The sequence below is a fragment of the Exiguobacterium sp. UBA5002 genome (genome assembly GCF_002396765.1).
In the GTDB taxonomy this organism is placed as follows: domain Bacteria; phylum Bacillota; class Bacilli; order Exiguobacteriales; family Exiguobacteriaceae; genus Exiguobacterium_A.
Map to the genome: position 1 here is coordinate 1 of NZ_DGYQ01000022.1, position 44,797 is coordinate 44,797.

General features: G+C 48.3%; 46 protein-coding genes and 1 pseudogene. 35 read left to right on the plus strand and 12 right to left on the minus strand.

Annotated features, from left to right (window positions below; genetic code table 11):
- Positions 1-127, plus strand: a pseudogene (locus tag B4C70_RS05815) (RNA-splicing ligase RtcB); the annotation flags it as partial.
- Between the two features lie 33 nt (positions 128-160).
- A complete protein-coding gene (locus B4C70_RS05820; protein WP_290777497.1) occupies positions 161-730 on the plus strand; it encodes a hypothetical protein in 570 nt (189 codons plus the stop codon).
- A gap of 33 nt (positions 731-763) precedes the next feature.
- Here the strand turns inward: B4C70_RS05820 and B4C70_RS05825 are convergent, their stop codons facing one another.
- Entirely contained in the window at positions 764-1,258 is a 495-nt protein-coding gene (locus B4C70_RS05825) for a hypothetical protein (protein ID WP_195865405.1), read from the minus strand.
- 257 nt (positions 1,259-1,515) lie between these two features.
- Here B4C70_RS05825 and acnA point away from each other — a divergent pair, with 257 nt between their 5' ends.
- From acnA to B4C70_RS05875, 10 genes are all read left to right on the plus strand, one after another.
- Positions 1,516-4,242 carry an aconitate hydratase AcnA gene (gene acnA / locus B4C70_RS05830; RefSeq protein WP_290777500.1) on the plus strand — a complete coding sequence of 909 codons (2,727 nt, stop codon included), beginning with the start codon at positions 1,516-1,518 and terminating at the stop codon, positions 4,240-4,242.
- Positions 4,243-4,299: 57 nt separating this feature from the next.
- Positions 4,300-4,764, plus strand: coding sequence for a DUF3939 domain-containing protein (locus tag B4C70_RS05835; RefSeq protein ID WP_023467798.1), 465 nt, complete (start codon positions 4,300-4,302; stop codon positions 4,762-4,764).
- Positions 4,765-4,953: 189 nt separating this feature from the next.
- Positions 4,954-5,661, plus strand: a complete 708-nt coding sequence (locus B4C70_RS05840) for a hypothetical protein (RefSeq protein ID WP_290777502.1) — start codon at positions 4,954-4,956, stop codon at positions 5,659-5,661.
- Between the two features lie 76 nt (positions 5,662-5,737).
- A complete protein-coding gene (locus B4C70_RS05845) occupies positions 5,738-7,981 on the plus strand; it encodes an AAA family ATPase (RefSeq protein WP_290777504.1) in 2,244 nt (747 codons plus the stop codon).
- 12 nt (positions 7,982-7,993) lie between these two features.
- Entirely contained in the window at positions 7,994-8,431 is a 438-nt protein-coding gene (locus B4C70_RS05850; protein ID WP_035408645.1) for an acyl-CoA thioesterase, read from the plus strand.
- A 238-nt stretch (positions 8,432-8,669) separates the two neighbouring features.
- A complete protein-coding gene (locus tag B4C70_RS05855) occupies positions 8,670-9,728 on the plus strand; it encodes a D-alanyl-D-alanine carboxypeptidase family protein (protein WP_290777506.1) in 1,059 nt (352 codons plus the stop codon).
- 17 nt (positions 9,729-9,745) lie between these two features.
- On the plus strand, positions 9,746-10,360 hold the full coding sequence (plsY, locus tag B4C70_RS05860) for a glycerol-3-phosphate 1-O-acyltransferase PlsY (RefSeq protein WP_290777509.1): 615 nt from the start codon (positions 9,746-9,748) through the stop codon (positions 10,358-10,360).
- Positions 10,361-10,552: 192 nt separating this feature from the next.
- Positions 10,553-11,317, plus strand: coding sequence for a DeoR/GlpR family DNA-binding transcription regulator (locus B4C70_RS05865; RefSeq protein ID WP_023467804.1), 765 nt, complete (start codon positions 10,553-10,555; stop codon positions 11,315-11,317).
- 25 nt (positions 11,318-11,342) lie between these two features.
- On the plus strand, positions 11,343-12,005 hold the full coding sequence (locus B4C70_RS05870; protein WP_290777511.1) for a copper homeostasis protein CutC: 663 nt from the start codon (positions 11,343-11,345) through the stop codon (positions 12,003-12,005).
- Positions 12,006-12,191: 186 nt separating this feature from the next.
- A complete protein-coding gene (locus tag B4C70_RS05875) occupies positions 12,192-12,827 on the plus strand; it encodes a DUF975 family protein (protein ID WP_023467806.1) in 636 nt (211 codons plus the stop codon).
- A 51-nt stretch (positions 12,828-12,878) separates the two neighbouring features.
- Here B4C70_RS05875 and B4C70_RS05880 read toward each other — a convergent pair whose 3' ends face one another.
- Together B4C70_RS05880 and B4C70_RS05885 are read right to left on the minus strand one after the other, a co-directional pair.
- Positions 12,879-13,760: an NAD(P)-dependent oxidoreductase gene (locus B4C70_RS05880; protein WP_290777514.1), complete on the minus strand. Its 882-nt coding sequence runs from the start codon at positions 13,758-13,760 to the stop codon at positions 12,879-12,881.
- Positions 13,757-15,502, minus strand: coding sequence for an ABC transporter ATP-binding protein (locus B4C70_RS05885; RefSeq protein WP_290777517.1), 1,746 nt, complete (start codon positions 15,500-15,502; stop codon positions 13,757-13,759). The genes B4C70_RS05880 and B4C70_RS05885 overlap by 4 nt, the downstream gene beginning before the upstream one ends.
- A 124-nt stretch (positions 15,503-15,626) precedes the next feature.
- On the opposite strand from B4C70_RS05885, the gene B4C70_RS05890 reads away from it, so the two are divergent.
- From B4C70_RS05890 to B4C70_RS05905, 4 genes are all read left to right on the plus strand, one after another.
- Positions 15,627-16,058 (plus strand): YaiI/YqxD family protein, encoded by a 432-nt coding sequence (locus tag B4C70_RS05890; protein ID WP_029341287.1) that lies wholly within the window; start codon positions 15,627-15,629, stop codon positions 16,056-16,058.
- A gap of 83 nt (positions 16,059-16,141) precedes the next feature.
- Positions 16,142-17,776, plus strand: a complete 1,635-nt coding sequence (locus B4C70_RS05895; RefSeq protein ID WP_251137677.1) for an ATP-binding protein — start codon at positions 16,142-16,144, stop codon at positions 17,774-17,776.
- Positions 17,777-17,807: 31 nt separating this feature from the next.
- Complete coding sequence (locus B4C70_RS05900; RefSeq protein ID WP_290777521.1) at positions 17,808-19,565, plus strand: EAL domain-containing protein; 1,758 nt, start codon at positions 17,808-17,810, stop codon at positions 19,563-19,565.
- A 61-nt stretch (positions 19,566-19,626) separates the two neighbouring features.
- Positions 19,627-19,905 carry a hypothetical protein gene (locus B4C70_RS05905; protein WP_214729544.1) on the plus strand — a complete coding sequence of 93 codons (279 nt, stop codon included), beginning with the start codon at positions 19,627-19,629 and terminating at the stop codon, positions 19,903-19,905.
- 77 nt (positions 19,906-19,982) lie between these two features.
- Here the strand turns inward: B4C70_RS05905 and B4C70_RS05910 are convergent, their stop codons facing one another.
- Together B4C70_RS05910 and B4C70_RS05915 are read right to left on the minus strand one after the other, a co-directional pair.
- Entirely contained in the window at positions 19,983-20,942 is a 960-nt protein-coding gene (locus B4C70_RS05910; RefSeq protein WP_290777524.1) for a DUF4003 family protein, read from the minus strand.
- Between the two features lie 54 nt (positions 20,943-20,996).
- Positions 20,997-21,512 (minus strand): DUF1836 domain-containing protein, encoded by a 516-nt coding sequence (locus tag B4C70_RS05915; protein WP_290777526.1) that lies wholly within the window; start codon positions 21,510-21,512, stop codon positions 20,997-20,999.
- 111 nt (positions 21,513-21,623) lie between these two features.
- On the opposite strand from B4C70_RS05915, the gene trhA reads away from it, so the two are divergent.
- The 5 genes from trhA to B4C70_RS05940 all read left to right on the plus strand — a co-directional run bounded on the left by trhA (position 21,624) and on the right by B4C70_RS05940 (position 26,015).
- Positions 21,624-22,271, plus strand: coding sequence for a PAQR family membrane homeostasis protein TrhA (trhA, locus tag B4C70_RS05920; RefSeq protein WP_023467814.1), 648 nt, complete (start codon positions 21,624-21,626; stop codon positions 22,269-22,271).
- Between the two features lie 118 nt (positions 22,272-22,389).
- Positions 22,390-24,114 (plus strand): M3 family oligoendopeptidase, encoded by a 1,725-nt coding sequence (locus B4C70_RS05925; protein ID WP_290777528.1) that lies wholly within the window; start codon positions 22,390-22,392, stop codon positions 24,112-24,114.
- A gap of 42 nt (positions 24,115-24,156) precedes the next feature.
- The gene (gene rpiA, locus B4C70_RS05930; RefSeq protein WP_290777530.1) at positions 24,157-24,855 is read left to right on the plus strand and encodes a ribose-5-phosphate isomerase RpiA; all 699 of its coding nucleotides are present in this window, start codon (positions 24,157-24,159) and stop codon (positions 24,853-24,855) included.
- A 20-nt stretch (positions 24,856-24,875) separates the two neighbouring features.
- On the plus strand, positions 24,876-25,136 hold the full coding sequence (locus tag B4C70_RS05935; RefSeq protein WP_290714896.1) for a hypothetical protein: 261 nt from the start codon (positions 24,876-24,878) through the stop codon (positions 25,134-25,136).
- 132 nt (positions 25,137-25,268) lie between these two features.
- Positions 25,269-26,015, plus strand: a complete 747-nt coding sequence (locus tag B4C70_RS05940) for a hypothetical protein (protein WP_290777532.1) — start codon at positions 25,269-25,271, stop codon at positions 26,013-26,015.
- A gap of 95 nt (positions 26,016-26,110) precedes the next feature.
- Here B4C70_RS05940 and B4C70_RS05945 read toward each other — a convergent pair whose 3' ends face one another.
- From B4C70_RS05945 to B4C70_RS05955, 3 genes are read right to left on the minus strand one after another with little or no spacing between them, the layout of a single operon-like run.
- Positions 26,111-26,515 carry a DUF350 domain-containing protein gene (locus B4C70_RS05945; RefSeq protein WP_023467822.1) on the minus strand — a complete coding sequence of 135 codons (405 nt, stop codon included), beginning with the start codon at positions 26,513-26,515 and terminating at the stop codon, positions 26,111-26,113.
- A gap of 23 nt (positions 26,516-26,538) precedes the next feature.
- Entirely contained in the window at positions 26,539-26,697 is a 159-nt protein-coding gene (locus B4C70_RS05950; RefSeq protein ID WP_290777534.1) for a hypothetical protein, read from the minus strand.
- Between the two features lie 55 nt (positions 26,698-26,752).
- The gene (locus B4C70_RS05955) at positions 26,753-27,868 is read right to left on the minus strand and encodes a GGDEF domain-containing protein (RefSeq protein WP_290777536.1); all 1,116 of its coding nucleotides are present in this window, start codon (positions 27,866-27,868) and stop codon (positions 26,753-26,755) included.
- A 241-nt stretch (positions 27,869-28,109) separates the two neighbouring features.
- Between B4C70_RS05955 and B4C70_RS05960 the strand changes: the two genes are divergently transcribed.
- The 5 genes from B4C70_RS05960 to B4C70_RS05980 are packed head-to-tail and all read left to right on the plus strand — an operon-like array spanning position 28,110 to position 32,938.
- Positions 28,110-29,549, plus strand: a complete 1,440-nt coding sequence (locus B4C70_RS05960) for a GntP family permease (RefSeq protein ID WP_214860864.1) — start codon at positions 28,110-28,112, stop codon at positions 29,547-29,549.
- A 25-nt stretch (positions 29,550-29,574) separates the two neighbouring features.
- Entirely contained in the window at positions 29,575-30,276 is a 702-nt protein-coding gene (locus B4C70_RS05965; RefSeq protein ID WP_290777538.1) for a CoA transferase subunit A, read from the plus strand.
- A gap of 13 nt (positions 30,277-30,289) precedes the next feature.
- On the plus strand, positions 30,290-30,952 hold the full coding sequence (locus tag B4C70_RS05970) for a 3-oxoacid CoA-transferase subunit B (RefSeq protein ID WP_290777540.1): 663 nt from the start codon (positions 30,290-30,292) through the stop codon (positions 30,950-30,952).
- Between the two features lie 5 nt (positions 30,953-30,957).
- Positions 30,958-31,734, plus strand: coding sequence for a 3-hydroxybutyrate dehydrogenase (locus B4C70_RS05975; protein ID WP_214729568.1), 777 nt, complete (start codon positions 30,958-30,960; stop codon positions 31,732-31,734).
- Positions 31,735-31,747: 13 nt separating this feature from the next.
- Complete coding sequence (locus B4C70_RS05980; protein ID WP_214729570.1) at positions 31,748-32,938, plus strand: acetyl-CoA C-acetyltransferase; 1,191 nt, start codon at positions 31,748-31,750, stop codon at positions 32,936-32,938.
- 58 nt (positions 32,939-32,996) lie between these two features.
- On the opposite strand, the gene B4C70_RS05985 is transcribed toward B4C70_RS05980, so the two are convergent.
- Complete coding sequence (locus B4C70_RS05985) at positions 32,997-33,623, minus strand: DUF2268 domain-containing protein (protein WP_214729572.1); 627 nt, start codon at positions 33,621-33,623, stop codon at positions 32,997-32,999.
- A 536-nt stretch (positions 33,624-34,159) separates the two neighbouring features.
- Entirely contained in the window at positions 34,160-34,342 is a 183-nt protein-coding gene (locus tag B4C70_RS05990) for a hypothetical protein (RefSeq protein ID WP_214729574.1), read from the minus strand.
- A 280-nt stretch (positions 34,343-34,622) separates the two neighbouring features.
- Here B4C70_RS05990 and brnQ point away from each other — a divergent pair, with 280 nt between their 5' ends.
- From brnQ to B4C70_RS06005, 3 genes are all read left to right on the plus strand, one after another.
- A complete protein-coding gene (gene brnQ / locus B4C70_RS05995; protein WP_290777547.1) occupies positions 34,623-35,963 on the plus strand; it encodes a branched-chain amino acid transport system II carrier protein in 1,341 nt (446 codons plus the stop codon).
- Between the two features lie 154 nt (positions 35,964-36,117).
- Entirely contained in the window at positions 36,118-37,230 is a 1,113-nt protein-coding gene (locus B4C70_RS06000; protein WP_290777549.1) for a glycerol dehydrogenase, read from the plus strand.
- 147 nt (positions 37,231-37,377) lie between these two features.
- Positions 37,378-38,529, plus strand: coding sequence for an FAD/NAD(P)-binding protein (locus B4C70_RS06005; protein WP_290777551.1), 1,152 nt, complete (start codon positions 37,378-37,380; stop codon positions 38,527-38,529).
- Positions 38,530-38,588: 59 nt separating this feature from the next.
- Here the strand turns inward: B4C70_RS06005 and B4C70_RS06010 are convergent, their stop codons facing one another.
- Positions 38,589-39,527 carry a peptidoglycan DD-metalloendopeptidase family protein gene (locus B4C70_RS06010; protein ID WP_290777553.1) on the minus strand — a complete coding sequence of 313 codons (939 nt, stop codon included), beginning with the start codon at positions 39,525-39,527 and terminating at the stop codon, positions 38,589-38,591.
- 258 nt (positions 39,528-39,785) lie between these two features.
- Positions 39,786-40,523, minus strand: coding sequence for a peptidoglycan DD-metalloendopeptidase family protein (locus B4C70_RS06015; RefSeq protein ID WP_290777555.1), 738 nt, complete (start codon positions 40,521-40,523; stop codon positions 39,786-39,788).
- A gap of 330 nt (positions 40,524-40,853) precedes the next feature.
- Here B4C70_RS06015 and B4C70_RS06020 point away from each other — a divergent pair, with 330 nt between their 5' ends.
- From B4C70_RS06020 to B4C70_RS06045, 6 genes are all read left to right on the plus strand, one after another.
- Positions 40,854-41,315 carry an NUDIX hydrolase gene (locus tag B4C70_RS06020; RefSeq protein WP_290777557.1) on the plus strand — a complete coding sequence of 154 codons (462 nt, stop codon included), beginning with the start codon at positions 40,854-40,856 and terminating at the stop codon, positions 41,313-41,315.
- Positions 41,316-41,403: 88 nt separating this feature from the next.
- Positions 41,404-42,279 carry an SDR family oxidoreductase gene (locus B4C70_RS06025; RefSeq protein ID WP_047396092.1) on the plus strand — a complete coding sequence of 292 codons (876 nt, stop codon included), beginning with the start codon at positions 41,404-41,406 and terminating at the stop codon, positions 42,277-42,279.
- Between the two features lie 13 nt (positions 42,280-42,292).
- The gene (locus tag B4C70_RS06030) at positions 42,293-42,481 is read left to right on the plus strand and encodes a hypothetical protein (protein ID WP_290777560.1); all 189 of its coding nucleotides are present in this window, start codon (positions 42,293-42,295) and stop codon (positions 42,479-42,481) included.
- 152 nt (positions 42,482-42,633) lie between these two features.
- The gene (locus tag B4C70_RS06035) at positions 42,634-43,014 is read left to right on the plus strand and encodes a GntR family transcriptional regulator (protein WP_056060644.1); all 381 of its coding nucleotides are present in this window, start codon (positions 42,634-42,636) and stop codon (positions 43,012-43,014) included.
- Positions 43,007-43,684, plus strand: a complete 678-nt coding sequence (locus B4C70_RS06040) for an ABC transporter ATP-binding protein (RefSeq protein WP_058705106.1) — start codon at positions 43,007-43,009, stop codon at positions 43,682-43,684. The genes B4C70_RS06035 and B4C70_RS06040 overlap by 8 nt, the downstream gene beginning before the upstream one ends.
- A complete protein-coding gene (locus tag B4C70_RS06045; RefSeq protein WP_290777563.1) occupies positions 43,681-44,496 on the plus strand; it encodes a hypothetical protein in 816 nt (271 codons plus the stop codon). The genes B4C70_RS06040 and B4C70_RS06045 overlap by 4 nt, the downstream gene beginning before the upstream one ends.
- Positions 44,497-44,797 lie beyond the last annotated feature (301 nt).

Here is a 44,797-nt window from a genome sequence, read left to right on the forward strand (position 1 = left end):
CGTCGCATCGACGCGTGACGAGTCGCCGTTCGTCTACAAACCGATGGATGAAATCATCCGTAACACGAAAGAAACGGTCGATGTCGTCGAGGTCATTAAACCGCTGTATAACTTTAAGGCGAAGTGATAGAAGGATATCAACAATGGGGGAGGATGTTCTATGAATTATAAGGGGACTATGTTGATTCTGTTTTCAAGTGTGTTTTTAATCGCTGGATGCAAGGATGAGGCGGTCGCGACGGAACAGAAAAAAGTAGAAGTCAAAACTACTACGCATACGAATCAAACGAAACACCCCATCTTAAATCCAGTTCAGTATGAAAAGCTGTTCAAGCATATGAATGAACACTTGAAGATGAATCAGTTTCAGTTGAAGGGAAGTACGATCGGTGCAGACTTCACGGCTGTCGACCAATCCTTGAGTTTTGGGAAAAGACGATGGTTAACGGTTGACGGAACGATTGACACGCCATCGACCCAGGAGACACTTTATTTTGAAAACGAAAAACAAGATACGCGGTTAGCGATTCATTTTGCGTATACGGATCGATACATAGGCAATGATTTGGTTCAGTATCAATCAAACGGTGATTACGGCGAGCTCCTCATCATCAGCTACAAAAATATCCTCATAACCGTGCAACACAATTCTATACAGAAAGTCGATCCTGACACGACACAGGAAACAGCAAAACAGGTAATCCAGGAATTAAAAAACGTTCCCGTTTAAAACGAGAACGTAAAGAAGACAACTTTGATTTGATTAGACCGTACCATCCGGTAATGTCTCACCTGTCCGGCGAATCGTCGCGCCAAGTTCAGCGGCGATCGCATTGACGGCTTCTGAATCTTCGTTGACTTCACTGATCAAGATGACACCGTAATGGTCGGGATCAATCTGATTCAGCGTCCGGTTGAATAAATCAAACGATTCCCGTTCATTCTTTTCATCCCGGTTCGCACCGATCAAATAACCAGCAACGGAACCGACGAGCATACCGAACGGACCTCCGACGACACCGATCGCCATGCCGATCAATGAGCCTTTAAAGGATTGGTCCTGTTGCGTGAAGTCGATGGCATCGATAAAAGAGAAGCCCTCTGCTTCGTCACGTTTTGCGAGAACCATCTGATCCATCTCGATTTCCTTAATTGCCTCAAGATCCTTAATCATCGCAAAGCCTGTTTTTGCTTTTTCTAAATCACTGAAAATGATTGTCGTAATAACGTGCGTTGCATCGCTTTTATATTTCGCCATAATAAACGCCTCCACAAGAATCGGATATCGTACTACACTTTTTAAGTACCCTGAACATTCTAAATGGAAACGCCTGACTGGAAATATGAGAAAAACAGGACAACAGAATAATTTTCTAATATTGGCAATAAGTAAAACTTATCGAAAGTCTTTTGTTCTTTCAAATTGTAACGGAATCCATATTATACTATGATAGAACTGTACAAGTAAGCGGTATCAGGGGCTTGATGTCGTGAACACTTAAAGGGGGAATCACCATGAAGCAAACAGATGTGTCGCAAGATGTCTTTGGCGCACGCCGTTCGTTTGAAGCAAACGGTAAGAATTATCAGTACTATAGTCTTGAAAAATTGGAAGAACTCGGATTGACGGAAGTCAAACGTCTTCCATACTCGATTCGTGTCCTACTCGAGTCAGTACTTCGTCAACAAGATGGTCGTTCGATCACACGTGAACACGTCGAGAACTTGGCGAAATGGGGAACAGCTCAAGTTTCGAACGATGTCGATGTTCCGTTCAAACCGTCACGCGTCATCCTTCAGGATTTCACAGGTGTTCCAACGGTCGTTGACCTCGCGTCACTTCGTAAAGCGATGCAAGATCTCGGTGGAGACCCATCGGTCATCAACCCAGAAGTACCAGTCGACCTCGTCGTTGACCACTCGGTTCAAGTCGATGCTTACGGTTTTGCTGGAGCACTTGCAGAAAACATGGATCTCGAATTCGAACGTAACGAAGAGCGTTACAAATTACTTCGCTGGGCGACATCGGCATTCGATAACTACCGTGCCGTACCACCCGCAACAGGGATCGTCCACCAAGTTAACCTTGAGTACTTGGCATCTGTCGTCCTCGAAAAGGAAACAGCAGACGGTACAGTTGATGTGTACCCGGATACACTCGTCGGAACGGACTCACATACGACGATGATCAACGGTCTTGGCGTCCTCGGTTGGGGAGTCGGTGGGATCGAAGCGGAAGCGGGCATGCTCGGACAGCCATCGTTCTTCCCAGTACCAGAAGTCATCGGTGTACGCATCACAGGTGAGATGCACCCAGGAACGACAGCAACAGACGTTGCCCTTCGTGTAACGGAAATGCTCCGTCAAGAGAACGTCGTCGGTAAATTCGTCGAGTTCTTCGGTCCATCACTCCACTTGATGTCACTTTCTGACCGGGCAACAATCGCGAACATGGCGCCAGAATACGGTGCAACATGTGGATTCTTCCCAGTCGACACAGAAACATTGACGTACCTTCGTCTGACAGGTCGAGATGAAGAATTGATCGAAAAAGTCGAGAACTACTCGAAAGCAAACGGTTTGTTCTACACGCCACAAAACGAAGATCCAACATTCACGAAAACAGTCGAACTTGATCTTTCGACAATCGTTCCTGCCCTTGCTGGACCAAAACGTCCACAAGACCGGATCGATTTGACGGATGTTCATACATCATTCAAAAAAGCGTTGACGGCTCCACAAGGAAACGCTGGATTCGGCTTAGCGGAAGAAGAAGCGAACAAAGTCGCTGTCGTTCAGTTCGAAGACGAAGCAGTTGAAATGCGTACGGGTGACGTTGCGATCGCTGCGATCACGAGCTGTACGAACACATCAAATCCATATGTCATGATCGGTGCGGGACTCGTCGCGAAAAAAGCGATCGAACTCGGTCTTTCGGTTCCAAAATACGTCAAGACATCACTTGCGCCAGGATCGAAGGTCGTTACGGATTACCTCGAGAAATCAGGACTCCAAACGTACCTTGACGAACTCGGATTCAACACGGTCGGTTACGGCTGTACGACATGTATCGGGAACTCTGGTCCACTCGACCGCGCTGTCGAAGACGCGATCCTCGGTTCAGACTTACTCGTTTCGTCTGTCCTCTCAGGTAACCGTAACTTCGAAGGTCGTGTCCACCCGCTCGTTAAAGCGAACTATTTGGCTTCACCACCACTCGTCGTCGCGTATGCACTTGCAGGAACAGTCGACGTCGATATCATGAACGCGTCACTCGGAACAGGCAAAGACGGACAAGAAGTCTTCTTCGCTGACATCTGGCCGTCACGTGATGAGATCCAAACGATCATCAACACAGTCGTCACACCAGAAAGCTTCCGTGCAGAATACGATTCAGTCTTCACAGGAAACGAACGTTGGAACAATCTTGACGTGCCAACAGGAGATCAGTACGACTTCGACGGTGAGTCGACGTACATCCAAAACCCACCGTTCTTCGAGAACTTGGCGAAGGAAGCTGGTCAAGTCGAAGCCCTCAACGGACTCCGTGTCTTCGGTAAGTTTGCTGATTCGGTCACGACGGACCACATCTCACCAGCGGGTTCATTCTCGAAAACGACACCAGCCGGTCAATACCTCGTCAACAAAGGGGTTGCACCAAAAGACTTCAACTCATACGGTTCACGTCGTGGTAACCACGAAATCATGATGCGCGGAACGTTCGCGAACATCCGGATCCGTAACCAAGTCGCACCAGGTACAGAAGGTGGCTTCACGACGTACTGGCCAACAGGCGAAACGATGGCGATGTACGATGCTGCAATGAAGTACAAAGAAGATGGCACAGGTCTCGTCATCCTCGCTGGTAAAGATTACGGTATGGGTTCTTCACGTGACTGGGCAGCAAAAGGAACGAACTTGCTCGGCGTCAAAGCCGTCATCGCGGAGAGCTTCGAGCGGATTCACCGTTCAAACCTCGTCATGATGGGTGTTCTTCCACTTCAATACGTGGCAGGTACGACAGCTGAAACACTTGGTTTAACAGGTGAAGAAGCAATCAGCATCGCAATCGATGAGTCTGTTCGTCCACGTGACATCGTTAAAGTCACAGCAACAGCGGCAGACGGAAAAGTCACTGAATTCGAAGCGATCGCTCGTTTCGACTCAGAAGTCGACATCGATTACTATCGTCACGGCGGGATCCTTCCAATGGTCCTTCGTGAGCGTCTCCAACAATCATAAGTTGTCTAATCAAAGGTGGGGGAAACCCCACCTTTTTTTGACGAGAGGAGGAAAAAGGTGAACCGATTCAAGAAGTGGTTTCAACCGAAGGAAGACCAGCCGTTGCCGATGCGTGACGTGACGCTTGATGAAGTCAAACAAGCGACGCATGCCTTTGAATCCGAACTACCGAAAGGGACGAATCGGACAGTGCTTCTAGATAATGAGCAACGCATCGACTTAAAGCAGCTGGAGCCGTATTTGAAAGCACGTTCGACACAAGTGTTTTACATGTCGCGTGAGACATTCACCATCATGGAGGCAAAAGACCGGGAACTCGTCTATGAGATGGATCATGTCCAGGTTGCCGTCGATCGCTATTTTGACCGGGTGAAGAAACTCCCGTTGAAACCATATAGCAAAACGTTTCAAGTCGACTGTGCGATGTTGTTTCAAGATGGCTATTTGCGTGAAATGCCGCATCATAGCTATTACTTGGTCGATGAGTCGATGATCGTCTCGCTGACGCCGAAGGAAGCATAAACGTAATCAAGGGTGGACCGAATTCATTCGGTTCGCCTTTTTTGTCGTCCTGACCGTTTTCTGATTTGTTCAAAAGTCTGACGAATTTAGTCAGAAATCGTGAAATCTCGGACAAACCCTTTGTATTCTCCTTATAAAACCGATACGATGATAAGGAATAGAGACTTGAGCTAGGAAGGTGTACATGGCATGACGAAACGAACGAGCACGTGGATTGCAGTAGCAATCGTGGCAATGGCGATCCTCCTTGCCTACAATTTTTATCTCTTGAACAAGACGCAGACCGCAAGCGATGAAAAAGCCGCGACGGTCAAACCGTTTTATACGATGACACGCATCCATTATGTTGAGAAGAAACTCGCGACGAAAAAAGATGAACTTGAATCACGCACGTATGAAGTCGTCTTTAATGACAAAGGTCATTTCCGGACAGAAGTCGTAGACGGTCCGTCAAAAGGATCGCTTGCAATCTGGAACGGGACGATGTTCCGTGAGTATGATGCGACAGGGAAGTTAGTCAATGAGACGAAAGCTGGCAAAAGTGTCAGTGCGCCGCGCCCATTCCTCTCACGTGGCTTCAACGAACAGATCCTCGCCTTCATCAACAAAGGTGACTTCGGACAAGTCGAGGGAGAAGCGGACATCGCCGGAATGGCAGCGGACGTGTATGTGAAAAAAGAACCGTCCAGCACGGTACCAGAAGAATGGATCAAACAATATCCATCGATCTTCGATAAAGAAAACAACCAAGAACAAGCAACGTATTATGTCGCTTCCGACCGTTCGAAAGTACTCGGTGCGGAGTCACGCAATAACGGTAAATTGTTCTACTCTGTCAAGATGAAGAGTTTTGAAACGATCGATACGTTCGATCCGGATTGGTTAAAAGCAAAATAAACAAGAAACGACCGGCGATGACGCTACGAAACGGTAGCGGGCAAAGTCGGTTTTTTCGAGACGCAGGAGGTTCAACATGGAAGCATTCTCGAAAGAGGAGATGTTCAATCAAATCAAAGCGTGGGAAGAGGGCGCGAAGGTCGAGGAGGTGCTCGCGCTACGTTATGCTCAAAGTAGCCGGTTGCTTGGAGAGACGGAAGCACTCGTCCGCATCTTGGCGTTACTCGTCGAACATCGCTATATCATGACAGGACGACTGGATGCCTTAGCTGAGAGTTGGATGCAAGAAATCCGTCAGCATGGTCGTTTGCCAGCCCGTCTTGAGCAGTTGTTGACGGAACAACAATTACAAAGTACGTATCAGCGCCTTGTCGCGCATACGTTTCCGACGATTCGCGAGACGGACAACGCGAACGCCAAACGATCAGCGACGAAGGAACTGATTCTCCAAGCAAGTCAAATCGTCGAGGAGACGGAACAAATCGTCGAACTGACGGAACGACTTCGTCGGTTGGATGCCGGACGCTGGACGGAACTGTTCGAGGCTGGAACGGCATTACTGCGTTCGAGTGCCACGCTTGAACAGACAGCACAGACATTCGTCGATAGCCTACAAGAGCGCTTCTATTCCCGGGAAGCGTTCCGCGAGATGACGGAACTGAAAGCGACGACGATCCAGGATCTCAAACGTGTCGTCGCTTTGCTCCCTGTCGAAAGCAAACAAGTCGAACGTTCAGCACTCGAGGAACTTGACGCGATGATTGGTCTCGAAGACATCAAACAACGGGTCCATCATATGTATCGTTTCTTGAAGTATCAACAAAAACGATCGGAAGATGGCTACCGTTCAAGCGATCAACCATCGCTACACATGATCTTCATGGGTAATCCCGGAACCGGAAAGACGACCCTTGCCCGTCTGATGGCGAAGATCTACCATGAACTCGGACTACTCGAACGACCGGAAGTCGTCGAGACGGATCGTTCGTCGCTCGTCGGTGCCTTCGTCGGACAGACGGAAGAACAGGTCATGAGCAAGGTCCGGGAAGCTGTCGGAGGTGTACTCTTCATCGATGAAGCCTACGCCTTAAAGCGTGCCGGACAAAGTGGGAACGACTATGGGCAGGCAGCGATCGATACGCTCGTCGCTGCGATGACGAGTGGGGAATATGCAGGGCGATTTGCGGTTGTGCTTGCTGGATACCCAGAAGAGATGCGTGATTTCCTGAAGGCGAATCCTGGACTCCGGAGTCGTTTCCCGGAGTCAAATCATTATCTACTCGCTGACTATACGGATCAGGAGCTGCTCGCCATCGGACGTTCGATCGCGACCGCGAACGATTACGTCTTGACGGAACAAGCAGAGCGGGCGTTGCTCGGACGGCTTGAGCGAGAACGAGTTGACGCCAGTTTCGGAAATGGACGCGCCGTCCGTAATATCGTGCTTGATGCGATCTTCAAGAAGGGATCAAGCCTTGGAGAGAGTGCCAGTCACGAAGACTTTGCCTTACTCGAACAAGAAGACTTCGAGATGGTGCAAGAACCGGACGCGACGGTAGAAGAACGGATCGCTTCGCTCGTCGGATTGTCTGATCTAAAGGATGAATTGAAACAGATCGAAGCCTTATTATCAATGCAAAAACGCCGTCGTGAAGCCGGTTATAAGGTATTACCGGTCGAACTGCATGCGGTCTTTAGCGGCAATAGTGGAACCGGTAAGACGACTGTCGCTCAGCTTTATGCCGATGTCTTACGACAATGCGGCTATTTAAAACGCGGACACTTGAAAGTCGTCAGCCGAGCTGACCTCGTCTCCGGATATGTCGGACAGACCGCGCAAAAGACACGCGACGCGATTCGAGACGCGCTGGGTGGTGTCTTATTCATTGATGAAGCCTATGCGTTAAACGGTGGAGCAAATGACTTCGGGAAGGAAGCCATCGATACGCTCGTGGATGAGATGACGAAACATCAAGACAATCTCGTCGTCGTCCTTGCAGGTTACGAGCAACAAATGAACGCCTTGCTCGCGAGTAATCCGGGATTGAAGTCGCGCTTCAAGCGGTCGTTCCACTTCCCAAATTATTCGCCAGACGAGTTGATTCAAATCATTGAAGGATATGCGGCACGATTCGGATATGAGCTGACGGAGGACGCGCGACAGACGCTTACCGAGAAGATTGATGTCGTTCCGAACGGAAACGCACGGGCGGCGATCACGATCGTCGAACAGGCGATCGCGAAACAATCGATGCGATTAATTGACAAAGTTAGCTTATCCGGTTCAGAATGGTCCTATCTTGAAAAAGAGGATTTTTAAGGGGGAAGCTACATGCATACGATTGAAATACCTGTTCGGTACGCCGAGACGGACATGATGGGCATCGTCTATCATTCGAACTATCTCGTCTATCTGGAACTGGCACGGACAGAATTAATCCAGTCCTTGGGTCTTAATTACAAGGAGATGGAAGATGCGGGTTATGTCTCCCCGGTTACGAATGTCAATCTCGATTATAAGCGCTCGTTGACGTACGGTGATACGGCGGTCGTCACGGTCTGGATTGATCATTACGATGGCTTACGGACGATTTATGGTTATACCGTCAAGCATCCAGACGGAAAACTTGCGGTATCGGCAAAGACGACACATGTCGTCGTCAAGAAGGAAAACTTCCGACCGATTCGTTTGCCGAAGGTGTTCCCAAACTGGCACGACATCTACGAGAAGATGAGTGAGACGGACGCAGCACTCTTAACGGAAGCGTGAAGATGTACAACAATAGCGGGATCGATTTTATTGAATCGGTTCCGCTTTTTTTTAATTGCACCCTGAACAGTAAAATTTAGCACTTGGTACTAACGACCGATGACAAAGTCAGAATCATTTGCGAAAATAAAGAAGCTGAAGTAAGGTAGGGTCTTAGTCCATCTGTTGGAAGTAGGCTCGACGGATGGAACAATTAGCGGTAACATAGAGAAGCATAAAAAGAAGAGGGGTCTTACTCATGAAAAAAATCGTAACCGTTAGTACGTTAGCGCTTCTCCTTGCAGGATGTAATCCTGGAGATCAACAAGCGGACGATACGACGAAAACTGAACAGAAATCAGATGAGACAACACAATCAAAAGACGAAACGAAAAAAGAAGACACAGCAAAAGACACGAACAAAGAAGAAACAAACAAAACAGACAAAACAGATGAAACAACGAAAGACGATACGTCAGAAGATGCAAAACAAGAAGACAAGTCATCTGAAGACAAATCTTCCGATGAGACGACACAAGAGGACCAAGGATCTTCGGATGAGGCAACGAAGGATGAAACAGAAAAGAAAGATGATACACCTGCAGCAGAGAACAAAACAGAAGACAAAAAGGACGAATCGACGGATAAACCGGATAGTTCGTCTCAGGATCCAGAGCAGGAAAAACCATCGAAACCAGAAGATGAGACGCCAGACGTCGATAAATCAGCAGATGCCAAAGCCGATCTTTCGCTTGGAATGCTCGTCGTCGTCAACAAGAAGTATAGCTTGCCAATCGACTACAAGCCGTCGGATCTCGTCGTTCCAAACGTCAGCTTCTCCTATTCGGGTGTACTTGAACAAAGCTACATGCGAGCACCAGCTGCGAAACAGATGGAAAAGATGTTCGCTGCTGCTAAAAAAGAAGGCGTGACATTGAACGCTGTCAGCGGATTCCGTTCCGGCGCACGTCAAAAAGTATTGTATAATAATTATGTCGCACGTGACGGCAAGGCAGCTGCTGATCAATATTCAGCACGCCCTGGTCACAGTGAACACCAGACAGGTCTCACTTTTGATATTTCGGCACCAAGTGTAGGTAATGGATTAACAGCCGCTCTTGGTGATACGAAAGAAGGAAAATGGATCGCGAATAACGCAGCGAAGTTCGGCTTCATCGTTCGTTACGACCGTGGTTTCCAGTCGCGGACGGGTTATACGTATGAGCCATGGCACATTCGTTATGTCGGAGTCGATGTCGCGACACAAATTAAAAATAACGGACAGACTCTTGAGGAATATATGAAAGTCGGTCACTAAGAGGTTGGAGGTTGACTATGATTGAAATCATAGGGATTTTGGTTCTTGGCTATCTGCTTGGTTCGATTCCGTTCGCATTACTTGTCGGGAAATGGGGACACGGGATCGATATTCGTCAACAAGGTAGCGGGAATCTCGGAACGACGAATACGTTCCGTGTCTTGGGGAAAAAGGCAGGAATCATCGTCTTGATCGGTGATCTTGGAAAAGGAGCCGTCGCGAGCCTTGTTCCGATCTTAATGGGCGCGGATGTGCATCCACTGTTTGCTGGATTAGCTGCTGTCGTCGGTCATATCTATCCGATTTTCGCAAAGTTCAAGGGCGGAAAGGCAGTCGCGACGTCTGGTGGGATGTTGCTCGTGACGAGTCCGATTCTCTTCATCTTTCTGCTCGTATCCTTTTTGACGACACTTCGCCTGAGCCGGATGGTCTCGCTCAGTTCGATCGTCGCAGCAAGTGTCGGGATTGTCGTGTCGATCACGATCGGCATCTTGACGAACGATTGGATCGTTCCGACGTTCTTTACGGTTCTTGCGTTGTTCGTCATCTTCAAGCACCGTGATAACATCCAACGGATTCGCCAAGGAACAGAGTCTAAGATTCCACTCTTTGCAAAGAAATCGTCTGAATGAACGACTAATGACGCGCCTGCATCTCACTCATTGAGAGGCAGGCGCGTCTTTCGTTTGATGAAAGAGTCGGATAACGGACGAATTCAACGACATTTCATAGGAACTACACGTTTATTTACATCGGATTTACAAGACCTTTACAGACGTTCGCTACACTAGAACTAGAACTGGTCTGTAAAGGGGGAAGCGCACGTGTCGTTATTAGGAGAAGAGCGGAAATCACGCATCATGGAATGGCTGGAAGAGGAAGGGAAAGTCATGACGAAGGATTTGATCGAACGTCTCGATGTCTCGGGAGAAACGGTACGACGCTACTTAGAGGAGTTGGAACGCGAACGTCAATTGAAGCGTGTCTATGGCGGTGCTATCTATCAAGGAGGAAAACGGGAGACGCCGATCTCACGGCGAACGGATCAGCTGTCCCGCCGTTTAGCGCGCTATGCGAAAGGGTGGCTCAGTGACTATTCCTGTATCTTTCTCGGACGGGGAGAACCGGTCGAGCATTTGTTACCTTATTTAACGGGAAACGCGACGATCGTTACGAACTCACTGATGGTCGCTAGTCACTTGGAGCAGTGCCGTAAGACGGGACCGTTCAAAGGTGAAATTCGATTACTCGGTGGGACAGTCGATGCCTACGGGCAGACGGTCGGAGTCGAAGTCTTGCAGGCGCTCGATGCTTACGCTTTTGATGCCTGTTTTCTATCGTTTGACGGTGCTGAAATCGAGCGTGGATTCGTCAGCGATGATATTGAATCCTCGCTGATTCAAAAAGCCGTCATCAGTTGTACGAAGGACGTCTATGCCTTTTTGGCAAATGATGAATTCCAGGGCAATCGTAAATATAAGGTGGCGGAGTTCCGCCGTGCGAAGATCGTTCTCAGTCCAGCCTCCTATCCACCATCGTGGGAGATGAAACTGTTCAACGAACGCGTGAACTGGATGGTCGTCTCATGATACACTGATGCGGGAGGGATGCATCATGTTAGAAATCATCGCATCGACCGTAGAAGAAGCGGTCGCAGCAGAACAAGCCGGAGCGGACCGGATCGAGCTCGTTTCCGCATTATCCGAAGGGGGATTGACGCCGAGCTACGGACTGATCCGTCAAGTCGTCTCGACGGTCGAGATTCCGGTTCACGTCCTCGTGCGACCACATAGTAAGTCGCTCGTCTATTCGAAATCAGATGAGGAGACAATCATCACGGATATTGACTTGATCCGTGAACTCGGTGCAGCCGGGATCGTCGTCGGCTCATTGACAGCAGACGGTCGTGTCGACGAAGGTTTCCTCGGTCGCATCATCAAACATAAAGGGGAACTGTCATTGACGTTCCACCGAGCAATCGACAGTAGTCGTGATATTCTTGAAGCGGCAGAAGTACTCGCTGATTTTCCGGAAGTCGACCGGATCTTGACGTCAGGTGGTCAAGCGACGGCACTAGAAGGTAAAGAGACAATCGCACGTTTGATTGCAGACTATCCGGACTTGATCATCTTACCAGGGTCCGGAATCACGCTTGAGAATGCGGAAACGCTTCTTGAAGCGACGAAGGCATCGGAACTGCATGTGGGATCCGCTGTCTTACAAGACGGTATCATTCAAAAAGAACGTGTTGAAGCATTGACGCGACTTCTTGGCTAATCCTATACCGAACGAATCCATTTTTCGAATCTGATGAGATGAGAGAAATGGATTTTTTTGTATGTCTTCGTGACGGATTTTCGACGATTCCGTGACGCGCTTGAAAAGCAGAGTGGGATAACTAGGTTTTTCAACGGGACTACGCTAGAATCAAAGATGGAAATAGTGGAAATGAAGGAGTACGACATGATACCAAAACAATTAAAACAAGACGCCCTTGGTACGTTAAAAGGACGCTGGCTGGTCGGGCTAAGCATCTCGATCATCTACTTCCTTATCTTTGCGCTCGCTGCAAGCCGGATGTCCTTTGACCAAGATGACATCGACAGCATGGTCCGTTTCATCGGACTGAACATGGTCGTAACGATCGTCCTTGCTCCGGTGACGGTCGGACGAACGATTGCTTACTTACGTTTCACCCGCGGGGAGTCTGCCGGAATCGGAACGTTATTCGAAGGATTTTCTTCGTTTCGACGTGCTTTCCGGACGATTGCCGCTTACGCGATCGTGACGGTATTGGTCTATGTCGGATCATTTTTGATCTTACCGGCATTGTACTTTTATCTAGCGTATCGCCTCGTTCCGTATATCTTGGTCGACCGACCGGAATTGTCGTTTTGGCAAGTCCTCGGTGAGAGTCGTCGGATGATGAAAGGGCATAAGCGTGAACTGATCATGCTTTACCTGAGTTTCATCGGCTGGGGTATCCTCGCACTACTTAGTACTGTGGGGGTCATCTTCTTGACGCCGTATTTCGATACGACGATGGCACACTTCTATGAACGCTTGAAACCAACACGTCAATCATCCGTCGAGGGATGAACGAAAAAAGCCTGTACATTACGTCAGTAGACGTAGCGTACAGGCTTTTGCTCATTCTACCGAAGCGCGTGAACGTTCGGCGAGCAACAGATAAAGCGCTTGTGTACCGGAATCAGCATGACCCAACTCAGCAAGTTGTTCATATAAATCCTTCGTCAGTGCAAGACCAGGTGTCGCGATGCCCATCTCAGCGCCGCGTTCGAGGGCAAGCCGCATATCCTTGATGAAGTGTTTGACGAAAAAACCAGGTGAGTAGTTTTCAGCGATGACGCGTGGAATCAAGTTCTCAAGACTCCAGCTACCGGCAGAACCAGATTTGATCGTCTCGATGAATTGCGTCGGGTCAATCCCGGACCGCGTGACGAACAACAGCATCTCCGCTGTTCCGATCATTGAGCCGGCGATTGCGATTTGGTTCGCGAGTTTCGCTGATTGTCCTTTACCAGGACCACCGAAGAGTGAAATCGATTTTCCCATCGCTTCGAATAATGGCTTCGCTTGTACGAAAGCCGCTTCTTCACCACCGACGAGAATGGCGAGTGTCCCGTTCTTCGCACCGAGGTCACCACCTGTGACAGGTGCGTCCAGTGCCTGAAGACCGCTTGCTGCCGCTTCCTTCGCGATGCGTTCTGCAAGAGCCGGACTGGATGTCGTCATATCGATCAGAATCGTTCCTGGTGCCGCATGATCGAGGATTCCGTCTTCGAAGTAGATCTGCTCGACGTCTTGCGGATAACCGACGATCGAGATGACGACGTCGACGTCCGTGACGACGTCTTGAATCGTATCGACGATTTCGACACCATCTGCTTCAAGGACGAGTCCTTTTTCTTTCGTACGATTGTATCCTTTGACTGAAAAACCTGCCTTGCGCAGATTGCGGACCATGCCTTGTCCCATGACACCTAATCCGATGAAACCGACTGTCTTCATACGTGATTCCCCCTTGCACGTTCCGTGCCGATGAATTGTTGCGTTACGAGCTTATTATACAATGGATTATCGACGACAAGACGATCATGTGTCCCGATGCCGGAAATCCGACCATCTTCAAGGACGATGATTTGATCGGCATGACGAACTGTCGCGAGACGATGGGCGATGACGAACGTCGTCCGTCCGACCATCAATCGCTCGAGTGCTTCCTGAACGACCCGCTCGGACTCGGAGTCGAGGCTTGACGTGGCTTCATCCAGCAATAGAATTTCCGGATCTCGGAGGAGTGCACGTGCGATCGCAATCCGTTGGCGTTGACCACCAGACAACTTGACGCCCCGTTCTCCGATTTCAGTCGCATAACCTTCCGGGAATCGTTCAATGAACGTATCGGCATTCGCCATCCGTGCAGCCGCACGGATTTTGTCTTCACTGATGTCATCTGTCAGACCGTAGACGAGATTGTCACGGATCGTTCCTGATAAGACGGGGGAATCCTGCGCGACATAACCGATTGCCTGTCGCCAAGACGATAACGTCAAATCAGAAATGGGTTGATCTCCGAGACGGATTTGTCCTGACGTCGGTTGATAAAATCGCTCAAGTAACGCAAATAATGTCGTCTTCCCGGAGCCACTCGGACCGACGATCGCTGTCGTCTTGCCGCGTGGTAAAGTAAAACTTACATCCTGCAAGATCGGCGTCTCATTATATCCGAACGATAGGTGATCGACCGTGACGTCTGTAAACGGACGAAGTGCGTCAACTTGACCAGGTGCTTCCGGTGTCTCATCGAGAAGCTCGATGATTCGCTCTGTCGCCCCGCGAGCCTTCTGTAACTTCGTGATGAATTCAGTCATCGTCACGAGTGGCGTCATGATTTGAAACAAATAGAGTGAGAAGGCGACGAGTTCACCTGCTGTGATCTGGTTCGTCGCGACGCGGTAGGCACCAAAGCCGATGATCAAGATCAACATCGTCGTCAAGGTGACGTTAAAGATTGGCAACAAGAGGGCTTGGATTCGTCCTTCCTTGACGCCATAGCCATAAAGATTCTCAATGCGAGTTTTCCCACGGTCGAGCTCATAGGATTCAGTCGCTTGCGATTTGACGAGTCGGACTTCACCAAGCATCTCGGCAAAAAAACCGGATAATCCTGCGAGTTCCTTCTGAGTCTCACGGGATATCTTATGCAGCTTCCGCACGAGCGGGATGATGATTAGTAGCGTCACGGGTACAGCGATGACCATAACGAGTGTCATCTGCCAGTCGAGGAAGAACAGAATCGTGATCGCTCCGATGATCGAGACGAGTGATGTCAGCAGGCGGACGAGTTGCTCCGACAGCAATTGCTGGAGTGTCGTAGCGTCACTATTGAGTCGTGAGACGAGCTCACCGGATTTCGTCTCATCATAGAACGGAATCGATAGCGCTAATAGATGCTTCCATAGAAGCGTTCGTAAATTGGCGACGATCCGTTGACCGACGATCTGTAACCAATAGATCGATAAAGCGTTCGCGACGACTTGGACGAGGAAAACAATCACAAATAAACTGATCAATTGTGGTGTCAGTCGATCGACAGTAAAACCATCAATCAACGTCTTTAAGAACCAAGGAATGGCGAGCGCAGCCAGCGCTTGGATGACGGAGACGGAAACGGCAGCGGATAATAATCCGACCGGGGGTTTCGTTTTTTTCAATAACAGGTAAAAAGATTGGAACGTCGCAGCGTTCATTTCAACACATCCTCTCTTTTCCATTGTCCGAAAGAACGAAGAAACGGTCAAATGGGAAACGCGACTTGACAAGAAATCTTTTGGTTTGTGACACTGATAGTGGAACCAACAAGGGAGGATGCAGATGTCTATTTTCGTAGATGCGGACGGATGTCCCGTTGTCGATCTCGTCGTTCGACACCGACAGGGACGTGACGTCTTTTTAGTTTGTGATACAGCACACCAGATGATGCGGGAGGGGGCGACGACGATTACGGTCGGACAAGGTCCAGATGCTGTCGATTACGCAATCGTCAATCGGATGAAACGTGGCGATCTCGTCGTGACCCAAGACTACGGTTTAGCAGCACTCGTCTTAGCGCGAGGAGGACTCGCAATGGACCAAAACGGTCGTGAGTTCACGAACGATAATATTGATTTATTACTTCATACACGGCATGTCGGACAACAAATCCGACGAGCCGGTGGACGGACGAAAGGACCGAAAAAACGGACACGTGATGCGGATCGGGCATTTGAAGAAGCATTTCGTGCATTAGTGCACACCATCATATAAGTAAGAATGTACTTGAACTGTTGATACAGCAAGGACCATGCTATAATTTGAAACAGGAATGAATTCAGAAAGGAGGATGCACGTTGAAACGAATTTTACGCGACCACTCGAAGGACCGTCCTTACCGATTGCGCCAAGGAACGGTTCCGGCATCAGCTGAGGCACGACTCACTTCACTCGATCAACGTGAAATCAATCGGTTACAACAGAATTTACGGGAAGTCGAACTGAAATTGAAGCAACGTAATGAAATCATGGAAGCGCTAGCGACACAAAATGTCGAAGCGGCCTGTGAGACCGTCCTGACGATTCTGTTGCAACTGCTCGATGTAAAAGAAGGTGCCATCCTCTTGTACCGTCGTGAACAATTGAATCATTTCGTCGCGCAAGGCATCGACGAGATGGAGCTGATCGAAAAAGATCTCGATCAATATTCGGTCTTACGTCGGGCGTTCGTCATGCGTAAATCGGTTCAGTTGCCAATCAGTGAGCAGTTCGAGTCGGCAATCCCGGTCCAGTCCCCAAGCAACGGACAAGTCGTCGGATTGCTTTATGTTCGTCATGCCTTCGCTCAGTTCAATCTAGAGCAAGTCGGGGACTTACTTGATCTATCACGAAAACTCGGGATGACGCTTGAGCGCCATCTGTTGTTCCATCAGATGGAGCATGAAAAAATCAAGACGTATCAGCTACTGGACTCGATTCGGGAAGCTGTCCTATATATCGAGAGTAGCGGAGAACAGATTTATGCAAACCAAGCATTGTTGAACATGTTTCCCCCGAAGCTCGTCAATCAAGCGCAAGGATTCCGTCATGCGTATGAACGGGCGACGTCGCTGTTTGAGCATGTCGATCAGCCGGACGCACTTCATGACTATATCGGTCAACTAATGAACGGGGATATTCCGGGAGAAACAATCGAACTCTCGGCGTTTCGTGGGAACTTATTACTCAGTGCCTACGCTGAACGGATTGCGATCGCGAACGTCGAATGGGGAATGATGCTCGTCTTACGCGACGTGACGAAAGACAAGGAACTCGATCTTAAACAGGCAGAGTTCGTCTCGATCGTATCGCACGAGTTGCGGACACCGCTCTCTTCCATCATGGGCTTTACGGAGTTACTGATGAAACGAGAAGTCGATCCGAAGCGCCAAAAGCGGTATTTGCAGACGATTCATTCGGAAACCGTTCGATTAGCGGAATTGATCAATGATATCCTGGAAATTCAGAAAGGGGAAGATTCGACGCAGGGCACGCAAAAAGAACCCCTTGATTTGAAACAGTTGATATTCGAGATGAAGCCGATGTTTGATCTTGCGAGTCAGGCACACCGAATCAGTGTTCAGTTCGAATCAGGAGACTATACGGTATCAGCCAGCAGTGAGAAGATGAAGCAACTGTTTACGAACCTAATCATGAATGCGATAAAATATTCGCCTGAGGGCGGCGCAATCCGGATCAAAGGGTCAAACCAATCGGATCAATTACGGATTGAGATTTCGGACGAAGGGCTCGGTATACCAGAGAAAGCCCTACCTTACATTTTTGATAAGTTTTATAGAGCCGATAATTCGGATACACGTAAAATCGGCGGAACCGGCTTAGGGCTCGCGATTTGCCGAATGATCGTGCTCGATCATGGAGGAGCGATTTCCGTTCAATCGACGGAAGGAAAAGGTAGTACCTTCATCATTCAACTTCCAGTTGACGTATGACCACGACAGAACCAGAAAGGAGGAAGACACGGTGAATAATAACTCACACATTCGTTATGAAGCTTTGCATCCACTCGTCGAAGAAATTCTTGAAAAACTGAGTGAACGAATCGGCGTCAATACATTATTTTTTGCATTAAACGATTCTTACAGCAATTTTGTCGTTAAAGCAATCAACCAAGACCGTCAGTTGATCGAAGAAGGCTCGACCCATGTCTTCCAACATGTCCTCTGTAAGCTGGTCGTCGATGAGACGGATGGGAAGGTCTCGATCAATGAATTGCTCAATGATCCATTGACGGTCAATCATCCGGTCACGAAAGCACTTGGAAACGGTAGCTTTTTAGGGGTGGCGATCAAAAACGCAGAGAACGAGAAAATTGGCACGTTATGTGCCTTTGACGATCAACCATTCGACTTCAAGGAACAGGACATCGCGCTCGTTGAACGATATGCAGATATCATCAGTAAATCAATCAATGTCGAAACATACGTCATTAAGGATGCCCTGACCGACGTCTATAACGAACGCTATATGAATCGTTTGATTTCGAGTGTGACGATCCATCCGGCCTTTTTGATGGTCTTGAACCTCGATCGTTTTCATGCGATCAATGCAATGCATGGATACCGATCCGGGAACGAAGTATTGCGCGAAATTGCAAACCGGCTGAAATATGTTCCATTACCGAATCATGTCGTCGGACGAATGGATGGTAATGAATTCGTCGTCTTAGCGGCACTTGAGCAGGAACAGGAATTCGAACAGCATGCAGAAGAGTACGCTCGCATCGTCACGGAAGCGATTGAACAACCGATCGTTGGTGTCGCGGACGAACCGATTCACGTGACGGCATCGTCTGGGGTCAGTCTCCTGACCGGTGACATGGCGAGTCGTCAGACGCAGATTTATGCAGCGGAAGCCTTGATGCAACAAGTGAAACACGACGGGAAACGTCGGACCTCGTTCGTCAATCCGAACCGACATGCGGAGCAACACCCGTTTGCATCGGTCCTTGAATCAGAGCTGTCGCATGCACTGAAACGAGGGCAGTTCGAGCTTTATTACCAATGGATCGTCGATGCGAAACAAGAACATTATGTCGCGGTAGAAGCACTTCTACGCTGGAATCATCCAGTGCTTGGGTTCGTCAGTCCGACGGATTTTATTCCGATTGCCGAGAAGATGGAGATTTTCCCAGACATCGGTCGATTTACGATCCGTCAGGCAATCCTGGATCAACGGCGCTTGGAGGAGACATTTGGACGTAAGATTTCCGTCGCCGTCAATCTGTCGGCGAATCAGTTCGAGTCAGATCAACTATTTTCCGAGTTGCTCCGACTGACAGAGGAGTCATACTTCCCGAATGAACGACTCATTCTTGAAATTCGGGAAGAAGTACTGCAGACACGTCGCCGTTTTGCGATCAACCGGTTGGAACAATTGCGTCAAGCAGGCTATCGTTTGACCGTCGATCATTTTGGAAGTCATTACGCATCACTCAATTCGTTATTGCGTTTACCTGTTCAAGCGGTCAAGCTTGATCCAATCTTTACGCGTCGCCTCGTCCAAAATCAGTTGGAGCGCTCGATGATTCGGTCTGTTCATTCGTTGACGTCTGTGCTGAACATCGCGCTCGTGATTCAAGAGGTTGAGACCGCGTCTCAACTCCAACAGATTCAACTGCTGGATGAGGACCTTTATGTGCAAGGCTATGAGGTACATCACCCTCAGCCAATTGACCAATTACTCATCGAGGACATTGTTCGCGGGCACGCCGAGGTTTAATCGTTCTTCAGTCGGGAATACTTTAAAATGTGGAACAAGTACATTTTAAGGGGGATGCCAAATGGCGAATCAACACGATAAAGAGACGGATCCGATTACTTCAGGGAACCGTATGACGAAGGATGAGATTGCGGGGCGTGATCCGCAAGACCATACGAATGTACCGGAATCTTCAAAAGAGGAAAAAGAATCGAAGCACCAAGAGCAAGAACAAGATGCTGAGAAAACAGAACGACCAGATGACGATGCTTCGAGTGAAGAAGCACCCGATTTGTCCCATGCTTCAGATGAAGATGGCGATGTCCAGCCGTCTGATGAAGACCAGCAAGATAAAGAATAACTATAAATAAGGGCAATCGACGTTCGGCAGTAATGCCACGCGTCGATTGCCCTTTTTGCTGTATTGTTCTTGAATGATTACTCGCCCCCGCCGTCACCACCACCATCAAATCCTCCGTCGATCCCGCCGTCCGTCGCATGGGACGTGTCGGTCAAATCAATAGGGAAGAGTAAGAACGGAATCGCGTCAGCGCCGTCCGGTGGGAGAATCGAAGATGGGAAGAGTTGTTGCAGGATCTTTTGTTGACTTAAATACAATCGGATTGCTGTCAGATAGACTAAGTCCTTCCGGTATTTAAAATGTAAATCGGAGCGTAACGCCTCTGCCATCCGTTCGAGTGACGAAGCGTGAACGTTTGGATCACCGAGTAACGCAAGCATGCCGTGGAACGACAGCGGAACATGGTGTTTACGATGTATCTTACGGGATGCCTCCACTTGTGCGATATAGCGATCCCAATCGTCTTCAGGCAATAAAGCGAATATCAAGGCGACGACATACGTCTGTTGAGCGCGTCCGAACCGTCGTTTGAGTCGTTGATAGACCGTTTCGATACGCGAGGCGAGTTCGTCTAACTCACCGCGTGTCGTATCGTGAAAATAGACGAAAGAGATCAATAGCGGTGACACGATGAACCGATGTTGTTTTTTGAGGCGTGTGTATAATTGTACCGTTCGTTCAAGTACCGCGTCCTGTGGAGTAAGACGGCTGATGAAAAGGGCAGTAGAGTAGGCATTCAAGGGATGCGACAAGCGATGCGATTTAAAATAGCCATGAATCGACATCATCTCAGCAATCCGACTCGGTGTGTGGGCGTCAAAGGCATGAATCTTCGAAGCAAGCAATAATGCCTGGGTCGTTTGTGTACGCAACCGTATTTTTAAGTCATCTGCTGTCTCAAGCAACACACTTGCGGAAACCTGCTCCGTTCCGATCGTCCGGTCGAATGCCAGTTCGATGAGAATGCCATCCTGATAGGTTCTGAATTCTGGTCCGATGTGATCCAGCTGTCGCAAGAAAGTCGTCGCGATCTCCATGACTGTTCCTCCTCTGCCTTTTCGTATAGTGTATCACGCAGCGAAAGCGTTCTCTTATTTTTTCAGTTGGGTGTCTATCAAGTGTTCTGCTGCGCGCCGGTACAAGTTACTCATATGAGCCATCGCTAAGATCTGTTCCAGTGGGTCGGTCGTCGAGGCGGTCAAAGCTTCTTGTTCCGTTACGAAGCGAGCTGTATTTTGTTCTGCTAACATGAGATAGTCACGGTAAAATCCTTCAAGATCGAGTTGATCCTGTTCGATCCCTTCGTTCAAGGGCGCGAGAATCGTCTTGATATCATTGATCGAAAACGAACTTTTCAATTGATAGATCAAGCTGATCAGAATCAAGTGCTCCTTCGTGTACTTTTTATTCGTGACCGGAAAGAATAATTTCTTTTTGGCATAATTGTTGATCATCGTCTTCGTCAAAATCGTCTCGTCTGCACTTCGCGTCGTTTCCTCGAATGTCCGCTCGAACAGTTGGATGACTTGATCCATATAGAGATCGATATTCGGGATATCCTCGAGCCGTAATTGACGATCGTGTCTCGTGTCGTCAGAATGTGTCATAAAAAACCTCCAAAATCGCTAAAATAGGACTTTCTACTTCTCCATCATATGATAGAATACGTATATAACGCCATGTAGTATTCGAAACTACATATCAGGGGAGGAACGAAAGTGAAAGCTTATATGAGAGAACCGATTAATGGATTAACGCATCTTGGAGGGGCTGTCTTTGCTTTTGTCGGGTTACTGGCACTTGTCATCAAGGCATCGTTAGAACGGGGGGCATCACTTGCGATCGTTGCAGCGATTATTTTTGGTGTCAGTATGATGGCGCTCTATGCCGTCTCAGCGACCTACCATATGGTGCTTGCGAGCGACCGGGCGATCGCAATCTGGCGTCGGTTGGATCATTCGATGATTTATCTGTTGATTGCCGGGTCTTACGCACCGTTTTGCCTCGTCAGTCTGAACGGCCCGACTGGTTGGGTCTTGTTCAGCATCGTCATGTTGATTGCAGTCTCTGGAATCACCTTTAAATTGGTTTGGTTCAACAGTCCACGTTGGTTATCAACGACGCTCTACATCGGAATGGGCTGGATCATGGTATTTGCGATCACACCACTTGCGCAAGTTTTATCACCGCTCGGCATCGGGTTATTGTTCCTTGGTGGTATCTTCTACACGATTGGTGGCATCATCTATGGGCTGAAGCCACGGATCTTATCGTTCAAACATCTTGGATTCCATGAAATCTTCCATATCTTCGTACTACTGGGTAGCCTAGCGCACTTCCTATGTGTCTACTTCTTCGTCTTATGAGGATGTCCTCCTTCAGTCAATGGCTGAAGGAGTTTTTTTGTGTCTGATGGAAAATACAGGAGAAGTCGAGTGTCCTCACGAATGAAAGAACGAATAGATCACGCATAGGAGGAAAAGCATGAAACACACACGATGGCAATTAGAGACACTCTACACGATTGATGATGTCAAAGCAGGTATCGCTTCCATACAAACAGCATTGTCGAATCGGCCGATTGATGTGGCAAAACAGGTCGAGCGTTATCAGCAAGTCGCGCGCGACGTCGAGGAATGGAGCGACTTCATTTATTGTCTGTACGCTGAAGATGTCACGCGCTCAGAAGTCCATCCATTGCTCGAAGAGATCGAAATCGTGCAAGCGATGGTGCGCAGTGAGGCAGCAGCACTCGATACGAAGATAGCCGCACTGTCACAAGAAGAGTGGGAGGAGCTCGTCACGGGTTCACCATACGCCTTTTTCTTGAACGAACGCCGTGACATCCAGTCGCGTCGTGCACCACTGGTTCAGGAACACTTATTGCAGGATCTCGGTGTGGATGGGTTCCAAGGCTGGGGGCAGCTCTACAAACAGCGTTTCATGGCATTACGCGTCGACTTGGATAATAAGCAGGTCACGATCGGTCAAGGGCTACACGAAGCGATGTTCGCACCTGACCGTTCGGCTCGTCTATCGGCAGCGACAGCGGTTGACACCGCGTGTGCACAGGAAGCTGACCTGTTTGCGACGATTCTGAACCGGATTGCTGGCTTCAGATTGCAATCCTACAAGATGCGGAACTGGGAGCAACCATTGACTGAGTTGCTTGAGCAGAACCGGATCTCGGAAGCGAGCCTAACAGCGATGATGGAAGCACTTGATCAACACCGCGACCTCTTTCACGCCTATTACGCTCGCAAGATTGCCCAGGCGGAGCGGGTGACGGGAGAATGGCATGATTTTGAGACGAACACCTATCGCTCCGCCCGTCACATTCCGTTTGAGATGGCAGAGACCATCGTCACGACACAATTCAAACGATTGAATCCGCGACTCGGTACTTTTGCTGAAAACGTGTTTAGTAAGGGATGGGTTGATGCAGAGAATCGTCCTAGAAAAGCGGAAGGCGGATTCTGTGCCGCATTCCCGATTGCCAAGGAGAGCCGGATTTTCATGACGTATCGCGACAGTTATCCGGACGTTGCGACGCTCGCGCATGAATTCGGTCACGCCTATCATAATTATTTACTGCAAGACGAACCGTATTTAAATCAACTCAAAGGAACGAGCATCGCGGAAACAGCTTCGACGTTCATGGAGAATCTAGTGCTCGATGCTGCTATCAAAGAGACAACGGAACGCGAGGAAGTGCTTGCTTTGCTTGAAGTCAAGATCCGGGAAGGGCTGAAATATGCCAGCATCGTTCCCGGGATGTTCCGGTTCGAGCAACGTTTTTATGCGGAACGTCAGCAAGGGACGGTCAGTGCCGAACGGTTAAGTGAACTCCTGCAAGAGGAAGAACGGTTAGCCTATGGTCCAGTATTGCCTGAACCGGCGCGCTATAAATGGATGTACATCAGTCACTTGTTCAATCCGAATCTTGCGTTCTACAACATTCCCTACACGATCGGTTATCTGCTCAGCAATAGTCTGTATCAGACGGTTCAAGCGGATCCGAATCAATTTTCGGCAGTCTTTGAAGCCATCATGCATAATTCCGGTCAAGCGACGATCGATGAGATCGTTAAACGTCATCTCGACGCTGATCCGACATCTGTCGCGTTTTGGATGGAAGCCCAGCAACCGCTCATCCAGGCAATTGAGCAGTACTTGACATTAACGGAATCCTCTCTCTCCGTCGATTGAAGACGAATCGAAACGGGAACAGAAATGTAGGGAGGGATGCGGATGTATGAACAGGAGAAACAATTAGTCGCTGAGGCAGCACTAACTTACGTGAATGATGGGATGATAGTGGGTCTTGGGACGGGTTCGACGACGGAACGGTTCATCGAGGCGCTCGGTCCACTTGTGCAGGCGGGACTACAGATTCAAGGTGTGGCGACGTCACTTGCGACAGTCCGACTCGCGGAACAGTTACACATTCCGTTGATCGACTTGGAAGAGGGAATGGAAATCGATGTGACGATCGATGGGATCGACCAGATAGACGGACGATTTCAAACGATCAAAGGTGGTGGCGGCGCACTATTTCGCGAGAAAATCGTCGCGCTGATGAGTCGGGAATTGCTCTATCTGACCGATTCTTCGAAGTTCGTCCATCATTTAAGCGGACCGTTACCGGTCGAACTGGATCCGTTTGCGTTACCGTATGTGCGGCAACGGTTGCGTGATAAGCATGTCTCAGCAACGCTACGCGTGAAAGACGATCGTCCCTTCGTTACAGATGGAGGTCACGTGATTCTTGACGTTGACTTATCAGCCATCTCGGACGTCCGAGTATTCGCAAAAGAAGTGAAGAGTTGGTCGGGTGTACTCGAGACCGGTTACTTCGAGCGACAGCCCGATCATGTCCTGACGGTCGATGAGGGAAAGGTCAAACGTATCGCACATCCACGACTGCGTGACGGTGGTGGATTGGTTTAAGAAAGAAAGAAGGAAACCGTATGGGCTTGAAAAAACGGTATTTATTCGGAGCAGGTGTCATTGCCGGTGCGAGTCTACTGTTGTTCAGGAAGCGGGAACAGGGCACACAGACCGATGCGCTACGTGATTATTTAGCGCATCTCGATCAGGATCCAAGTCCAGATGCTGCGAAAGACCCGGATGAGGTCGGATTGACGAAACTGGATTCGATCTATCGAGCTGAGTGGCAAGCGAATGGTTTTCCACGTTCGCGGACGGAGCTAGAGGAGCTTGAAAAATAGTGGCAGTCAACTATAAGTAATTAAAACGGTTAAAGTCCGGATTTGAACGGACTTTAGCCGTTTAGTTGTGAGCGTAGTAAAAATTGAACGCAATCCATAGAAAATTAGAAATGTTCAGCAGGAGGCACATGTATGTATTGGTGGTTAAGAAGAATGAGGCGTTTGTGGTTGAAGTTTGGTTGGATTGTGATTATCGCTTGTTTCGCTGTTATCGTTGGTTCATTCGTTTTAATCATGAATGGCAATCCGATCAAAGAAAAAGAAATCGGAAAACGATTGGAAGTAGATTTAGAGCGAGAGTATAAAACGAAATTTGACCTAGAGTACACTCGTTACGATGCGACTATAAGCGAATATGGGGCAATTTTTCATACGAATGAACCGGATAAGAAGGATGATGTCTCTTTCTATGCAACGTATCATAATGATTATGAATTGTACGATACATATTGGGAAGAAATTTGGTCACGTGATATTCGTAAAGTAGTCACGAACGAAGCAAAAGAGGTGTACGGAAACAATTTTATTAGTGTCGAGGTGAACTCTCCACCGGAATTATTCATAGATGACGTAAAACTAAATAATGTATTGCAATATACCGAATTGAATAAAGAATCGATGCGGCATGTGCAGATCATGGTGAACGTACATAAGGAAGCGCGACACACGGTGAAAAAAGACTTGGCAAAATTAGTGACGAAAATGAAAGACGGATCGATGAAGGCTGGAAAGGTGATCGTGATGGGAGCAGATGATGAGAAGGCTACAGCATTTCGTTCATGGGTATGGATCGATGTAACGAATCTTCCGAAGGACTTTAAGATGTCTGAGTTCAATAAGTTATTGGAATGGGATAAGACTTTTACAACTATTAAATAAGAATATAGAAATAGGATTGGATATAAAAAAGCTCCTATGAAAGAAAATAATTTTCTTCTTTCGTAGGAGCTTTTTAAATGAAGTACGGGCTGTTCTTAATATGTAAGCGATCCTGCAATGATCAAACCGATCGAAATCGATAAGAAGAGAAGCAACAAGCCGACTGCTTCGTTGTTCGCATCAATCTCTTTCGTCATGCTCAAACGTGGAATCAATAAATCCGCGAGATAGAACAAAACGATTTGTAAGACGATCGCGAGTGCGCCCCATAACACCATATCGAGAATGCTGACAGAGTTCGAGATACTCGAATAGAGGACGATGGCAAGACCAAGAATACGTCCACCGAAGGCGTAGACGGCCGCTTTCTTCCCGTTACGGATGAGTTCGAGCTCCTTTGATTTCGTCGTCACCTCGAACAGGACGACACCGATGGCAAGGAGTACGGTCGCGACACCGATATACGAGAGCGTTGAAAGGAATAGATCACTGAATGTCATGCTGGTACCTCCATCATGATTTTTTATTTTTTTTTGCGTTGTTCGTATGCAACATACAATTCAAGCAGTGCTCCGACGAGAATACCTGCTGATACATACAAATAGAAGTTGTCACCAATGAATCCGAACAAGAGACCTAAAATGAGGCCGATCAGGATATAGGGACCTTTTGCTAACTTCATGCCAATCACCTACCTCTTCTTTAAAGGTAGCGGATTTCAGAGGTGGCGTCCATCGTTATTCTTGAAAGCTGACGGCAGATTCTGCATTAGGAGAAAACAGGACGACTTGATTCCGTCCTTGTTGCTTTGCCTGATAGAGAGCAGCATCCGCATCCGGAAGGAGCTGGTCGATTTGAGATGTCGTTTCATCAAAAGCCGCTAAACCAAACGATGCCGTAAGTGGCAAATCGATCGAAGCCAATCGAAACGGGCTGGAAGCGATCCGTTCACGCAATTGTTCTGCTAAAGGAATCACTTCAGCGAGTGGCACGCCCTCAAACAGGACTGAAAACTCCTCGCCGCCGTTACGGGATAAATACCCGCTTTCTGCCACTCCGTCGCGCAGTCGATTGGCAAACTGTCGTAGCACTTCGTCGCCCGCTTCATGACCATACGTATCGTTGACGTGTTTAAAATGATCGATATCGATCGTCAATAATACGATGGACTGTTTGTTCAGGATCAATCGCTGTTTGACATCCGTGAAGTATTCATTGAAGGCGCGTGAATTGTTCAATCCTGTCAAAAAGTCGAGTTGTGCTTTTTGCCGAAGCATCCGTAATGATTGTTTGGTCAACCGAATATCGCGGATGATCAGCAGGGCGAGCCAACTACTGACGAACGATGCAGGAATGACGACTGCCATCACTTCAAGTAGAAGAATCTGTTTCGGTAAGACAATCCATAAGACAAGAGCGTGTAAAGCCGTCGCGTAGAGCGTCACGAGTGTGAATGTTCGTTTTGCATAGGGTGGCATTTCGCGAACAATTAAGCTCGTTCCTAAAGCAATGGCGACAATGAAGCCGAATGCGGTGAAGGCTGCTAGATTCGTTCCTAAACTGAAACGATAGATGATGATCGCGATCGTCACGATCGTTGTCGGGATGGCACCACCAAAGTAGGCAGCGACGACGACCGGAATATGACACAAATCAACCATGACGCCAGGTGCTGCTTCAATCGTCATCTGCATGAGTAGTAACGAGATGACACTTAGAGCAAGACCGTACAATACGCGCGTCAGCCGCGGGGAGTCACGGGTGATCGGAAGCGGTGATAATTTTCCGAGCAGATAGAAACCAGCCATTAATAGCGTCACGTTATGCAAGACGTCAAAAAGGATGCTTTTCATGAAATGTCCATCCTTTCAAATAAAAAGTACGTTACTTAAAAGACATACGCCATAAAAGGACTAACTCCTGTTCCTTGAAAAAATAATCTATCTGATGTAATTGTGTCTATAATGTGAACTTATGATTTCTATAAGCTGTACTTATGGTTTTACGAAATGTAATTGACCTCCTCGACACTGCGTTGTTAAATGATGAAGAAGTGATATGAAAGCGCTTACTAAATTTGAAGGAGATCTACTTATGGAACTCGTCATCATTCTTCTTGCCTTATCCTTATTGATGTTCGTTGCCTATCGTGGTTTTTCGGTCATCCTATTTGCACCAATCTGTGCCTTGTTCGCTGTCTTACTGACGAACCCGGACTGGGTGTTACCTTTCTTCTCGAATATCTTCATGGAAAAGATGGTCGGCTTCATCAAAGCATACTTCCCGGTCTTCCTCCTCGGAGCGATTTTCGGAAAAGTCGTTGAGATGTCCGGTATCGCAGAGTCAATCGCGAAGACGATCATCCGTATGATTGGTGCGAAGCGTGCCATTCTTGCCATCGTCTTACTCGGCGCCATTCTTACATATAGCGGCGTCAGCCTGTTCGTTGTCGTGTTCGCTGTTTATCCGTTTGCTGCGAACTTGTTCCGCGAAGCGAATATCCCGAAACGCCTCATCCCGGGAACCATCGCCCTTGGTGCATTCACGTTCACGATGGATGCTTTACCAGGAACACCGCAGATTCAAAACGTCATCCCAACGACGTTCTTCAAAACGGATATCTACGCTGCCCCGATCATGGGAACAGTTGGTGGCTTGTTCATCTTAGTCGTCGGGATGTGGTACCTCGAGTCACGCAAGAAAAAAGCGCATCAAGCGGGTGAAGGTTATGCTGGATTCGAAGCGACGGCGGCAAGTGCCGCACCGCAGATGGAGTTGAAGAACGAACCGGAAATGGCACTCGAAACAGATCGTCAACCAGTCTATCGGCAAGTCCTGGCTTTCGTGCCACTCGTCCTCGTTGCTGTCATGAATAAAGTCTTCACCCTGTCGATTCCGAAATGGTATCCGGAAGGATTTGATTTTTCAGCAATCGGTCTAGAAGCATTCGGAAAGATCGAGACACCCGCCGTTCTTGCAATCTGGTCCGTGCAAATGGCGTTGTTGATCGGAATTCTTGCAGCGATGCTGTATGACTTCCCGAAGATCAAGACGAATTTCCAAGCTGGTCTCAATGTCAGTATCGGTGGCGCGCTCTTAGCGGTCATGAATACAGGTGCTGAGTATGGTTTCGGAGGCGTCATCGCAGCATTACCAGGATTCAAGTCCGTCTCAAGCGGGATTTCAGAGACGTTCACGAACCCACTCGTCAACGGAGCTGTCACGACGACGACGCTTGCCGGTGTCACTGGTTCCGCATCGGGCGGGATGGGGATCGCGTTAAGTGCGATGTCGGATAAATATACGCAAGCGATCACATCAGGCGGCGTGCCACCGGAAGTCATGCACCGCGTCATCTCGATGGCGTCCGGCGGAATGGATACATTACCGCATAACGGTGCCGTCATCACGTTACTTGCCGTCACGGGACTGACACATCGTCAGTCGTATAAGGACATCTTCATGATTACGATCCTCAAGACAGTGACGGTCTTCTTGATGATCGGATTGTATAGCTTGACTGGATTGTATTAAGGATTTTAAAAGGGGGCATCATCAGATGAAACAGGGGAAAGTATACGCATCATTCGCGGAAGCAATAGCAGACATCTTTGACGGGGCGACGCTAGTCGTAGGGGGCTTCGGACTCTGCGGAATCCCGGAAAAATCCATTATGGCGTTACAAGAGAAGGGCGTCAAGGATTTGACGGTCGTCAGTAACAACTGTGGCGTCGATGATTTTGGACTCGGTTTGCTCTTGCAAACGCGACAAATTAAGAAGATGATTTCGTCGTATGTCGGGGAAAACAAAACGTTCGAACAACAGTACCTCAGTGGCGAGATTGAAGTCGATCTCGTACCCCAAGGTACGCTAGCGGAACGAATCCGTGCTGGTGGTGCTGGTATTCCTGGTTTCTATACACCGACTGGCGTCGGGACACCGATTGCTGAAGGAAAGGAACAAAAGGAGTTTGACGGAAAAACGTATCTGCTCGAAGAAGGAATCGTCGGCGATTTTGCGATCGTCAAGGCATGGAAAGCGGATCGTCTCGGAAATCTCGTCTTCCGGAAGACGTCACGCAACTTTAACCCGATTGTCGCAACAGCCGGAAAAGTAACGATCGTCGAAGTCGAAGAACTCGTTGAAGTCGGCGAACTCGATCCGAACGAGATCCATACACCAGCCGTCTATGTCCAGCGCATCGTCGTCGGAACGGATTATGAAAAACGCATCGAACGCCGGACTGTCCGGGAAGCTTGAGGAGGAAATCGATATGAAAACGACACGAGAGATCATCATTGAACGCGCACTTCAGGAAATTGAAGACGGGATGTACGTCAATCTCGGGATCGGGATTCCGACATTGATCGCCAATGCGATTCCGGACGACATGCATGTCATGCTGCAATCCGAAAACGGATTTCTTGGTATCGGACCGTATCCACTCGATCATGAGGTCGATGCCGACGAGATCAATGCCGGCAAAGAGACAGTCACGGCACAATCCGGAGCTTCTTACTTCGACAGTGCCGAATCATTCGCGATGATTCGCGGTGGGCATATCGATCTCGCGATCCTCGGCGGGATGGAAGTCGATCAGAACGGTGACCTTGCGAACTGGATGATTCCGGGCAAGATGGTCAAAGGCATGGGCGGAGCGATGGATCTCGTCAACGGAGCGAAACGCGTCGTCATCATCATGGAACATGTCAACAAACACGGCGAATCGAAAGTCAAACAGGCGTGTACTTTGCCGTTGACAGGACGCGCTGTCGTCAACCGTCTGATCACGGACCGGGCAGTCTTTGATTTCACACCGGACGGGATGGTCTTGATCGAGACGCTGAATGGTCATACGGTCGAAGACGTCAAACAAGTCACGGAAGCACGATTTACGGTCAGTCCGGAACTCGAGCGCGTGACGGTAGGGGAGTGAAGCAGATGGTCCAAGGAGATATCGTACTCGTCACAGGTGCAGGGAGCGGAATTGGTCTAGAAATCTCAAAGGCGTTTGCTGCGGCAGGAGCGAAGGTCGTCGTCACGGACGTCCGCGCAGAAGCAGCAGAAGAGGCTGCGGCAACGATTCGCGGAGCCGGTCATGAAGCAGTCGGGATGACGCTCAACGTCACCGATGAAGCACAGGTCGAAGCGGTCTTGAAGCAAACGGTCGAACAGTTCGGACGACTCGACGTCTTGATCAACAACGCTGGTCTTCAGCACGTCTCACCAATTGAAGAGTTTCCGACGGAGAAATTCGAGTTGATGATCAAGATCATGTTGACGGCACCGTTCATCGCCATCAAACATGCCTTTCCGATCATGAAGGAACAAGGTTACGGACGGATTCTCAACATGGCATCGATCAATGGTTTGATTGGCTTTGCTGGGAAGGCGGCGTATAACTCGGCGAAACATGGATTGCTCGGTCTAACGAAGGTCGCAGCCCTTGAAGGAGCGGAACACGGAATCACCGTCAACGCGATTTGCCCGGGGTATGTCGATACACCGCTCGTCCGAAATCAGATGGAAGACTTGGCAAAGACGCGTCACGTTGAACTCGAAAAAGTACTGGAAGAAGTCATCTATCCGCTCGTTCCGCAAAAACGGTTGCTCGCCGTCGAAGAAATCGCGGATTATGCGTTGTTCCTCGCGAGCCGCAAAGCAAAAGGGATCACCGGACAAGCAAACGTACTCGATGGAGGATATACAATTCAATAAGGAGATGGAGCAGATGAGTGAAGCAGTCGTCATCGTCAGTGCGACGCGCACGGCGATCGGGAATTTCAATGGAAGTTTGAAGGACATCAAAGCAACGGAACTCGGAGCGACAGTCATCCGCGCGGCACTTGAAAAAGCAGGTGTCGCAGGAAATCACGTCGATGAAGTCTTTTTTGGTAACGTCCTCTCAGCAGGACTTGGTCAAAATCCAGCACGACAGGCGGCACTCGCTGCCGGCTTACCGGAGACATGTCCAGCGATGACCGTTAACAAGGTCTGCGGATCCGGTCTCTCAGCCGTCCATCTCGCGTATCAGGCGATCAAGTCAGGCGAAGCCGATGTCATCGTTGCCGGTGGGATGGAGAACATGAGTCAGGCGCCGTATGTCCTCGCGGGCGCACGGTCTGGACTGAAGATGGGTGACCAACCGCTCGTCGATACGATCATTCAGGATGGGCTCGAGTGTGCGTTTAATGACTATCACATGGGAATCACGGCAGAAAATTTAGCCGACGCCTATGAACTCTCCCGCGAAGCGCAGGATCAGTTCGCGGCGACAAGTCAGCAAAAAGCGCAGACGGCATTAGCGGAAGAACGGTTCGTCTCGGAGATTACGCCAGTGTTGATTCCACAACGAAAAGGCGATCCAATTCGTTTTGAACAAGATGAGTTTCCTCGAGCGGGCACGTCTATCGAAACACTCAGTCGTTTGCGCCCGGCGTTCAAGAAGGACGGAACGGTCACGGCAGGCAATGCATCTGGCATCAATGACGGAGCTGCTGCGCTCGTCATCATGTCCGCGACAAAGGCAAAAGAACTCGGTGTGACTCCACTCGTTGAGATCGTTGCGAACGGAACGTCCGGCGTCGACCCGAGCATCATGGGGATTGGTCCCGTTCAAGCGGTCCAGAAGGCCCTCGATAAAGCGGGACTGACGCTTGAGGAGATCGATGTCATCGAAGCGAACGAAGCGTTCGCGGCACAATCTCTCGCGGTCGATGCGGAGCTACAGTTCCCGCATGAGAAGCTCAACCGAAACGGAGGTGCAATCGCGCTCGGTCATCCGATCGGTGCGAGCGGGGCGCGGATTCTCGTTACGCTGATCCATGAACTCGAGCGGACGGGTGAGACGCATGGTCTTGCGACGTTATGCGTCGGGGGCGGTCAAGGGGTAGCGACGATCGTCAAAAAATACGAAGGTTAACTAATAAAGCACGAGACGAAGGAGATGCAAGCTCCCGTTGTCTCGTGCTTTCATGTTTTTAGCGAATCGTTAACATGTCTTTGTAACTGCTTTTTTCAAGAATTTGCACAGAGGACATCCGTGACCATTCTTTCAAGGAAATCTCGGGATGTTGTTTCACGAAGTCGGAGACAATCATGTAGCCGAGTCTGTATTTCGTGAACGATGGAATTTGTTTTTCGTAATTTCCAAAGAATAGATCATCCGTCGTCAATTGTTCCGCATTCAGCTCTGAAATCACATGCTCTAAGGTGTGGTCAAGTAAAGGGGCAATCGCTTCCGATGATTCCACTGGATATAGCTTGTGGGCAAAGAATTCCGCTTTTCCTTCGAGGACGATGTAATCAAGCATTGTTGCACGATTCGGTTCATCGAGGGCAACGGTATGATGGTACTCATGCGCCGTCGTATTGCGTAATGATTTTTCCGAAAAATCCTTCAAGAAGAATAGACTCATTGAATTGTTTCCTTGAGCGACACCGCTGACACCACCATAACGTTTGGCATCATCATGCTCGAGTGGTGTCGTCGGGGAGACGAAGACGACGAGCTTCTCATCTCGTGGAAGTTGTTTCATCGAAGTCAGGAGACTGGACTTGATTTGCTTCATGATGCGCTGATGGTGTTTTTTCAAATATGTATTCATCTGTTTTAAGTCCTTGATGTTTTCCGATGGCTGTTCATAGAGGCTAGGAACGGGCATGGCTTGGAGCTGTTCTTTTTTGATGACGCTATTTTTAGCACCCAATACATATTTTTTAAATAGTGCCTCATTGTCCTCTGGACGTTTCGAAACCGCTTGAATTTGACACTCCCACGATTTAAACCGTGGGATTCTGAAGTGCTTGTGCGAGCGCAGTCCATTTCTGTTTTGCTCAAGCCTTCAGATGAGGGTGTGCCACCACCCCTCCTGAGACAGACCGTATAGGTTCTCAGGCTGATTGACTGTTACCGTCAACCACAGGTCGTTGCAGGTGTGTCCACCTAATGTGTTAGCGTCTTTTGCATGACGACAGGCATCGTTTTACCGGTCACATGTTTTCGTGACCGAACCGTATACGATTTTCAAGGTGCGATGGACACAGGCGTTTTAGAGACTTGTACTTGTCTATGCGGTAGATATACCCGAACGTCGGATGTGAAAATATCCGAACTCACTTTCATCCCATGCCTAAAGGCGGGCTATGCCCGATATGGGCTTTCCCGTTCGTAAATTCTGTAATCGTCATACGCCTTATACAAAGGAACGATTTGAATCTCTTGTTTCTCATGCGTAAACGAGATGTCATACGTCTTCGGTTTTTCGGCAGCGGGGGAACAACTGGCAAGTAAAAGGGTGGCGCTAAGAAAATAGATTGATTTCATGAAAATACCTCCTGTTTAATTATCCATATATTTACTTTCTCTAAAGGATACAATTCTCCTACTCCGTCAGATGAACTTATGAATCCGGTTTCATGCTTCGACGCGCAGACGTAACAAATTCTATAGATTGTAGCTCCACCAAACTTTCTGCATAATTTTCAGAATATTCTCCAGATAAACTCCTAGCACGAGCTCTTAAACGTATGGTATCCTTTCGAACGAAGTACTTCATCTGCTTAGGGAGCGAGATGAAGTCGATCATCATCAGTGGGGGTTTATTATGTCTAAAACTGTTCCAACATCATTTATCATTGTCATCGGCATGATGCTCTTCGCCTTATTCTTCGGGGCAGGAAATCTCATCTTTCCGCCGATGCTCGGACAGCTCGCAGGGGAGCATGTCTGGGTCGCCAATGCCGGCTTCCTCGTCACCGGTGTCGGTCTACCATTGCTTGCGATTCTCGCATTCGCGTTTTCAGGGGAACGCGATCTACAAGCGATGGCGTCACGCGTTCATCCTATGTTCGGAATCGGCTTCTCGGTCATCTTGTATCTTGCGATCGGACCATTCTTCGCGATTCCTCGTGCCGGAACGGTTTCGTATGAGATCGGAATCAAGCCATTCTTCAGCGAATCGACGAGCCACTGGCCGTTGCTCATCTTCACAGTCTTGTTTTACACGGTTGCGTGTCTCTTATCATTGAATCCGACGAAAATTGTCGATGTCGTCGGGAAAGTCCTGACACCGATTAAGATCACGTTCATCGGTCTGTTGATCGTCGTCGCTGTTCTGCATCCGATTGGAAGTTTTCAGAATCCTTTGAAGACATATCAATCGAATGCCTTCTTTAACGGTTTCCAAGAAGGATATATGACGCTCGATGCGCTCGGTGCCTTCGTCTTCGGGATCATCATCATCGCAGCGATCAAGGAAAAAGGTGTCACATCGAAGCGGCAGTTGCTGTTGATTTGTACGAAAGCATCATTGATTGCAGCAGCCTTGCTAGCAATCACGTACACGGCGCTTGCCTTCATGGGCGCTTCGAGTGTCTCGGAAATCGGACAACTGGCGAATGGCGCAGAAATCTTGTCGGCTGTGTCGGATCATTACTTCGGTGAATACGGTGCGCTCTTACTCGGTCTGATGATCACAGTCGCTTGTATGACGACAAGTGTCGGCTTGATCACGGCCTGTGCATCGTTCTTCTCGGCACTCGTGCCAAAAATCTCGTACGTCAAATGGACGATTGGTTTATCGGTCTTCAGCGCACTCGTCGCGAACATCGGTCTGAACCAATTGCTCGCCGTCTCAAAACCAGTCTTGATGACGCTTTATCCACTGGCGATCTGTCTCATCTTCTTGACGTTCTTGCATCCACTCTTTAAAGGCAAACCAGCCGTTTATCAAGGGGCGCTGTGGATGACATTCCTCATCAGCTTGTTTGATGGATTAAAGACAGCAGGGATCAACGTCTCAGCTGTCACGGACGTGTTCGACGTAGTATTACCGTTTGCTTCCGTCAGTCTCGGGTGGGTCGTTCCAGCGATCATTGGTGGAGTGATCGGAGCAGTCGTTGGTAAGAAAACAGCGGAGACACACTCGTCGTCGCGTGTGGCTTAAGTTGTCATGTATAAAAGGAAGCGGATTTTTGATCGCATGATCAAAGTCCGCTTTTTTTGTTCACGCGATTGTGGGTTTAAGCAGAAGCGGAAACGGCAATTCATCTACTGTATGTCATTGACTATCGTGTCCCTTACAGAAAGGATGTTGAAACATGTCAGAACGTGTCTTCATTAGTCCCTCAAAGTATGTCCAAGGAAAGGATGTCATTGACCGGCTCGGTACATATGTGAGCCCGTTCGGTGAAAAAGCGCTTGTCATCGCGGATGATGTCGTCTGGAAAATCGTCAAGGAACGAGTCGAGCAATCGTTGTCCGGCGAAAATGTCGGCATCGAGAAAGCGGACTTCAGTGGTGAAGCCTCACGGCATGAAGTAAAACGAATCGCTGAGCAAGCAAAAGCGGCAGATGTTCGGTTCGTCATGGGTGTTGGGGGCGGAAAGACACTCGATACGGCAAAAGCCGTCTCGGATGAGTTGAATGTATCCGTCGTCATCGTCCCGACACTTGCTTCGACCGACGCACCGACGAGTGCCTTGTCCGTCATCTATTCCGACGAAGGGATTTTCGAAAGTTATCGCTTCTACAAGAAGAATCCCGATCTCGTTCTTGTCGATACGAAGCTGATTGCGCAAGCGCCGGCACGCTTCTTTGCGTCTGGAATTGCCGATGCGCTCGCGACGTGGGTCGAGGTCCGGAGTGTCGTCGCTTTTGGTGGACAGACGATGGCAGGAGGGCGACCGACAATTGCGGCACAAGCGATTGCCAAACGGTGTGAGGAAGTTTTGTTCGAGCATGGACGACTGGCGTATGAATCCGTCCAGGCGCAAGTCGTCACACCAGCACTCGAAGCCGTCGTTGAGGCGAATACGCTCTTAAGTGGACTCGGTTTCGAGAGTGGCGGGTTAGCTGCAGCCCATGCGATCCATAACGGTTTTACGGCGCTTGACGGTGAGATTCACCACTTGACGCACGGGGAGAAGGTCGCCTTTGGTACACTCGTCCAGTTGGCGCTCGAAGAACATCCACAAGAAGAGATTGAACGTTATATCGCGCTCTACACGGATCTTGGTCTACCGGTGACGCTCGAGGACGTCAAGCTAAAGGATGCGTCGCGTGAAGATATCGTCAAGGTCGGCGAGGCAGCGACCGCTGAAGGTGAGACGATCCACAGCGGTTTCAACGTCACGGCGGACGAAGTCGCGGATGCGATCATCGCAGCCGATCGCTATTCAAAAGCGTATCTAGCGAAACATGCTTCTTCCTGATTGATGCGTTCAAATCCGCTTCCTCTACCGAGAGGAAGCGGATTTTTTATGAGTCTATATCGATTTGCCCTTGAATTCTTCTTAAAAACACGCTATCTTTATAAAACGTAATGATTACGATTTAATTCAGGTAAAGGAGTTTTTGTGATGACGGATCGATATGAATGGGTGATTGTTGGCGGAGGAATTCATGGGATGACGGTATTTAATGCCTTACGTGAAAAAGGAATAGACCGAAAGATGATTCGAATCATCGACCGTCATGAGCAGCCACTTATGAACTGGCGTAAACAGACCGAACGGATTGGCATGCCTTACCTACGTTCGACACGTGTTCACCACACTTCGACGAATCCGACGAGTCTCAGACATCATGCTGAAGAACAAGATTACACACATCAAGCCTTCAAGGATACATACGGGCGACCATCCTTGGAACTATTTAACGACCATGCCCTTCAATTGGCGCAACGAAATGAAGTGGAGGCGAGCTGGGTACAAGGAGAAGTCACACGACTAAGACGAGAAAGTGGAACGTGGATCGTCTCGTCAGATGAAAGCGAGTTACGAGCAAACCATGTCGTTCTCGCTCTCGGACAATCGGAACATCACATCATGCCAGAATGGGCGAAATCGGCGCGTCATCTGTTCTTATCAAAACAAGACACACCACCGGTCGTCATCATCGGAGGTGGGATCAGTGCGCTGCATCATACGATTCAATGTGCTGAGCGCTATCCCGGGCAGGTGACCCTCCTTTCACGATGTCCGCTCGAAAAAAGTGCGTTCGATGCGGATCGGAAGTTCATGGGACCAAAAGGATTGACACCATTCAAGTCCTTGTCGGCTAGTGAAAAACGAGCGTTGATCGTACAGGAGCGTCGCCCGGGAACGGCAACACAGGACTTGATTCAACGTGCCCGACATTTGATTCGAGAAGGAATCATCAGTCATGTGATTGGTGAAGTCGAGCAGGAAGTCGGAAGCGGAGTAAAGCTGACGGATGGCCGCATCATCACCGCTGAATCGATTATTTGCGCAACGGGTATCCGTCCGATGGTCGTCGAAGGATCATGGCTTGAAGCCGTACAGCAAGAGTTGAAGCTACCCTTATCGCCTTGCCGGACACCGTTACTGGATGAAACGACCTTTGAATGGGGAGAGAACTTATTCGCAACTGGAAGTCTCGCTGACTTGACGGTCGGACCATTCGCTCGATCGATTTACGGGGGACAAGCCGCAGCACGTGCGATTGCCTTGACAATTCAAGACAAGGAGACCATACTTGTTTCCGTCTAAAAGATAGGAAAAGCCTCGACCGTATGACGTCATTGATGAGTCATACGGTCGAGGCTTTTTTAGAGATAGTCGAGTGGATTGACGCTGCTGCCAGCTGATGTTGCGCTGTAGACGTACGATCCCTTATGAAGTTCAAAATGTAAATGTGTTCCGAAGGCGTTACCTGTCTCACCGACTGTACCAACTTTTTGACCTTGCGCGACGGTTTGACCGACCGAGACGGAGCGACTATTCATATGTGCATACAGACTGATGAACGGCGATCCGTTGACAGTGTGTGAGACCATGACGTAGTTGCCGTATGCGCCTTTATACTGCGAAGTGATAACCTTACCGCTCGCTGTCGCATAGACTGGAGTGCCTTTCGCTGTGCCATAATCGATGCCGTTATGGAACGTATAGCCGTAAGCGCCGCTTGCCTTACCGTAACCTTGCGTGATTGGACCACTCGTTGGTGTCGCGAAGCTTTTTGACGTAGAGGCTTTTGATGCGCCACTGCTGTTTGTTAGTGTCAAGACAGCATATTTCGAGACGTAGTCAGCGTGAACGAATCGTTTGTCGCCACCGTATAGGAACTTGATCCAGTCACCTGTCCGACCGAGGTAGCGGAATGTTTCGCCTTTATCGACACTTCCGACGACTGAGCTGCTCGTCGAGTTACTACTACGAACGCGAAGGTTGTCGACGTTGACTTTAATCTTATAGATCCGAGTCACGGAATATTTCTTAACATATGTAGAAGAGACGTAGACTTTTTTCGAACCATACAGGATTTTTGTCCAGTTCCCTGTCCGACCGAGATACTTATATGTATCGCCCTTGTCAAAGTTTGTGACCGTACCGTAAGATGTTGAAGGACCAGTTCGAGCACGTAAACCGTCTTCCATGACCTTTACCTTATAGAACGTCGTTGCTGCATCCGCACGTGGGATGGCAAACGAAGCAACACTCGCCACAGCGATCGCTGTCGCTGAGACACCTTTCCAAAAACCATGCATGATTCATTCCTCCTGAGTATGTAATCTGTGTGACCAAACCGTTATGTAAATTTCATAGATGAGTATAACATTTACGAAAATGTTTAATTGTTACATTCACATTTCGATATTATTTCAATAAATTATATTAAACAGACTTAATTTTATCTGTTTACCAATTGTCGATGAATTCCTTTGACAAGATTGGATGGAATTGGATAAGATGAAATGCCATATGAATAACAAAAAAGGTACCCCGAATGAGGTACCTTGAAATGCTTATAAGAAAGCGAGTGGGTTGACACTGCTTGCTGCAGAAGAACCGCTGTAGACGTAGTTTCCGCGGTGGATCTCGAAGTGTAAGTGAGACCCAAACGAGTTACCTGTACTACCGACAGCTCCGATGTTCGCGCCTTTCGGAATCGATTGACCGACGAAGACAGAACGTTTGCTAAGGTGAGCATACACTGTTGTGTACGAAATACCGTTCACTTTATGTTCGACCATGACATGGTTTCCATATGCTCCCTGATATGACGACTTGATGACTTTTCCGGCAGCGGCTGCTTTAACTGGTGTTCCAGTAGGTGCTCCGAAGTCGATACCGTTATGGAACGTGTAACCGTATTTGCCGCTAGCGTTTCCGTAACCTTGCGTGATCGGTCCGCTCGTCGGACGCATGAAACCAGTCGAAGAAGAGAAAGATGCTTTTTTCGCTGATTTACTAGAAGCGCTATACTTCTTGACGTAACCAGAATAGACGAAGCGTTTTTCGCCTTTATGCATGATCTTCGTCCAGTTTCCTGTCCGACCGAGGTATTTGAATGTTTGACCCGCATTGACGCCGTCGACGATGCGGTGTTTTAACGATGGGCCAGTCCGGACGCGAAGTCCATCTGCCTTGATTTTTACTTTATACGATGAGCCAGAAGCGGCTTCAACCTTACCTGTACCCGTAGTTGCAAAACCTGAAACAACGAGGGCGCTCATTGCTAACGTCGTGATTGTTCGTTTCATGAATGTTCCTCCTAAGTTGAATATCTAGTGTTGTCGTCGGAATGACATCTATAGAAGTGGATGCGTTTAGTGTGTGTTGAAGTGAGTGATGCGGTCATTTGACTAACGAGAGTATAGCATTCAAACATCAGACGGTTGTGTTTCAATTTGATTGCTTAAATATATTCTAATAACAATTGTTGTAATATTGAATACATATTCAATTTCAAAATCCCTTAAAATCAAGATGAATCCGTGTTACAACGAGATGAATTTGATGACAAAACGCAATCGTGGGAAATGATGAGAAAGTATGGGAGTCTAACTAATAAGAAGAGAGTAGGTAATGGAATGGATTTGACGTTTACAGTAAATCAAAAAAAGCTTAACATTCGCGCAGTGGCGCTGTTGATTCAAGATGGACATCTTTTGATTCATCGTCAAGGAGAAGATGATTTTTGGTCATTACCGGGAGGACGCGTCCAGTTCGGTGAAAGTGGTGCCAAAGCGATTGAACGTGAATTAGTAGAAGAACTCGGTCAGTTGATTAAGCCACCGGTCTTCCGTTTCCTGCATGAAAATTTCTTTGAGTACGCCGATCACCAGTTTCATGAACTAGGAATGTTTTATGAAGTGACGTGCCGAGAGCCACTGTCACTTTCGACGGAAGACTTTTACGGTCCAGAAGGCGAAGGATTGACGTATCGCTTCGTTCCGTTCGATAAACTGGATCAGTATACATTGTATCCAAGCGAACTATCAAACATGCTCCAAACGAATGTATTCCCGACACTGTTGACGAATGACATCTGACTTTTCCAGAAAAACGTTTATAGATGTATCGCAAGGGAATGGTTAATCATGTAGTTCATTCCAACAGTGATAAGGGAGCTGATCGTTCATGAGAGAAGAACAGTTCGAAGCGATGCATCAAGAAGCACGAGGGCAGACGCAGGAACAACAACCCGGTGTCGAGTACGCCATGAAACCCGAACCAATCTACGATGATCCGGATTATGTTGGTTCAGGAAAACTGACGGGGAAGGTCGCGCTGATCACGGGCGGGGATAGTGGAATCGGTCGCGCCGTCGCTGTCGCTTATGCGAAAGAAGGGGCAAACGTCGCGATTGTGTACTTAAATGAGGGGAAAGACGCGGAAAAGACGAAATCGTTGATTGAAGGCTACGGGGTCAAAGCCTTAAAAATCGCAAAAGATGTCAGTCAGCCAGAAAATGCACAAGCGATCATCGATACGGTCATTGCAGAGTTCGGTCAATTGAACATTCTCGTCAATAATGCCGGCAAGCAATTCCCGCAAGATGATTTCCTATCAATCACACCAGATCAATTGAAGGAAACGTTCGAGACGAATGTTTTTTCGATGTTCTATTTAATTCAAGCAGCGATTCCGCATCTGCATAAAGAAGATACAATCATCAATACCTCATCGGTGACAGCTTATCGTGGAGCGCCGACGTTGATCGATTACTCGGCGACAAAAGGGGCAATTACGACATTGACGCGCTCGCTCGCCTCGAGCCTGATCGAGAAGGGAATCCGCGTTAATGCGGTCGCACCCGGTCCGATTTGGACGCCACTCATTCCAGCGACGTTCTCGAAGGAGAAAGTCGAGTCGCATGGGGAAGATACGTTAATGAAACGCCGAGGACAACCGTCAGAAAATGCACCGGCTTATGTCTATCTAGCTTCTCGCGATTCAAGTTACATCACGGGTCAGACGATTCATATCAATGGCGGCGATTACATCACGTCTTAAGGGGGAGATCAAGATGAAGAAAAATCCGAATGAAGTGCCTGAACGCGAACCGGATCATCAACCGGACGAGATCCCGCAGACACCACCGAGCGAGGTGCCAGATACGCCACAGGAAGAACCGATCCGTCAGCCGGAACCGGATACGTTCCCAGAACCGACCGAGATTCCGGATACACCGCAGGAGGATCCGAATCCCTATTAATGAGTGAAGTAACCACCATCCAAAATTGGATGGTGGTTTTTTCGTGATAAAGAAGACTAACTATCTTGACAGTCAAACTGTATGGTGAGTATGATACAGAAGAGAAGTGTATTATTGTTTTAATACATTACACAGGAAAGGGAGGTCTACCGATGCAGTTCGACCAAAGAAGCCCGGTGTACCTGCAGGTCGTCCGTTGGTTCAAACAACGAATCGCGACCGAGGAATTGCAAAGCGGACAAGAGATCCCGTCCCGCCGCGAAATCGCCGCACAGCTCGGAATCAATCCGAATACCGCACAAAAAGCATACAAAGAGATGGAGGAGCAGCAATTGATTACGACAGAACGGAATGTCCCGAGTAAGATTACACGTGATCCACAAGTCGTCCAAAAAGTACGGACCGAGATGCTTGAAGAAGCAGTCTCTGAATTCATCGATGCCGTCAAGGCGATTCAAATTCCACTCGATGAAGTCGTCTCGAAGGTCGAGACCGTCTATCAGGAAACGGAACGGAGGAAGATCGATGCTTGAAGTCCATGGCTTACAAAAGAAATACGGGAAAAAACCAGTTCTTCAAGGCGTCTCGTTTTCCGTCCCGATGGATCAATTGACGTGTCTGATCGGTTTAAACGGTGAGGGGAAATCAACGATCTTGAAGGCGATCGCAGGTCTCGTTCCGGTCAACGCGGGAACGGTTCTCGTCGATGGTGAGGTCAACCGAAACAAGATCGCATTTGTTCCGGATATCCAGACGATGCCCGGTTACATGACGGTTGGTGATGCGCTGACGTACATGGCGGATTATTATTCGGACTGGAACCCGGCGACAGCGGATGAGCTGATGCGGATCTTCCAGCTACTCTCGACAGATAAGATCACGGACTTATCAAAAGGGAACCAAGCGAAGGTCAGCTTGATTCTAGGATTCGCTCTCGATCGTCCGTACTTACTACTCGACGAACCGTTTGCTGGAATCGATCTGTTTACGAAGGAACAGATTGCAGGACTTTTCTCGAGTCACTTCATGGAAGGACGAGGTATCCTGATGACGACACATGAAATTCAGGAAATCGAGCATTTGATCGATCGGGTCGTCTTCTTACAGGACGGTCGAATCATCGATGAACACGAGACGGAAGAGATGCGGGAACTGTACGGGAAATCGGTTCAGGACCGGATGCGGGAGGTCTATCTGCGATGAAACAATACATACAATTGACGAACGAAGAGATTAAGCGGAGTTTTAAGCTTTATGTAATCGTAGTGCTTGTGATGGCAGCGATTGAATTGGTATCAGTCGTTGCGCAAGTGATGCTTCATGAACAAAAGATCAAGAATTTCATGGAAAGTAATCGTGCAACATTATCAGAGGCACTTCAACAAATCGGAAGGCTAGATTATGCTGACACGACTTCTTTTTTCGTGTTTATGACTTTAATAGGAATTGTATTCGTTGTGATTTACGCATTTCAAATTTGGTATCGTGATTGGCTCGGGGAAACAAAATACATCTATCGACTATTAATGCTTCCAGGTCAACGATCTAGCATTTTCTTTTCAAAATTGACTGCCGTATTTCTGGTCATGATTAGTTTTATTGGATTGCAATGGTGCTTTCTGAAGTTTGGATCATATTTATTTGATTGGTCAATCCGATCGGAATATCAGAAAAGTTCTTACACAAATATGTTTAGTAGTTCGTTGGAAGAAGTTTATACGTCGAATTTAGTCAATATGATTCTTATCATCCTTATTTCTACAATGATTGTCTGCTTAATCTTTTTGCTCGTTTTGTTGGAACGGTCACATCGAAAAGTAAAAGGATTGATTCGAGTCGCGATTGAAACGACAATTTTTGTATCGTATTCGTTCATTTGTCTCTACTTTTTGGATCAAACACATTTATTACTAAGTTCAGAAAAAGACGCTTTATTCATCGGCTTTGTCTTTGTCTACATGATTTATGCTTGTTGGAGAAGTTTACGACTTCTGAAATGGAAAATCTCGGTCTAAGGGGGATAATATGCGTTCATATAAATATTTTATAGGTTTTATACTAATCAGTATCGTATCACTAGCTTTTTACGTAGGATACGTATTAAATTTAGAAAAACCTGAATTGGTAGTCGAAACAAAGAGCGGTAGCCCGAAGCAAAGCACTCTTCAAAATCTACAAATCAACTTAATCGATGTAGTGCGTCAACCAACAGACTTCTCAGTCTCGATTAAAGAGGGACAAGTCTCTGAATCAAAATCATCTTATATAAACACGGTCGAGATACATATTATTTAGATAAGATGATTTTGATTCAGA

Excerpts from the sequence above, each read along its gene's own strand:
- B4C70_RS05820 (WP_290777497.1), top strand. The coding sequence starts at position 161 with ATGAATTATAAGGGGACTATGTTGATTCTGTTTTCAAGTGTGTTTTTA.
- B4C70_RS05825 (WP_195865405.1), bottom strand. The coding sequence starts at position 1,258 with ATGGCGAAATATAAAAGCGATGCAACGCACGTTATTACGACAATCATT.
- acnA (WP_290777500.1), top strand. The coding sequence starts at position 1,516 with ATGAAGCAAACAGATGTGTCGCAAGATGTCTTTGGCGCACGCCGTTCG.
- B4C70_RS05840 (WP_290777502.1), top strand. The coding sequence starts at position 4,954 with ATGACGAAACGAACGAGCACGTGGATTGCAGTAGCAATCGTGGCAATG.
- B4C70_RS05845 (WP_290777504.1), top strand. The coding sequence starts at position 5,738 with ATGGAAGCATTCTCGAAAGAGGAGATGTTCAATCAAATCAAAGCGTGG.
- B4C70_RS05850 (WP_035408645.1), top strand. The coding sequence starts at position 7,994 with ATGCATACGATTGAAATACCTGTTCGGTACGCCGAGACGGACATGATG.
- B4C70_RS05855 (WP_290777506.1), top strand. The coding sequence starts at position 8,670 with ATGAAAAAAATCGTAACCGTTAGTACGTTAGCGCTTCTCCTTGCAGGA.
- plsY (WP_290777509.1), top strand. The coding sequence starts at position 9,746 with ATGATTGAAATCATAGGGATTTTGGTTCTTGGCTATCTGCTTGGTTCG.
- B4C70_RS05870 (WP_290777511.1), top strand. The coding sequence starts at position 11,343 with ATGTTAGAAATCATCGCATCGACCGTAGAAGAAGCGGTCGCAGCAGAA.
- B4C70_RS05875 (WP_023467806.1), top strand. The coding sequence starts at position 12,192 with ATGATACCAAAACAATTAAAACAAGACGCCCTTGGTACGTTAAAAGGA.
- B4C70_RS05880 (WP_290777514.1), bottom strand. The coding sequence starts at position 13,760 with ATGAAGACAGTCGGTTTCATCGGATTAGGTGTCATGGGACAAGGCATG.
- B4C70_RS05885 (WP_290777517.1), bottom strand. The coding sequence starts at position 15,502 with ATGAACGCTGCGACGTTCCAATCTTTTTACCTGTTATTGAAAAAAACG.
- B4C70_RS05890 (WP_029341287.1), top strand. The coding sequence starts at position 15,627 with ATGTCTATTTTCGTAGATGCGGACGGATGTCCCGTTGTCGATCTCGTC.
- B4C70_RS05905 (WP_214729544.1), top strand. The coding sequence starts at position 19,627 with ATGGCGAATCAACACGATAAAGAGACGGATCCGATTACTTCAGGGAAC.
- B4C70_RS05910 (WP_290777524.1), bottom strand. The coding sequence starts at position 20,942 with ATGGAGATCGCGACGACTTTCTTGCGACAGCTGGATCACATCGGACCA.
- B4C70_RS05915 (WP_290777526.1), bottom strand. The coding sequence starts at position 21,512 with ATGACACATTCTGACGACACGAGACACGATCGTCAATTACGGCTCGAG.
- B4C70_RS05925 (WP_290777528.1), top strand. The coding sequence starts at position 22,390 with ATGAAACACACACGATGGCAATTAGAGACACTCTACACGATTGATGAT.
- rpiA (WP_290777530.1), top strand. The coding sequence starts at position 24,157 with ATGTATGAACAGGAGAAACAATTAGTCGCTGAGGCAGCACTAACTTAC.
- B4C70_RS05935 (WP_290714896.1), top strand. The coding sequence starts at position 24,876 with ATGGGCTTGAAAAAACGGTATTTATTCGGAGCAGGTGTCATTGCCGGT.
- B4C70_RS05940 (WP_290777532.1), top strand. The coding sequence starts at position 25,269 with ATGTATTGGTGGTTAAGAAGAATGAGGCGTTTGTGGTTGAAGTTTGGT.
- B4C70_RS05945 (WP_023467822.1), bottom strand. The coding sequence starts at position 26,515 with ATGACATTCAGTGATCTATTCCTTTCAACGCTCTCGTATATCGGTGTC.
- B4C70_RS05950 (WP_290777534.1), bottom strand. The coding sequence starts at position 26,697 with ATGAAGTTAGCAAAAGGTCCCTATATCCTGATCGGCCTCATTTTAGGT.
- B4C70_RS05955 (WP_290777536.1), bottom strand. The coding sequence starts at position 27,868 with ATGAAAAGCATCCTTTTTGACGTCTTGCATAACGTGACGCTATTAATG.
- B4C70_RS05960 (WP_214860864.1), top strand. The coding sequence starts at position 28,110 with ATGGAACTCGTCATCATTCTTCTTGCCTTATCCTTATTGATGTTCGTT.
- B4C70_RS05965 (WP_290777538.1), top strand. The coding sequence starts at position 29,575 with ATGAAACAGGGGAAAGTATACGCATCATTCGCGGAAGCAATAGCAGAC.
- B4C70_RS05970 (WP_290777540.1), top strand. The coding sequence starts at position 30,290 with ATGAAAACGACACGAGAGATCATCATTGAACGCGCACTTCAGGAAATT.
- B4C70_RS05975 (WP_214729568.1), top strand. The coding sequence starts at position 30,958 with ATGGTCCAAGGAGATATCGTACTCGTCACAGGTGCAGGGAGCGGAATT.
- B4C70_RS05980 (WP_214729570.1), top strand. The coding sequence starts at position 31,748 with ATGAGTGAAGCAGTCGTCATCGTCAGTGCGACGCGCACGGCGATCGGG.
- B4C70_RS05985 (WP_214729572.1), bottom strand. The coding sequence starts at position 33,623 with ATGAATACATATTTGAAAAAACACCATCAGCGCATCATGAAGCAAATC.
- B4C70_RS05990 (WP_214729574.1), bottom strand. The coding sequence starts at position 34,342 with ATGAAATCAATCTATTTTCTTAGCGCCACCCTTTTACTTGCCAGTTGT.
- brnQ (WP_290777547.1), top strand. The coding sequence starts at position 34,623 with ATGTCTAAAACTGTTCCAACATCATTTATCATTGTCATCGGCATGATG.
- B4C70_RS06000 (WP_290777549.1), top strand. The coding sequence starts at position 36,118 with ATGTCAGAACGTGTCTTCATTAGTCCCTCAAAGTATGTCCAAGGAAAG.
- B4C70_RS06005 (WP_290777551.1), top strand. The coding sequence starts at position 37,378 with ATGACGGATCGATATGAATGGGTGATTGTTGGCGGAGGAATTCATGGG.
- B4C70_RS06010 (WP_290777553.1), bottom strand. The coding sequence starts at position 39,527 with ATGCATGGTTTTTGGAAAGGTGTCTCAGCGACAGCGATCGCTGTGGCG.
- B4C70_RS06015 (WP_290777555.1), bottom strand. The coding sequence starts at position 40,523 with ATGAAACGAACAATCACGACGTTAGCAATGAGCGCCCTCGTTGTTTCA.
- B4C70_RS06020 (WP_290777557.1), top strand. The coding sequence starts at position 40,854 with ATGGATTTGACGTTTACAGTAAATCAAAAAAAGCTTAACATTCGCGCA.
- B4C70_RS06025 (WP_047396092.1), top strand. The coding sequence starts at position 41,404 with ATGAGAGAAGAACAGTTCGAAGCGATGCATCAAGAAGCACGAGGGCAG.
- B4C70_RS06030 (WP_290777560.1), top strand. The coding sequence starts at position 42,293 with ATGAAGAAAAATCCGAATGAAGTGCCTGAACGCGAACCGGATCATCAA.
- B4C70_RS06035 (WP_056060644.1), top strand. The coding sequence starts at position 42,634 with ATGCAGTTCGACCAAAGAAGCCCGGTGTACCTGCAGGTCGTCCGTTGG.
- B4C70_RS06040 (WP_058705106.1), top strand. The coding sequence starts at position 43,007 with ATGCTTGAAGTCCATGGCTTACAAAAGAAATACGGGAAAAAACCAGTT.
- B4C70_RS06045 (WP_290777563.1), top strand. The coding sequence starts at position 43,681 with ATGAAACAATACATACAATTGACGAACGAAGAGATTAAGCGGAGTTTT.